We start from the raw sequence: 55,415 nt of genomic DNA, 5'->3' as shown, positions 1-55,415 counted from the left end.
CCCTCGGCCACGCTCTTGGCCGCCGCCATCAGCAGGCGACGCATCCGGATGATCGCCTTGTCGGAGGTGCCCAGCCGCTCCTGGGTGCGGTCGTAGATCGGGCCCATCGACTCGGTGACCATGAAGTCCTGGCTGATGAACTCACGCACACCGGAGTAGGTGACGTTGCGCTGTTCCGCGCGGTCGATCCCGTAGTCGTTCTCAGCCGTGTAGCGCCGCGGGATGATCCCGTTGCGGCCCACCTCGGCCGGCCCGAACTCGAACGGGCTCAGCGCGAAGAGGTTGGTGCCGCCGACCTCCTGCAGCCCCGGGTTGACGCGGGTGGAGAAGCTGTAGCGCCACGTGTTGTGGTCGTCGATCGGCACGAACAGACCGTGCCCGGTGCTGAAGGGCACCGACGCGATCACCGTGTTGTACGGGAAGCAGAACGCGCTCATCCGGACGTGCTTGTGCCCGTTGGGGGTGTCGCGGATGCCGACGTACTTGAACCCGTACCAGGTGTCCTCGATCTCCAGCCGCGGTGCGCGGTCGTGGCGCCAGAACTTCCACGACATCGCGTTGGTCGGGTAGCCGGGCTTGTCGCTGCCGTCGTCGGGGATGTCGTCGACACCGTCCCACTGGTGCAGCCACGAGATGTGCGAGGTGTCGAGGTTGCCCTCCATCGCCTGCACCCAGTTGCACGGGGTGTTCAGCTTGGTGGCGGCGACCTGGTCGGGCTCGAGGGACTCGGTGCCGAAGTCGCGGAAGGGCGTCATCTTGTCGGCCGGGCCCATGTAGGTCCACACGATCCCGCCCGACTCGTGCGTCGGGTAGGCCTTGGCCGTCACCTTGTCCTTGAACACGCTGTTCGGCGGCTCGCTGGGCATGTCGACGCACGCGCCGTCGGCATCGAACTTCCAGCCGTGGTACGGGCAGCGCAGCCCGCACTCCTCGTTGCGTCCGAAGTAGAGCGACGCACCGCGGTGCGGGCAGTTCTCCTGGATCAGGCCGACCCGACCGTTCGTGTCGCGGAACGCGACCAGGTCCTCGCCGAGCAACCGCACGCGAACAGGATCGCTGTCCGGTGTGGGCACTTCACTGATCAGCAGAGCCGGCGTCCAGTAACGGCGCAACAGCTCGCCCATAGGAGTTCCGGGCCCCACACGGGTCAGGAGCTCGTTGTCCTGCGCTGACAGCATCGTCGGCCTCTCTCCAGAGTGGTGGTTGGTGTCGCAGGTGGATCGATCAAATCAGGGGGATCAGATGGATCAGGTGGTGCTGACTCCGGCGGCCGCCGCCTGGCGTTGCTGCTCCAGCAGCGCCACCTGGCGGGCCGAGAGGGCGAGCAGTGGATGGGCTCCCACCTCGGTGAGCTTGTCGAACCCGTCGGCGAGCAGCGCGTCGCGCTGTTCGTCGGTGAGCTCTGCGCGCGCCGCCACACTCGCAGGATCGCGCACGAACTCGCTGCGCACCTCCTCGTCGGTGATGACGCGGTGCAGCAGCCGGTTGAGCGGGAAGCTCGCCGGCTCGGGGAACCGGTAGTAGATGAAGTCGGTGGAGGTGAACTCGTAGCCGCCGAACTTGGGCACGGGGTTCGCGAGCGGTTCGTCCACAGTGGGCTCGGTGCCTGCGGGCACCGGGGGCACGAACTGCACGACGCCGTGGCCGTGGTGGCTCAGGTGCTGGTAGGAGAGCAGCGAACCGGGGACGGTGCCGCCTGCGCCCGCGAGCACACCGAGCATCACGAACCACGTGAGCAGCTCGCTCTCGCCCACCTCGTCGAGCTGCACCGGCGTGAGGTCCAGCAGTTCCTCGTAGCGGCCTGCGGCCACCTCCTGCAGCACCCACTCGTCGAACGAGAACTGCGGCGCGGTGTAGCGGGCGGTGCCGGGGAAGTGCGACATCCCACCGCTCGCGAGCACCGCGACGCGCTCAGGACGGTCGGCGAGCGCCTCCGCGATCGCCTTGCCCAGCGCGAAGCAGCGGCGCGGGCTGGGCAGCGGGGGCAGATAGGCGTTGACCAGCAGCGGGATCACGGGGATGTCCCGGTCGCCCAGCACGTACTCGAACGGCGTGAGGAACGCGTGTCCGAGCTTGGCCTCCTGCGAGTAGGTGAGGTCGATGTCGCGCCCGACCACGCCGTGCAGCAGGTGCGTGGCGAGCTCGGTGTGCACCGGGATCCGGCGCTCCTTCTGCATGTAGTGCGCCTCGGCCTCCGGGGAGAGGATGAGGGTGAAGGTCGGCACCGCCTCCAGCCAGAACGTCTCGAGGTGGTCGATGCCGATCACCAGCAGCGCGTCCGGCCGCGTCTCGTCGAGGACCTGCCCGAAGCGGCGCAGCGCGTCGGTGCTGCCGTCGAGCTTGGCGGGGTCCTCGTGGGGCGGACGGCTCAGCAGCTGCGGGGCGTGCACAGCCGCGGCGGCGGCCACGATCTCAGCCATGGAGCGCTCCCTCCGGGACGACGCCGTCCCTGTCGTCATCGGTGTGCTCTTCACGATCCACGTACCGGACGCCCAGCCGATCGAGCTCGGCGCGCAGCCCGTACATGTCCAGGCCCAGCTCTCCAGCGGCGAGCCGGGCCCGCTTGTCCGCCTCGTTGCGCAGCCGCGCCTCGCCCGCGGCGGCCACGGCAGGCGCCTGGGCGCGGGGAACGACGACCACGCCGTCGTCGTCGGCGACCACGACATCGCCCGGCTCCACGAGGGTGCCGCCCACGATCACCGGGACGTTCACCGAACCGGGGCTCGCCTTGACCGTGCCCTGCGCGCTGACCGCTCTCGTCCAGACCGGGAAACCCATCCGGCGCAGGTCCGAGACGTCGCGCACACCGGCACCGGTGACCAGGCCGATCACCCCGCGACTGCGCATGGAGACCGCGAGCAGCTCGCCGAACATGCCGTCGGTGGACTCCGAGGTGGTGGACACGACCACCACGTCACCGGGCCGGCACTGTTCGACGGCGGCGTGGAGCATCAGGTTGTCGCCAGGGTGGGAGAGCACGGTGACGGCCCGTCCTGCGATCACCGCGCCCTCCTGCACCGGGCGGATCTGCGGGCCGAGGAGCCCGCGCCTGCCCTGCGCCTCGTGGACAGTGGCGACGCCCTGGCGGCCTAGTTGCGCCACCGCGTCGGCGTCGGGTGCGAGATCACTGCGCACGACGAGGTGCGCGTCCGGCCGATTCACCACAGCGTGCTCCCGACAGTGGGGAAGACCATCTGGAACGCCTCGGCGTGGGTGACCGTGCGCGGTGCGCCGTTGCGCACCGCCTGCACCCCGCGCCGTACGGCCAGGTCCTCGTAGTAGTCGATCAGATGTCCCTGCGCGGCGTCCATGCACTTCATGGCCGCTCGCTTGCTCTCGATCACCGGTGAGATGTCCAGGAAGCGGTTGGGCACGAACCCACACTGCTCGGGCTGGTGCGGCTCGAACGCCATCACCTGGGACGCACCCAGCGGCGGCGTGTTCCGGTCGGGGAGGCCGGCAGCCTGCGCGATCATCCGGCACCGCAGCACGATCTCGTGGGTGAGCGCGTGGTCCAGGTTGTACGGGTCGCGCTCGGCATGGGTGAGCAGAACGGTGGGCTGCAGCCTGCGTAGCTGCGCGACGATCCCGTCGACCAGGTCGTCGGTGGCACGCAGGGGGTAGTCGCCGGCGTCGAAGAACATGATGTCGGCCCCCAGTGCCTGGGCCGCCGCGGTGGCCTCCTCGGCCCGGATGGCCTTCACCGACTCCAGCGTGGCGTCCGGGGACCGCCACAGCGCCGCGGACTCGCCGCGCTCACCGTAGGTCAGGCAGAGCACCGTGACAGGGGCGCCGTCCTCGGCGCACCGGGCGATCGCCCCACCCGCCCGCCAGACGAAGTCAGCGGCATGTGCGCTGACCACGACGACGGACGGCCCGTCGTCTCTGCCTGATGGACCCATGTGCTGCTCCTCCAGGCGTCGGGGTCGAGTGGTGTGGACCATAACTCCGCCACTCGGAAGTGGCAACCAGATTGTTAACAATCCCGTTGCCAGTTACGCTCAGCCCCGGAATCGCCGGCCACCGGGACGGCGCGGGGCGAGAGGACGTGCATGACCGCAGGCGGTGGAACTGCGACGACCGACGCGGTCGCCGTAGTGGTGAGCGCCGTTCGCGACGGCATCATGCAGGGCCGGTTCGCTCCGGGGCAACGACTCCCCGAGGCCGACCTCGTCGCCCTGTACGACGCGTCGCGGGGAGCCGTGCGCGCCGCTCTGGCGCAGCTGGAGAACGAGGGCATCGTCGAGCGAGAGCGCAACCGTGGCGCGCGCGTGCGCCCGATCTCGCTGCAGGAGGCAGTCGAGATCACCGAGGCCCGCGCGGTCGTCGAAGGGCTGTGCGCGGCCAAGGCCGCTGTGAAGGCCACCCCCGACGACCACCGGAAGCTGCGCGAGCTGGGCGTGGAGCTGGCCGCCACCGTCGAGAACTCCGACGTCGTGGCCTACAGTCAGGTCAACCAGCAGATCCATCGCGCCATCCGCGATCTGTCCGGGCACGAGACGGCCGGCCGCATGCTCGACCGGCTGCGCACGCAGAGTGTCCGCTACCACTACACCGTCGCGCTGCTCCCGGGCCGTCCATCGGTCGGCCTGCAGGAGCACCTCGAGGTGATCGAGACCGTCTGCGCAGGCGACCCCGTGGTCGCCGAGCAGCGGATGCGTGCCCATCTGCTCAGCGTGGTCGACGCACTCCACCAGCTCGACGCCAACCTGCACCAGTGGTGAGCGCCGACCGCTCGACCGTGCACTGCCCGAGTACTCGACGAGGAGGCCGGAACATGTCCGATCGAATCCGCACCACGCACGTCGGTAGTCTGCCGCGACCTGCGGACCTGCTGGCACTGATCAACGCCAGCGACCGTGGCGAACCGGTGGACGAGGCCGCGCTCGCGGCCACCGTCGAGTCGGCGGTTCACGACCAGGTGCGTCTCCAGGCCGAGACCGGGATCGACATCGTCAGCGACGGCGAGATGAGCAAGATCGGCTACGCCACCTACATCCGCCACCGGATGAGCGGGTTCGAGATCGGTGACGCCCCCCGCGCCACCCCGGCCGACCTCGACGCCTACCCCGACTACAAGGAGCAGCTGCACCGCTCCGGGGCCACCGTCGCCTACCTGCGCCCGATCTGCCGGGGCCCCATCGAGTACGAGAACTTCGAGCCGCTCGAGACCGACCTCGCCACGCTGCGGTCCGCAATGGACGCCGCGGGCGTCGAGACCGCGTTCATGAACGCTCCGTCGCCCGGCATCACCGCGCTGTTCCAGCCCAACGAGTACTACCCCGACGAGGACACCTACCTCAACGCGATCGCCGACGCGCTGAAGGTGGAGTACGACCGCATCATCGCGGCGGGCTTCGATCTGCAGGTCGACTCCCCCGACCTCGGGATGGGCCGGCACAACAAGTACAAGGCGCTCTCCGACGAGGAGTTCCTCGTCCGCGCCGAGGTGCTCGTCGAGGTCCTCAACCACGCGCTGCGCGACGTGCCGGCCGACCGCGCTCGCATCCACCTGTGCTGGGGCAACTACGAGGGCCCGCACACCTTCGACATCGCGGTGGAGAAGGTGGCCGACCTGGTGCTGCGCGCCAAGCCGGCGACGATCCTGTGCGAGGCGGCCAACCCCCGCCACGGCCACGACTGGGCAGGCTGGGCCGCGGCGAAGATCCCCGACGACAAGGTCTTCGCGCCCGGCGTGATCGACACCACCACCAACTTCGTGGAGCACCCGGGCCTCGTCGCCGAGCGCATCCTCCGCTACACCGACATCGTCGGTCGCGAGCGCGTGATCGCCAGCACCGACTGCGGCTTCGGCACCTTCGCCGGCTGGGGCGGCGTGGTGCCCGAGCTGGCCTGGGAGAAGCTCCGCTCGCTCCGCGACGGCGCCGCCATCGCAACCGAAAAGCTCTGGTGACCACCGTCCCGACCCCCTTGTGATCACCCGAACGTAGGAGGCACGACATGGAGTTCCTGGTACGCGCGGAGAACCGCTTGCCCCCGGAGACCCCGGAGGAGGAGCGCAGCCGCCTCAAGAAGGGCGAACGCGCGCGAGCGGACGAACTACGCGCTGCCGGGAACCTCAAGCGGCTGTGGCGGGTACCGGGCCGCAACGCGACGATCGGCCTGTACGAGTGCACCGACGCCACGGAGCTGCACGACGTCCTCTCCTCGCTGCCGATGTTCCCCTGGATGGACATCACGGTCGAGGTCGTCGCGACCCACCCACAGGAGCAGTGACCGTGGCAACGTTCGTCCTCCTGCACGGCGCGTGGCACGGCGGCTGGGCCTGGCGGAAGGTGGAGCCCTACCTTCGCTCCGCCGGGCACGAGGTGCTGACCCCCACCCTCACGGGCGTCAGCGACCGGGCCCATCTGCTCAGCCCGGCCGTCGGCCTCGACACCCACGTCACCGACGTCGTCGCACTGCTCGACGCCGAGGGCGCGACCGACGTCGTCCTCGTCGGTCACAGCTACGCGGGCCAGGTGGTCACAGGTGTCGCCGACCGCCGGCCCGAGGCACTACGGCGGCGGGTGTACCTCGACGCGTTCGTCGGCAACGACGGCGAGGCGGCGATCGACCTGCTCCCGGCGCACGTCGCCGAGCACTACCGCGAGTCGGTGGCCGGGCCCGGCTTCGGCTGGCTCATCCCGGTGCGGTCGCTGCAGGCGCTCGGCGTCACCGACGAGGCCGACACCGAGTGGCTGACCGCACGACTCACGCCGCACCCGTGGCGCACCTACACGGAGCCGCTCGCGCTGAGCGGCCGTCAGGACGAGGTCCCGGCGGTCTTCGTCGAGTGCACCGACTGGATGCGGGTCTTCCGCACCCAGAGCGAACGGGCCGAGAGCGCGGGCTGGCCCGTGCTCAGCGTCCCCACCGGCCACGAAGCGATGGTGACCGCGCCGGAAGCACTGGCCAAGATCCTGATCGACGCGGCGGCCTGAAACACACACCGAGCACTGCACCGGGAAGGCGACGATGGAGTTGCAAACACCAACACAAGGCGCTGAGACAGTGGCCGAGGCCTTCCTGGTGCAGCTGCGCCGGCGCGGGGTCGAGCGGCTTTTCGTCAACAGCGGCACCGACTTCGCGTCACTCGTCGAGGCCTACGCCCGGCGTAAGGACTCCGGCCTCGACCTGCCCGACGTGGTCGTCTGCGCCCACGAGAACCTCGCGGTGTCGATGGCCCACGGTTCCTACCTCGGCGACGGGCGGGTGCAGGCGGTCATGCTGCACACGAGCGTCGGCACCGCCAACGCGGTGTGCGCGGTGTTCAACGCTGCCCGCAGCCGGGTGCCCGTGCTGCTGACCGCGGGCCGCACACCGCTGTTCGAGCACTCGATGCTCGGCTCCCGCGACGCCCCGATCCACTGGGCGCAGGAGATGTTCGACCAGGCCGGGATGCTGCGCGAGCTCGTGAAGTGGGACTACGAGCTGCGCGACGGCGCCCACGTACAGGACGTCGTCGACCGGGCGCTCGACATCGCCACCACGGAACCGCGCGGCCCCGTCTACCTGTCGCTCCCGCGGGAGGTGCTGGCCGGTCCGGTCTTCGGCCCCCAGGACTCCGCCGCCCCCGCCCTGCCGACCACCGCGCACCCGGACCCCGCCGCCGTCGCCCAGCTGGCCGACCACCTGGCCTCGGCCACGTTCCCCGTGATCGTCACCGGCGACGCCGGCGCCGACCGGCGGGCCGTGCCGCTGCTCGCCGAGCTCTCCGAGCGGTTCGGCATCGCCGTCGTCGAGAGCGGCGTGCGCCACGTCAACATCCCGGCCGACCATCCGCTCCACGCCGGTTACGCCGTCGGCGAGGTGCTGGCCGAGGCCGACGTGGTCTGTGTTCTCGACCTCGACGTACCGTGGTTGCCCGGCTCCTCCACCCCCCGCGCCGACGCCGTGGTGGTGCAGTGCGGGCCCGACCCCAGCTTCTCGCGGTACCCGATGCGCACCCACCGCACGGACCTGACGATCACCGCGAACATCACGGCCCTTCTGCCTGCGCTCACCGCCGCGCTGGCCGAGCGCGCGGTCGACCCCGGCCGGGCCGATCGCCTCGCCGCCCGCGTGGGCGGCTGGCGCGAGCGGCGGGCGCGGCTGCTCGAGACGGAGTCCGCCGCCGGAGGTCCCATCACCAAGGCGTTCCTCAACACCGCGCTCGCGCAGGTGCGCCCGTCCGACGCGGTCGTCGTCAACGAGTACTGGGCCTCCCCCGAGATCCTCGGCTCGACCGTTCCCGGCACCTACTTCGGCACGCCGCCCGCGGGCGGGCTCGGCTGGGGGCTTCCCGCGGCCATGGGTGTGCAGCTCGCACGCCCGACGGCCACCGTGATCGCCACGCTCGGCGACGGCGCCTACATGTTCGCCAACCCGGCCGCGTGCCACCAGGCGATGGCCATGCACCACCTCCCGGTCCTCACGGTGGTGTGCACCAACGCGCACTGGGGCGCGGTGCAGTCGTCGGCCCTGCGGATGTACCCGGACGGTCACGCGGCGGGTGCCCCCGAACTGTCCCCGCTCGCCCGGCTGGACCCGGCACCCCGGTTCGCCGCATACGCGGAGGCATCCGGTGGCCTCGGCCTGCACGTCACCGAGCGCGCGGAGCTGGTGCCCGCCCTGCAGCGCGCCCTGCGCACCGTGCAGGACGAACGCCGGCACGTCCTGGTCGATGTGGAGTGCGCCTGACCTGATCGCTCGATCCTCGGCGCGCCGGGTAACGCGGACCGCGAGATCCGCGAGAATGACGCCGCAGTCCGTAGAGGATCAAGGAGCCCGACGATGGCCGTCGTGCGCGGGGCGGGCTCTGCCGCCATCTCGGTCGACACGCGCGCCCGCCGGGTCCTCGACGCGTCGGCTCCTGCGATCGTCTACCTGCTGGTGCGGCTCGCCGGGGTCGGCGTGCTCGCCGCGATGGCCGCGCGCAACGGGGCATCCCTGCTCGGCGAGCTGACGAGCTGGGACGGCCGCTGGCTGCTCGCCATCGCCGAGCACGGCTATGGCGGCGTCCCGGCCGACATGGTCGACGCCACCGGCCACCGCACCCCCGAGACACCACTCGGGTTCTTCCCGGGGTATCCGGGCCTCGTCGCCGCGGCCCGCCTGCTGACCGGCGGCAACGTCGTGGCCGCCGGTCTGCTCGTCAGCACGGCCGCGGGCGTCGCGGCGGCGTTCGGCCTCACCCGTCTCGGCGAGTTGGTGCCCGGCGGCTCGCGGCGGGCCGGGCTCCTGCTCACCTGCCTGTTCGCCGCCTCGCCGATGGCGGTCGCCCTCTCGATGACCTATACCGAGGCCCTGTTCTGTGCGCTCGCCGTGTGGGCGCTCGTGGGCGTGCTGCGCGAGCAGTGGATGCTCGCGGGGCTGTGCGCAGCGGGCGCCGGGCTGGTGCGGCCCACCGGCAGTTCGGTCGTGGCCGCGGTCGGGCTGGCGGCGCTGGCCGCCGTGATCCAGCGGCGCGACGGGTGGCGGCCGTGGGTCGCGGGAGTGCTGGCCGCCGCGGGAGCCCTCGGCTACGTCGGCTACGTCGCCACCCGCACGGGCGTCCTCGGCGGGTGGTTCGTGATCCAGCGGGAGGGATGGGGCTGGCACCTCGACGGCGGAATAGCGACCGTCCGCTGGCTCGCCGAGGTCCTGACGTCGAGCGGGAACGTGTTCGACCTGCTCACCGTGCTCAGCCTGGCGGGCAGCATCGGGCTGTTCGTGGTGGCTGTGCTCACGCGGATGCCGTGGCCGCTGCTCGTGTACGGCGGGCTCGTGCTCGTCACCACATGGGGCACGGACGGCCTGATGAACGCCAAGCTCCGGGTGCTGCTCCCCGCGTTCGTGCTGCTGCTGCCGGCCGCGATCGGCCTCGCCGCGCGCCGGAGGGCCACAGCCGTTGCGGTCGTCGTGGCGGCAGCGTTCGCGTCGGCCTGGTTCGGCGCGTACGCCCTGACGATCTGGCCCTACGCCATCTGACCGCGCGCGCGTTCTCGTTCCGCCGTATCGATCGCCCCACCGTCCGCCGGCCAGGCCTCCGCGTCTTTCCATGCGGCGATCGTGTCGGCCGACTCGAACGCCGGGTGCGTCCGCAGGTACTCGTCGAGTCCGGTGGGCCGGCGTCCGATCAGGCGGTCCACGTCGGGGCTGACGGATTCGGCGAGCCCTTGCCGGAACAGGCCGAAGAGCTCCCGGAAATGGTCGGCCTCCCAGAACGCCATGCCTCGCTTCTGGAATTGGCGGCGCACCTCCCACGGGGTGAGCTTCACGGTCTCCACCGTTCGCCCGATCCTGGCGCCGACCTCTTCCGCGATCTCGTCGAAGGTCACGGCGCGAGGGCCGGTGAGCGCCAGGGTGTGACCGACCCACCGGGGATCCGTGAGCGCCTCCGCACCGCACTCGCCGATGTCCCGGGCGTCGATGTAATTGATGCCGGCAGTCTCGAGAGGATCGATGATCTTCCCGGTGTCGCGCAGGATCGGCAACACGATCCGGTCGATCAGGAACTGCATGAACGTGCAGGGCTGCAGGACCACAAAAGGCTGGCCGGAGTGCGTCAGCACCTGCTCGACCTCCCAGTGCCTGCGCGTCGCCTCGGGGCCGTCCGGCGTCACCGCCGCGGTGGTGCCGGATACCTTGACGATCCGGACGCCGGTTCGGCGCAGCACCCGAATCATCTCCAGCTGGATGTCGGTCGATCGGGGATCATCGGGCGTGAGAAGAAAGGCCGCGTCGAGTCCGTCGGCCGCGTCGAGCAGCGAGGACTGCAGATGCGGCGTACAGCAGCGGATATCGGTTCCTTCAGGCAAAAGCCGCAATGCGCGCTGCGGGTCTCGGGTGAAGACCCGGGTGTACACGCCGCGAGCGAGCAGTGCCCGGACCACATGAGGACCGACGATCCCGGTCGAACCGATCACCAAGACTGACATCGAGTGAGCTCCTGCGCCTCAGCTGGACTGGGATGAGGTCACGCCGTCGAGATACGGGGATCCGATCGGCGCCGCGACTGGTTGGCCGATACCCCTCCACCGGTGCCCGCCGGAATCGATGACGGCGATGACGAGAATGGGTTCTCGGCCTCGTCGCGCTCGAATCGCGGGAGCTCCGGCAACACGTTCCGACAGTTCTTCATCGCCTCTCGATCGGGTTCAGAGCCATGGCGGTTCTCCTCGTCGCATGCGGTGCGGATGCTGAACGACGTGGTCTCGCAAGCTGGGCGGCTCTGCCTCGCGCGCCTCGGCGCGCGGCGTCACATCGACGGCGATGCGGCGGATCGATCACACATCTTGATAGTCATAGATTATTACCGAATGCCACGGTAGCTCAACGCCCCCGCGAGGGCAAGTTTCCGCGGCCGACCGCCCGATCGGAAACGGCGGTCATCACATCAACGACCGTTTCCGCACCAGTTGGCCAATAGGATTGAAAAAGGATATGCCGGAGAATAGCGACCACGGCCCGAGGGCGCCCGGCCTGGCCCTCTGCCGCGCTAACGAGCCTGATGCCGGCGCTGATGCTCGGTGACGTCGATCAGCGCTTCCTTGAACCGGGTGAACGTGTCGTGTCCGAGACGGCGCGCGTGCCGCTCCTGGATCGACGTCATGATCTTCTCGGCGGTCTGCATCTGCTCCAGCCCACGCTCCGTGGGGCAGACCAGTTTGGCTCTGCGGTCGCCAGGGTCGGGCTTGCGCTCGACGTAGCCGAGCGCCTCCAGCTCGTCGATCACCGTGCCGACCACCTGCTTGTGCTGGCCGGAGAGCCGTGCCAGCTCCGTCGCCCGGACACCGGCTGCCTCGATGTAGGCCAGCACCGCGCCGTGCCGGGGATGCAGGTCGTCGAAGCCGTTGGCCGCCAGCGTCGAGAAGAGTTCGTTCTGCACGGCGAACAGCAGCCGCCCGGCGAGGACCCCGAGGTCGGGGTCGGTGTGGGTGTGGGTGTGGGTGTTGTCCCGCTCGGCCCGGGCGACCATCCGATGCCTCCTCAGGCTCCACTCAGGGGCCGAACACAGCCACCCATCGCGGGAAGTTTAGTGGATAAGTCGTGAATGGACGGTGCGCCGGTGTGACGACACTACGGCCGTCCGCGCATGGTGCACCCTTCCGGCCGATCTCGGCATGAATGGGCAAGGACTTATGTCGGCGCACCCCTGGCGCGGTTACGGAAGGCGGTCGGGGTCTCGCCGGCGCGCTGTCGGAAGAACTTGGTGAACACGACGGCGTCGGGAAAACCGAGTCGCTCGCCGATCGCGCCGGCGGCCGCATCGGTGTGCACGAGCTGACGCTTGGCCTCGAGAAGGACCCGGTCGTCGATGAAGCTCTTGGCCCCCCGCCCCGTGGCCGTCCGCGTCGCACGGGTGAGGGTGCGGACGCTGTAGCCCAAGCCCCTCGCGTAGTCCGCCACGCGATGAGTTCGCGAGAAGTCTCGCTCCACCGCCTGCTGGAAGCGGCGGAATGCCTCGTTGCCGCTCGCGTCGTCCCCGGCCTGGACGCCCTGAACATGAGCCAGGCGCAGCACGAGGACGGCGAGCAGGTGGCGGACGACCTCGATGTGGGACTCCAGGGACAGGTCCGCAAGGTCGCGGAACTCGCTCTCCAGCAGATCCAGCACGAGCCGGACCTTGTCGTGGTCGGCGCCCGCGGGGATCAGTGGCAGCTGCCGGGCCGGCTGGTCGACGCGGGCGATGTCCACGGTGGCGCGGCTCAGGAACCCGGGCTCGAAGAGCACGACCGCTCCCTCGGCCGCATGAAGGGGCGAGCAGAGCTGATAGATCTGGCCGGGACGTACCCACATCCAGGCACCCTCGGTCAGCTCGTGCTCGGTGAAGTCCACGGAGCAGCGCAGGGTGCCCGACCGCACCGTGATGAGCTCGTGGAAGGCCAGCCGCTTGGGCGCGTACGGGTCGACGTCATGACCACGGGAGCGCTCGGCCAGGCCGGTGAAGTCGAGAACCTCCACACCTGGCGGGGCGCCCGCGGAAGTCCGATAAGGGACTTTCGTGACGTCAGCATGTCCGTTTCTGTCCATGATCTGTCGCCAGCCTACGGCGTCTGACGCCCGGCCGACATCTAGCGTCAAGAGCAACGGAAGCGGCTACGACGCGCACTGATCGCCGTGACCATGGTCCGCCGCGACAGCGAGATGACCGAAACTGTCCGCGTCATCTGCCTGGACGCCTCATCCGAAACGAACCGAGGGGGTCATGAATCATGCGACTGATCGTGGGCATGACAGGCGCGACGGGCGCCGTGTTCGGCGTCCGGCTGCTGGAGAACCTGGCCGAGATACCGGAGGTGGAGACGCACCTGGTGGTCAGCCGCTGGGCCCGGGCCACGATCGAGCTGGAGACCGGCCACAGCCTCGCCGAGGTCAGCGCGCTCGCCGACGCCACCTACCAACCCGAGGACCAGGGCGCAGCCATCTCGTCGGGCTCCTTCACGACGGACGGCATGGTGATCGTGCCCTGTTCGATGAAGACGCTGGCCGGGATTCGCACCGGCTACGCCGACGGGCTGGTGGTGCGCGCCGCTGACGTGATCCTCAAGGAGCGGCGCAAGCTCGTGCTCGTCCCGCGCGAGACCCCGCTGAGTGAGATCCACCTGGAGAACATGCTCGCGCTCAGCCGCCGGGGCGTCCAGCTGCTGCCACCGATGCCGGCCTTCTACAACCACCCCCGGTCGGTGGACGACATCGTCGACCACATCGCCGCCCGGATCCTCGATCAGTTCGATCTGCCCGCGCCCGCCGCCAAGCGGTGGGAGGGCATGCGACCCGCTCGCAAGCTCCGTCCCACCGCCTGACCGCTGCGCGTGCCGGCGCGAGCCGGATGACCTGTGAAAGGACCCCTCATGGCCTACGACGACCTGCGAAGCTTCCTCGGCACCCTCGACAAGGAGGGCCAGCTCCTGCGGATCACCGAGCAGGTGCTGCCGGAGCCGGACATCGCCGCCGCCGCGAACGCCGCCCCGCGCCTGGGCGAGGCGGCTCCTGCCCTCCTCTTCGACAACATCACCGGCTTCACCGACGCGAAGATCGCGATGAACGTCCACGGCTCGTGGGCCAACCACGCGCTGGCGCTGGGCCTGCCCAAGGAGACCGGCACCAGGGAGCAGATCGAGGAGTTCATCCGGCGCTGGGCGGACTTCCCGGTGGAACCCGAGTGGCGCGAGAACCCGCCGTGGGCCGAGAACACCATGGAGGGCGGCGACGTCGACATCTTCGCGGTGCTCCCGCTGGTCCGCCTCAACGACGGCGACGGCGGTTTCTACATCGACAAGGCGGCAATCGTCTCGAAGGACCCTGACGACCCGCACGACAGCGCAAAGCAGAACGTCGGCATCTACCGCGTCCAGGTCATGGGCAAGGCGAGGCTGTCCCTGCAGCCCGTGCCGATGCACGACATCGCCCAGCACCTGCGCAAGGCCGAGGAGAGGGGCGAGGACCTTCCCGTCGCCATCACCCTCGGCAACGACCCGGTGATCTCCATCGTCGCCTCCACGCCCTTGAGGTACGACGAGAACGAGTACGGCCTGGCCGGCGCCTTGCGCGGCGCGCCGGCCCCGGTCACAGCGGCTCCGCTCACCGGGTTGCCGGTGCCGTGGGGATCCGAGGTCGTCATCGAGGGCGTCATCGAGGGCCGCAGGCGCGAGATCGAGGGCCCGTTCGGCGAGTTCACGGGCCACTACTCCGGCGGCCGGAGGATGCCCGTCATCCGCATCGACAAGATCTCCTATCGCACGCATCCCATCTTCGAGCACCTCTACCTCGGTATGCCGTGGACCGAGATCGACTACCTGATGGCCGCCAACACCTGCGTGCCCCTGTACGAGCAGCTCAAGGCCGACTTCCCCGAAGTCCAGGCCGTGAACGCGATGTACACCCACGGCCTGGTGGTCATCGTCTCCACGAAGAAGCGCTACGGCGGCTTCGCCAAGGCCGTCGGCATGCGGGTGCTGACCACCCCGCACGGCCTCGGGTACGCCGCCACCGTGATCGTGGTGGACGAGGACGTCAACCCTTTCGACCTGCCCCAGGTGATGTGGGCGCTTTCCGTCCGGATGAATCCGGCCGACGACCTGATCCAGGTTCCCAACCTGTCCGTGGTGGCGCTGGATCCGGCCGCCCGGACGCCCGGCGTCATCGACAAGCTCATCATCGACGCCACCGCGCCGGTCGCCCCTGACAACCGCGGCCACTACAGCGCCCAGGTCAGTGACCTGCCGGAGATGGGCACGTGGGTCACCAAGCTCCAGCAGCTGGCCGCTCGCCACTGATCTCACCGACCCGCCTTCACGGAAGGAAATGCCGCCATGGCGGACATCACGATCTGCCCGCGTTGCGCACACGAGACCGTCGAGACGGTGTTCTCCTCCCCCGTCGCCGGCGCCTGGGATGTCCTGCAGTGCCGGCAGTGCCTCTACATGTGGCGCACCAGCGAACCCGCCCGCCGCACCCGGCGCGACGCGTACCCCGAGGCCTTCAGGATGACGGCCGAGGACATCGAGAACGCGCCCGCGATGCCCGCCGTCGCGCCGTTGCGAAGCACCGTCGACCAGGGCTCGTCCTGTACGGGTTAGCGCGACTGTTGGCCGAAGACCCGCCGTCTCACCACTGCACCGGGCCGTTGTCGTCGAAGAATCCGCCGGTCTTTCCATCGGCGCCGACAGTGGCCCAGTACACCGAGGCGCCGGCACCCTCGTCCGTGCTGCGCACGCCACGGAAGCCGTTCAGATCGGTGGCGACGTAACCCGGTGTCACCGCGTTGATCTTCACATGGGCCAGCTCCGGATCGTCGAGGAACGCGTTGGCGTACTTGACGGTCAGCATGTTCACCGCGGCTTTCGTCGCGGAGTAGGCGAACGACTCGTGGGAACGGGCGAACATCGAGCCCTTCTCTGTGGCCTTGGTGAACATGGCGGAATCGCTGGAAACGTTGACGACCCGCGCCGCCGGGGACTTGCGCAGCAGCGGCAGCATCGCGTGGACGACCCGGACCATCCCGAAGACGTTCGTCTCGAACTCCAGACGCATGTCATCGGCCGACACCGCGGTCGCCTGCTTGCGGACGAGAGCCCCGGCGTTGTTCACCAGGACGTCCAGGCGGCCGTACTCACGGCCGACGAACCCGGCCGCGCCGTCGACCGACGCGTCATCGCTGACATCGATCTCCACGGGCCGCACCACTACCCCGGCTCCGGCCAGCTCCGCAGCCGCACGGGCGCCGCGCCCGGCGTCCCGGCTCCCGAGCAGCACGGTGAGGCCGCGCTCGGCCAGCTGACGGGCCGTGGCCAGGCCGACGCCCTTGTTGGCGCCCGTGACCAGAGCGATCGTTTCGGTGGACATGCTCCCCGTTTCCCTGCGTCATGACACGTAAGCTCCGAACTGAGAGTGTCCCTCGACTTTAACCGTAGGGGTCCTACGTTTGTCAATCCTGGAAGGTGAGATGGAGCCCGCCCTACCGTCGCGGCGTCCGAGACGTGCGGACGCCCGCCGCAACTTCGACGCGCTGATCACGGCGGCCCGGGACACGTTCGCCGAGCACGGCACGAACGCCTCGCTCGAGGACATCGCCCGGCGCTCCGGGGTGAGCATCGCCACCCTGTATCGCAACTTCCCCACCCGCGAGGACCTCGTGGAGGAGGTCCACCGCGACGAGGTCGAGGCGCTGTGCCGCACGGCCGGCCGGCTCGACGACCTCGAACCGTGGGAAGCGCTCGTCACGTGGCTGCGCCGCTTCGTCGACTACATCGGCACCAAGCTCGCCTTCGCCGACGCACTCAACCGCACCACCGACAGCTTTCAGGCATGCCGCAAGGCGATGCGCGCCGCCGGTGGCCCCCTGCTCGAACGCGCGCAACGAGCAGGCGTCGCGTCTCCGGTGCCGTCGATCGACGACGTCCTGCGCATGATCACCGGCATCAGCACCGTCGAATACGTCGACGACGCCCAACGCGAGCGGGTCCTCGAACTCGCTCTCGCCGGACTACGCGCCGCTCCTCCACCAGGCGGTTGATCCCGGGTCGATCGCTCGCCGTCAGGAGGCGGGCGTCACCTCGACGATGCCGCGCCCGGCGTCGATCCGGACGTGGTCGCCGGTGCGGATCACCGTGACCGGGTCCCGGTCCAGGTCCGTCACCGCCGGCACGCGCGTGACCACCGCGCCCAGCGCGGCCTTGGTGGTGGTCACCGTGAAGATCATCCCGATCGGCGCCGTGCCGAGCAGGCGGGTGGTCTGGAAGAAGCCGGACCAACCCGAGGAGCCCTTGGCTCCGGGGAAAACCACGATCTTGCCGGTGAAGCAGACGCCGTGGAGCTCGTGGCGGCGCTCGACGATGGTGCCGGTGGCGGGGTCGATCCCGCCCCAGCCGGAGATCGTCTCGTGCGAGACCAGCGCCTCCCCCTCCACCACGCCCGGCACGACCGTGCGCCCACGCAGCACGAACGGAGCGCGCGTCTCCAGATCCGACGTCTCCTGCGTCATCGCAGCTCTCCCCTCCAGCGCCCGGTGACGGCGGCGTCCACGCAGTCGTCGAGCGTTCCGAACCAGGCCTCGATGCCGAGGATCGCGGGCAGGTAGTGCGCCTGCTTCGCCGAGTCGGTGGCGAACACCTTCGTGCCGGCGGGCGCGGTGCGGGACATGGCCGGACAGGAATCGGCGAGGATCTTCCCACCGGCCGCCTCGATCACGGCCGTGTAGCCGCTGCGGTCGGCCAGGTCCTTGAGCGCGCGGGGAGCCATGATCCACAGCTGCGTCCCGGAGTGCAGCCGCTTCCCGTCGAGCGCCCGGGCCGCCGCTCTGATCTGGTCGATCGAGGCGTGCGGGCAGCCGAGCAGGATGAAGTCGACGTCCGTGGACGAGCCCTGGTCGTTGAGCGTCTCGTACATCGCGCGGCGCTCCGCCGGCCCGTAGTGCACGGCCTCGGGCACCGGTCCCGCGCCGAACGCGGCTTCGACGGTCGGGGCCTCCGGAGTGATGCCCGGCAGGTGGTAGAGCTCCACGCCGCCCGACGACGCGGCCGCGGCACCGAAGTGCTTGAGGTCGACGAGGCTCGGGTGGGCGTACTCGCCGACGACCACGGGCCGCTGGTCCTGCACGAGGCCGCCGGCGAAGTAGCCGAGCATCCCCCAGTCCATGAAGTCGCGCACCGGCCCGTCGACGTGCACGAGGTGCGTGCCGTACCGGTTCTCGGTGAGGTGGTTGCCCCAGCACGGGATCTTGCCGGTGAGGCTCGCGGCGCCGGTGGAGGCGCCACCTTCGCAGTTGGTGCGCGCGCCGATCACGGAGTTGGCGTAGACGACCGCGGAGGACTCCATCCAGGCGATGTGCTCGCCGCGTACCGGCAGGTTCCCCATCTGGTAGGGCGTGCAGGTGGCGAGGATGTTGACCCCGCGCCGCCCGTAGAACGCCTCGGCGTCGGTCTGCAGCTCCACGAACTCCTTGGGGTAGGGCACCGTGCCCACCGAGTCCGGCCCGAAGCCGTGCTGCAGCTGGCAGGTCGGCACCTTCATGTCCGGGATCTCGAGCGGCTCGTCGCAGTCGAGGTTGATCACCGCGAACGCCTTGTTCCAGCCGCCCTCGGCCACCAGTCGTGCCTTGGCGGGCGAGGGCTGGGTGGTCGTGCCTGCCACGTTGCGGGTGTCGCAGAGCCGCTCGGCGTCCAGCGCCTCTCCGTAGCGGATCAGCAGGTCCATCGCCGCCGCGACGGCCCGGCCCTCCGCGCCGTCGCGCATGGCCTTCTCGTCGTCGGTGAGGATCATCCGGTGGCCTCCTTCGCGGCGGACGACGCCGCGACCGGGGACGCCACGGGGTTCGTCTCCGGACCGCTGCGCACCGCGGCGAACATCAGCAACCCGCCCCCGACGATCAGCACGATCGGCCCGTACTCGTACGGCATGATCGCGCTGAGCCCGAGCAGCCAGAAGCTGTAGAGCCCCGGCAGCACCAGGCCGAACATGTAGCCGATGCCGTAGCCGCTGGCTCGCACGGACGCCGGGAACCGCTCGTTGAGGTAGACCAGGATCACCCCGAGCGGCGCCGAGGGGATCACCTTGGCGATCACGTAGAGCAGCCCCACCACCCAGTCCGGCGCACCCGCGCGCCCGGTGACGGCGAGCAGCAGGAACGCCCCGGCGACGACCACGGTCATCACGAGCGCCCAGCGCATCAGCAGTGCGCGACGCCCGATCCGCTGCCCCACCGCGGCGAGCAGCATGATCATCCCGATCGTCACGACGGAGGAGACGATCTCCAGCGTGGAGCTCAGCTCCGCGCTGCGGCCCAGCACCTGCACGAGCAGCGTGGGGAGGAAGGACACCGACATCTGCGTCGCGAACCAGTAGCCGCAGGTGAACAGGAAGACGCTGGTGATCAGGCCGCGATGTTCGATGAACAGCTCTGCCACGGGCTGGCGCCGCGCCGTGCTCCGGCGCTCCTCGTACACCGACTCGTCCTCGACGACCTTGCGGTAGTGCCACAGGTACACCAGGCCGAGCACGAACCCGAGGAAGAACGGGATCCGCCAGCCCCACGTCAGGAAGCCCTCCTCCGGCACACCGTCGAGCACCCCGAGCAGCAGGGCGTTCATGACGAGCAGTGCCGCCGGTGCCCCGATGGCGATGAGGCCTCCGACGCGGCCCCGCCGCGACACCTGGGCCTGCTCCAGCGCCAGCGGGATGGGCGCCGCGTAGCCGCCTGCCAAGAAGATGCCGCCCACCAGCCGCAGCACGGCGAACACGACGATCGCGCCGTAGCCCCACTGCGCGTAGCCGGGCATCAGTCCCATGAGCAGGGTGAGGATCGTGAAGGCCCAGCCGCTGATCATCGTGACGCGCTTGCGCCCGATCCGGTCGGACAGGTTGCCCAGCAGCACGCTGCCGATCGGACGGCCCAGGAGCCCGACCGTGAAGAGCAGCGTGGTGATCGTCGCGCGGATCTCCGCCGGTAGGCCGGCCGGCATGAAGTAGGCCATCGCCGCCGGCAGCACCAGCGCCGGCAGATAGACGTCGAAGCTGTCGACGAACATCGAGAACGCGCCACCGCGGGCGGATCTCCGTTCGTCGGCCTCCGTGATGGTGGTGCGATGGGCTTCGGACAGCGTCATCGCCGGCCTCCTGGAATGTGGTGGGAGCGAACCCGTCGGGGACGGGAAGTGCCTCGGGTCAGCCGTCGAGGTTGTGGGACAGCCGGCCGGCGAGCTCGGCGTGGTCGACCTCGTGGACGCTGCCGTGCGCGCCGGCGAGCGCCAGTGCGTGGGCCGCTCCGGCGCCCATCGCCGCGCAGGGGCCCATCACGCGGATGCTCGAGAGCGCGGCGGCGTCCCCGTCGACGCAACGGCCTGCGACGACCAGGTTGTGCACGCCGGGCGGCGTCATCGAGCGCAGCGGGACGTAGTGGACGTGGTCGGGGCCGAAGGTCTCCCACACGTAGCCCTGTGGGCTGTCGTGCAGCTCGATCGGCCACGCCGTGCGTGCGACCGCGTCGGGGAAGCGCGTGCCCGCCCGCACCTCGTCGAGCGTCAACTGGTGGACGGCCTGCACCCAGCGGGTCTGTCGCCTGCCGGGGAAGCCGTAGGCGCGCACCCGGGCCTTGCCGAACACCTCCGGGTACTCGGCGCGCAGGAGCTCCACGGCCCGGTCGGCCTGCACCTTGCCCGCGAGCTGGGCCCGCGACGCGCCCATCGGGTCCAGCGGCGCCTCGATGTGGGTCATGTTGAGCACCGCGATGCCGCGGCCGGGGAAGAAGAAGGCGAGCCCGTCGCGGCGCAGCAGCCCGTACTGCTCGGCCTTCTCCGAGACACGGGCGGCCAGGTCCTGCGGGTCGGGCCGCTGGCCCTCGTCCAGGTTCTCGACGACGAGCTGCTGCGAGCCGTAGATCTCCCGCTCGGGCAGCCGGCACGGCAGTCCGGCTTCCCAGGCCAGCGAGGCGTCACCGCTGGCGTCGACGAACCCGGTGGCCGTGACCTCGACCGTGCCGTACCGGGTACCGAGCCGGACGGCCCGGACGCGCTCGTCGTCCCGGGTGACGCCGGCCAGCACCGCGCCGGTGATGACGGTGATGCCCAGCTCCGCCACCGTGTTCTCCACCCAGCGGCCGAGTGCCACCTCGTCGTACCCCACGACGGTGGTGTGGTGGCGGCGGTAGTAGAGGTCGCCGGTGGCCTCCAGGTCCCGGAAGATGTCGTCGAAGATCCCATGAGTGAGCCTGCGGTGCTCCGGTGCGTTGCCGAACACGCCGCAGAACAGCCCGATCAGCGAGTTGACCATCTGGCCGCCGAGCACGGGCAGCGCGTCGACGAGCACCACACGCCGCCCCAGCCGGGCCGACTCGACGGCAGCGGAGAGCCCCGCGATGCCCGCACCGATGACGCAGACGTCCGCGTCGACGTCGTGCCCGACGGACCCTGCAGGCTTGGTGACGGTCCGGACCTTCAGGTCGGTCAGCGCGTGCGGCATGGATCACACGCTAGGCAGCAGGCGACAGGTGCCGGAAATAGAGATTCAGCCTGCGGACCATCAATCGGACCTATAGGCCTAGGTCAGGGCTTCGCCGCCAGCGTGACGAGCGCCTCGCGGAACCAGCGGTGGGCCGGGTCACCATCGAGGTCGGCATGCCACCAGAACTTCTCCACGATCGGCTCGGGATCCCCCGGGCAGGGCAGCACCCGCAGGCCGAGGCGCTCGGCCACCTGCCCGGCGAGCCGCTCCTGCAGCAGCGCCACGTGGTCCGTGCCGGCCACGAAGTACGGCACCGCCTGGTAGCTCTCCACCCGCACGCGGATCCGCGGCTGGATGCCGAAGCGGGTCAGCTGCCGGCTCATGGGCGCGGCACCCGGGAAACCGCGGTCGGGCTGGAAGGGGGCCACCCAGCACATCGCGGCGAGCTGGTCGAGGCTCAGGGTGTGACCCACGAGCGGGTTGGCCGCGTCGACCACGCACACCCAGCGGTCGGTGAACAGCTCGACCGACCGCACGCCCGGCAGGTCGAAGCCACGCACCGGCGGCGCGATCATGCCGTCGACGAGCCGGACGATCGTGGCGGCGTCCGTCGAGAAGTGCTCGCGCACCAGCCGCACGTGCAGATCGACACCGGGAGCGCGGGTGGCCAGCTCGGCCGCCAGCCGCCTGCCCAGCACTGCGACGGTGTAGTCGGCCATCAGAAGCGTGAACTCGCGCCGGGTGGATCCCGGGTCGAAGGACGTGCCGGTGGCGAAGAGCCGCTCGGCGGCGGCGCACACCGCCTCGACCTGGTCGGCGAGCTGCATCGCCAGCGGGGTGAGCACGTACCCGCCCCGGCCGCGGGCGAGCAGCTCGTCGTCGAAGTGGCGGCGTAGCCGGGAGAGTGCCGCGCTCGCCGCGGGCTGGGAGACGCCGATCCGGGCAGCGGCGCGGGTGACGTTTCGCTCGCGGATCAGCTCACGGAGCGCGACCAGCAGGTTCAGGTCCAGGTTCGCCAGTCGGGCAGAGGGGGGCCTCGCCACGCTTCGGACGATAACCCGCATCAGGTCTGCGGACGCGCCACGGTGGCCCCTGGCGCGTGGTCAGCTCGCGGTCGTCAGCGCTCGTCGTCGAAGACGCGATCCCCGTCTCTGACGATGTGCACGGCCGCTTCCTCCGCCGACGCGGCGCCGCCGTCGATCCCCGCGTCCTCCGCGAAGAGCTCCTCGTCGAAGTCGGACAGGCCGCCGTCGTCGGAGGCGACGAGCCGCCCCGAGCGAACGTCGCCGACCTCGTCGTCGAGCAGCTCGCCGTCGGTGTCGGAGCTGTCGCCCAGCCCGTCCCACGGGGGGTCCTCGCGCTCGGGTACCTCACGGGCGAGCAGGTGGTCGAGGGTCTCGCCGTCGTGCTCCTCACGCGGCGTGGTGCCCCACTCGTCGAGTCCGAGCGGCCGCTCGGGAGGCGAGTAGCCCTCGTCGAGGACGTCCTCCACCCCGCGGTAGTCGAGGCTGTCCTCCGGCTCGAGGAGCCCGGAGTCGTTGTCGTAGCCGTCAGTGCGGTCGTCGTCGCTGCTCACGTCACCCCTCCTGGTCGCTCGTCGACGACCCCAGCCTGCCAGGTCGTGGCGCTCGCCGGGCGGAGGGTCCCTCGTGTGTCAATTCTTCCGCAGCAGGGCCACGTCCGAGACCGCCGCGATGTGCTCGCCCATCGCGGCCGCCGCGGCTCCGGCGTCGCCCGAACGGATCGCCTCAGCCACCTTGCGGTGCCCGGCCAGCGACTGCTCGGGGCGTCCGGGCTGGGAGAGCGACTCGATGCGGCTCTCGCGGACCAGCTCCGAGATCTTCGTCATGAGGTCCGCGAGGAGGCCGGAGTGTGCCGCGGCGGTGACGGCGGCGTGGAAGCGCCCGTCGCCGGTGACCCCGCGACCACCACGCGAGATCTCGAGGGCCATCCCGTCGAGGGCGTCGTCGATCGCGGCGAGGTCCTCCTCCGTGCGCCGCTTCGCCGCCAGCGCGGCCAGCTGCACCTCGAGCGCCTCCCGGGCCTCGATCACCTCGCGGAGCTGGTTGCGCCGGGCGTCCAGGGCGGCGAGCACCTGCTGCTGCGGCGGCACGTCGAGGATGACTGCACCGTCGCCGTGGCGGACGTCGATGATGCCCTGCACCTCGAGCGCGATGAGGGCCTGGCTCACCGAAGCCCGGCTCACCCCGAGCTGCGACGCGAGCTCCCGCTCCGGGGGCAGCCGGTCGCCCGCCGTCAGGCCTTCGACCTGCATGTGGTCGAGCAGGCGCTCCACCAACTGCTCGTAGAGACGGGGCCGGTTGAACGGCCGCAGGGGCCGGGGACCGCGCTTCGGCGCAGCGGACACAGGAATCACACCTCCACTTGCAGGTCGCGGGGACTATAGTCCTCTCATTGGCTAGGCCACTGAGCCAATTCGGGTTCGGGCGCCGCGCTATCGGGCGTAGTCGCCGGAAGTTCCGCATCGACGGGAGGTGCACCACATGTCCGCCCCGCTCGACGGCCTCCTCGTCGTCGACCTCAGCCGGGCCCTCGCGGGCCCGCACGCGACGATGATGCTGGGCGACCTGGGCGCCCGCGTCGTCAAGATCGAGACGCCGTACGGCGGCGACGACACCCGGGGCTGGGGGCCGCCCTTCGTCGGTGATGCCGAGCACGGCGTCGAGTCCACCTACTTCCTCTCGGCCAACCGCAACAAGGAGTCGGTCGCGCTCGACCTCAAGTCCGGCGAGGGGCACGCCGCGCTCGCCTCCCTCGTCCGCCGGGCCGACGTGCTGGTGGAGAACTTCCGCACCGGCGTGCTGGACCGCCTCGGCTTCGGAGTCCCCGAGCTGCACCGGCTCAACCCGCGGCTGGTCGTCCTGTCGATCTCCGGCTTCGGCCACGACGGGCCCGAGGGCGGCCGCGCAGGCTACGACCAGATCGCGCAGGGCGAGGCCGGGCTGATGTCCGTCACCGGGTCGGGTCCCGACGACCCGCAGCGCGTCGGGGTGCCGATCGCCGACATCCTCGCGGGCATGTACGGGGCGTACGGGGTGCTCGCCGCGTTGCGCGAGCGCGACCGCACCGGTGTGGGCACCGTGGTGCGCACCTCGCTGCTCGCGGCCGTCGTCGGAGTCCACGGGTTCCAGGGCACCGCCTGGACCGTCGCCGGTGAGGTGGGCGGTGCCCGCGGCAACCACCACTCGTCGATCTCCCCCTACGGCCTCTTCCGCTGCAAGGGGGGCGCGGTCCAGATCTCGTGCGGCAGCGAGGGCCTCTGGCGCCGGCTGTGCACGGAGTTCGGGCTCGACCCGGCTGCCGACGGGCTGCGGACCAACGAGGAGCGCGTACGCCACCCCGACCTGGTCCGCACGGTCGTCGAGGACGCCTTCGCCTGCGACGAGCCCGACACCCTGCTCGCGCGCCTTTCCCGGGCAGGCGTGCCGGCGGGCCGGCTCCGCACGATCGACGAGGTCTACACGTGGGAGCAGACCGCCAGCCAGGGCCTGCTCGTCGACGTCGAGCACGCCACGCTCGGCAGGCTCACCCTGCCCGGTCCGCCGCTGCGGTTCTTCGACGGCGACGACCGGGAACGGCCGCGCAGGAGCCACAGCGCCCCGCCGACCCTCGACCAGCACGGCCCCGCACTGCGTGCCGAGCTCGGGCTCGACCGGCCCGCTTCGGCCGAGGGGGCGGCACAGTGACTGCCATGACCTCGACCGGGGCGGACGCCGTGATCGCCACCGTGTTCGACGCCGGATCGTTCCGCAGCTGGGACTCGGCGCCGATCGCCGTGCCTGCCGACCCGCACTACCGCGCCGCACTGGCCGCCGCGGCAGCCCGTAGCGGCACGGACGAGTCCGTGATCACCGGGGAGGGCCGCATCGACGGGCGCCGGGTCGCCGTGGTGTGCAGCGAGTTCGCCTTCCTCGGTGGCTCCATCGGGGTGGCCGCCTCGGACCGGATCGTCCGGGCCGTCGAGCGGGCCACCGCCGAACGGCTCCCGCTGCTCGCCGTCACCGCGTCCGGTGGCACCCGCATGCAGGAAGGCACCCTCGCGTTCCTGCGCATGGCCGCCATCACCGCCGCCGTGACCGCTCACAAGGCGGCAGGCCTGCCCTACCTGGTCTACCTCCGCCACCCCACGACCGGCGGCGTGTTCGCGTCGTGGGGCTCGCTCGGCCAGATCACGCTCGCCGAACCGGGCGCGCTGATCGGCTTCCTCGGTCCCAAGGTCTACGCCGCGCTGCACGGGGAACCGTTCCCGTCCGGCGTGCAGACCGCGGAGAACCTGCACGCCCACGGGCTCGTCGACGCGGTGCTGCCGACCGGCGCTCTCGCCGGAGTCACCGCGCACGTCCTTTCACTACTGGACCCTCCCCAGCCCGGACCGCCACCGGCCCCCGTCCCCTCGCAGGGGCCGGTGGCGTCCGACCCCCCGGCCTGGCAGGCGATCACCGCCACCCGCGGGCCCGACCGCCCCGGCGTGCACGACGTGCTGCGGCTCGCCGCGGTCGACCACGTCGCGCTGGCCGGCACCGGCGAAGGCGAGGCGAGCGACGGGCTGCTGCTCGCCCTCGCCCGGTTCGGCAGGCAGTCCTGCGTGCTGATCGGACAGGACCGCCGCGCCCAGGCCCGCACCCCGCTGGGGCCTGCCGACCTGCGTATCGCCCGCCGCGGGATGCGGCTCGCCACCGAGCTGCGGCTGCCGCTCGTCACGATGATCGACACCCCCGGGGCCGCTCTGCATCCGGACGCAGAGGAGGGCGGTCTCGCCGGCGAGATCGCCCGCTGCCTCGCCGATCTCATCGCCCTGCCGGTGCCCACGGTGTCGCTGCTCTTGGGGCAGGGCACCGGCGGCGCGGCGCTGGCCCTGCTGCCTGCCGACCGGGTGCTCGCCGCAGGCAACGCGTGGCTCTCCCCGTTGCCCCCGGAGGGCGCCGCCGCGATCCTGCACGGCGACCCCGACCGCGCTCCCGAGGTGGCGGAGCTGCAGGGCGTCCGGGCCGGTGACCTCCATCGTGCGGGCGCGGTCGACGCGGTCGTCCCCGAACATCCCGACGCCGCGGTCGAGCCCGGCGCGTTCAGCCGGCGGATCGCCGCCGCGGTCGAGAACGAGCTGCACCGACTACGCCGGACCGATGACGCCCGCCTCACGGCCCGGGCGGACCGGCTGCGGCGGCTCGGGCTGCCGGGCTGACACCGCGCCGGCTCGGAGCCGACTCAGGAGGGCGCGGGTTCTTCAAGCCGGGTCATGTCGAACTCCTCGAACGCCCAATGCGGGTGGTAGAGGTGAACGACGGTCGGCGCGCGGCGTTCGTCGGCACGGCGCAGCTCGGCACGGGAACCGGGCAGTCTCCGCATTCATGCCCGATCCGGGCCCGGCCACGCACCCCACGAGCACAGCGACGGCGGTGACGACGACCAGCGCCACGAGCGGTCGGACCCGGCAACGGCGCGCCGGAGCGGACACGGCTGTCCCCTCGCCGGTGACAACGCCGCGATGCTCTCCCGGGACCACTCGGGCCCGCCACTCGGAGCATGCTCACTGTCCCGTGCAGCCCTCACTACCGACAGCCGACCTCTCGGCATTGAACCGAAATGGCTTGGCGTTCGTCATGTCATAAACGTGGGGGATGAATCGACCTTTTGTAGGTGCAATTCTGTGGGGAATTCGTGGGTCAATCTTGCCGAAGAGCTCGGCGCGGCGGTGCATGTGGAGCTGGCCAGGCCGGGGAGCCGGCGCGCGGCACTCATCCGGGCTCTCCGGGAGGCCGTTCGCTCGGGCCGGCTGGCTCCGGGAACGCGCCTTCCGCCGTATCGCGCCGTCGCGGCCGAACTCGGCCTGGCCCGCAACACCGTCGCCGATGCCTACGCCGAACTCGTGGCCGAGGGCTGGCTCACCGCCCGACAGGGGGCGGGCACCCAGGTTGCGCACCGCGCCCAGGCAGTCGGACCACCTCCGGTCCACCCGCCCACCCGGACGGTACGAGCACTTCCGTTGCACAACCTCGAACAGGGGCAACCGGACGCGTCCTCGTTCCCGCGCCGGGCCTGGCTGGCCTCGGCGCGACGGGCGCTGATGGACGCACCGAACGATGCTTTCGGTCCCGGTGACCCACGCGGTCGCATGGAACTTCGAGAGGCCCTGGCCGAGTACCTCGCCCGCGCGCGGGGCGTACGCACCACGCCGGAACGGCTCGTGGTGTGCTCGGGCTTCTCCCACGCGCTGCGTCTGCTGTTCGACGGGGTGCTGAGCGGCCCGCTGGCCGTGGAGTCCTACGGGCTCGCGCACCACCGCGCGGTGCTGGCCGCAGCCTCGGTGCGCACCGTGCCGCTGACCCTCGACGAGAACGGCGCGCGGATCGATGAGCTCGCCCGCCACGACCAGGTGCGGGCCGTCCTGCTCACGCCGGCGCACCAGTTCCCCACCGGCGGCCCGCTGGCACCGGCCCGGCGGCCCGCCGTGCTCGACTGGGCCCGGTCCCGCGGCAGCATGCTCGTGGAGGACGACTACGACGGCGAGTTCCGCTACGACCGCCAGCCGATCGGGGCCCTGCAGGGCCTCGACCCGGACCACGTCGTCTACGTCGGGTCGGTGAGCACGAGCCTGTCCCCCGCCCTGCGCCTGGGCTGGATGGCACTGCCCGACCAGCTCGTGGATCCCGTCCTCGCCGCCAAGGGTGAGCGCGAGGGATGGGCGAACGTCCTGGCCCAGCTGACGCTCGCACACTTCATCTCCTCGGGGGCCTACGACCGCCACATCCGCCGGATGCGGCAGCGCTACCGCCGTCGCCGCGACCAGCTGGTCACGGCCGTCGCGGAGCGGCACCTGCAGCCCACCGGCATCGCCGCGGGCCTGCACGTCACATTGCGGCTACCTCCGGGCACGGAACAGACGCTCGTCGAGAGCGCCACCGCGGCAGGCATCGCCCTCGACGGCTTGGCGGCGTTCCGTCACCCCGACGCCACCGTGGCCCCGACGGACGGTCTCGTCGTCGGTTACGCCGCCCCGTCCGACCATGCGTACGGCCCGGCGCTCGACGCGTTGTGCCGGGTGCTGGCCGACCACACCTGACACGTCACGTGCGCCCCGGCTCAGTCGGCTTCGGCCGCACCCTGCTGCAGCAGGTGGCCGAGCTCCTCGAGCCGGGAGCGCACGTTGCCCTCGGGCTGGTCCTCGGCCACGGCGAGGGTGCGCTCACCGAGGCGGCGCATCAGATCGGCGAGGACAGCGGGGTCCGGCGCGTCGCTCTCCAGCTCGCCGCGCAGCTCGGCCAGCGCCGCCCCGATCTCCTCCAGCGCGGCGGCACCGGTGCCGTCGATCCGGTCCTGCCAGCGCTGGATCTCCACGAGCCCGCCTGCGATGCCGAGCGCCAGCGGGCCGGACTGCAACGCGCTGGTCGTGAGCTCGAGGTCGTGCTCAACGGGGTCGCTCATGGCGCCGCGTACCCCCTGCGCGACCCCGGGAACCGACCGACGCCCGATCAGGGGTCTCCGAGGCCGTCCGGATAGGTGATGTCGATCTCGGAGATGGCCGCCGGGAAGTCCCGGCGGTTGTCGGTGATGAACCGCTCGGCGCCAGCCATCACCGCGGTGGCCAGATGCACGGCATCGGCCGCACGAAGACGATGCGACGCTGCGAGCGACGTGGCCACCTCGGCTGTCGCCGGATCGACCGGACGCAGCTCCAACCGACTGAGCAGCCCGATAAGCGCGCCGAGCTCGTCTGTCGCGCCGTCGCGCATCGGCTTCGCGAGGACTTCGGGGAGGAGCAGAACCGAGCCGATGCCTGCAGTGGTTCCAGCCTTCGTGTCGAACAGCGCGCGCACCCGCCGCCCCAACGGGTGCCCCTCGACTCCGGCATAGATCAGGACGTCCGCGTCGAAGGCATCCATCAGGACCGGTCGCGATCAGCGCGCACGGCGTCGATCAATTCTTGCGCGCGGGCCGCGGAGACCGCGGCCGGCTCCAGCGGCCGCTCCCGCGCGCTCGCCAACAGTGCCCCGATCTCGCGCCCGCGTTCGATCGTTCGTTCCGCTCGGCGTGCCCTTACCGCTTCGGGACGCAGGAGCACGGCCACTGACCTGCCATGGCGGGTGATCGTGATCTCCTCACCGGCCTCCACGCGATCGAGCACCTCTGGCAGCCTCGCCCGGGCCTCGCTGACACTCAACTCCGTCACGTACACGAGTGTACGTGTATGTACAAAACGCTTGGCGTGCTATCAGCGGTGGGCGAAGGCGCTGATCACCGCGGCCGCCACCGCCGCCCGCTCGACCATGCCGGCGATGCTGATGTGCTCGTGGCGCGCGTGGGCACCGTCGCCGACGGCGCCGAGGCCGTCGAGCACGGGACGGCCCATGGCCGCCACGTAGTTGCCGTCGCTCGCCCCGCCCACCGAGGTCTCCCGCAGGTCGACGCCCAGCTGCTCGCCTGCCCGGTGGGCCAGCGCGTACATGGCAGCCACCCCCGGGCTGCGTTCCATCACCGGCCGGTTCCACCCGCCCTGCACGGTCACCTCGGCCCGCGGGTCGTGCGGCCGGAGCGACCCCAGCAGCTCGTCGATCCTGTCCTGCGCCGCCAGCCTGGCGACCCGCACGTCGACGCCTGCCGTCGCGGCTGCGGCCATGACGTTGCGGCGAGTGCCACCGTGGAGCACCCCGACGTTCACGGTGGTGCCCTCCGCGAGGTCGGTGGCCGCGTGCAGGGTGCGCACGATGCGGGCGATCTCGTCGATCGCGCTCGCCCCCGCTGTCGGGTCGAGTCCGGCGTGCGCCTCGACGCCCCGCACGTGCACGTCGAACAGGCCCACGCCCTTGCGCGATGTCTTCAGCGCTCCGTCCGCGCTCGCCTCGAACACCAGCACGGCCGCGGCGTCCACGGCGGCCTTCTCGATCAGCGGCCGCGAGAACGGGCTGCCGATCTCCTCGTCGCCGTTGAGCAGGAGGCGCAGCGGCGGGCACGGCAGGCCGGCCTCGCGCAGCGCCCGGACCGCCCAGACGGCCTGGACCAGCCCGGCCTTCATGTCGAACACGCCCGGCCCGCTGAGCCGGTCGCCGTCGATCCGCACGGGCCAGTCGGCGAGGGTGCCCGCGCTCCAGACCGTGTCGTAGTGCGCGAGGAAGGTGAGGAGCTGGTCGCCCGTGCCGTCGTACTCGAGCTCGAGGACGTCGCCGTACTCGTCGGACCGGTGCAGGGCTCGGGAGCGCGGTGCACCGATCCGCTCGCCCACCCAGGACTCGAGGTGCGCCAGCCCGGCCGCGAGCAGCGCGACGTCGTCGCTCGGGGTCTCGTGCTCGGCGTAGGCCACGAGGTCGGCGACGAGATCCTCGCGATGGGCGGCCAGGCGGCCGTGGAGCGCCGCGACGTCGACCCCGTCGAGAGCGGCGGGCGTGGGCACGGTCATCGCAGGGCTCCCGCAAGGTCGTCGATCCGCTGTTCGGTCATCGGCGCTCCGCCCTCCAGTTCCTCGATCTGCGCCACCAGCCGGGCGAGGCCGGGGACGGCGATCCCGAGCTGTGCGGCCCGGTGGAGCACCGGTCCGTAGTGCGTGGGTACCTCGGTGGGCCTGCGGCGTACCGCGATGTCACGCCAGATGCCGCTGCGGTCCTTCGTCTGGGTGCGCAGCCACGCCACCAGCGCGTCGGTCGCGGCGTCCGCCGCCGCCCCGTCGCCGATCGCGTAGGGCGCGGGGTCGAACGCGTCGAACGGCTCCAGCGTGATCGCTTCCGCTGCCGCCACCGCGTACACCTCCGCCGCGAGCGCGTGCATCACCGCGCGATGCCGGTGGATGAGCTCGGCCATGGACGCGTCGGCGAGCGCGGTGGCCACGAGCATCGCGCCGAAGCCCAGCTTCGACCACAGGTACCCGTTGACGTTCGCGGTGGCACGCGCCGGACCCCACGCCTGCAGGTCGGCGACGACCTCCTGCACCCGCGCCGACTCCCGCCCGTCCACCTCGCCGACGACGAGGGCGCCGAGCCCGCCGTCGCGGATCTCACCGGGCGCCACGACGTCGGCGAACAGGTTGACGAACGCGCCCACGGTGCGGGCCGCGCCGACGCGTGCGGCGATCTCCGGCTCGTTCAGCCCGTTCTGCACGGAGACGACGAACCCGTCGGCCGAAAGCCGTGGCGCGATCCAGTCCAGCGCCGGCCCCGTGGCCTGTGCCTTGACCGCCAGCAGGACACGGGAGACCTCCTGCGGCCCGCCCTCGTCCGGCGTGAACGCCGCCGCCACGGGCACGGCCGTGTGCTCGTCACCCCGGCGCACCACGATTCCCCGCTCGCGGATGCTGCGCACGTGCTCTGCATCGGCGTCGACGACGGTGACCTCGTGCCCGGCACGCGCGAGGTGATGGCCGAGGGTGCCACCGATGGCACCGGCGCCCACGATCACATAGGCCACTGCTGACAGCTCCTCTCCACCCCGCCGACCGGTCGTCGACGGCCGTGCCTCACGTGAGCTCCCGGCCCTTCGTCTCGGGCATCGTCGCGTAGACGACCACGCCGATCAGCGCGGCGACGGCCACGTACAGCCAGACCCAGCCGCGCAGCCCGCTCGCGCTCATCCACGTGGTGATGTAGGGGGCGGTGCCGCCGAAGACGGCCACGGCGAGCGCGTACGGCAGCCCGATGCCCGTGCTGCGCACCTCGGCAGGGAACTGCTCGGCCATCACCACCGCGCAGTTGGCCGAGTAGCCGGCCAGGAACGTGACGCCGACCAGTTCGACCACCAGCAGCGGCCAGAAGCCGCCGACCTCCAGCAGCCGGAACGCCGGGTAGGCGAGCACGACGAAGCCGATCGCGAAGGCCAGCAGCGTGGGCTTGCGCCCGTAACGGTCAGACAGCAGCGCGACGAACGGCAGCAGGCACAGGAAGTACGCGATCGCGATCGTGTTGGCGAGCAGTGCCTCCGACAGCGGGATGCCGACGGCCGCGTTGGCGTAGCCGGGCATGTAGCTGATCCACACGTAGTACGTGAGCGTGCCGGCGATCGTGATGCCGATGACGCGCAGCGCGGCGGCCGGGTGGTCGGTGAGCATCCCGACGATCGGGTTGCGCCGCCGCGTCCGGCCCTCGTCGCTGGCACGCCGGAAGCTCTCGGTCTCGTCGACGGTGACCCGCAGCCAGAGCCCCACCAGCCCGAGCACGCCCCCGATCCCGAAGGCGATCCGCCAGCCCCAGGCCTGCATCGCGGCGTCGCTGAGCGCCGAGGTGAGCACGAACCCCATGAGTGAGGCGATCAGCGCGCCCGCGCCCACCGACACCTGCTGCCACGAGCCCGCGAACGCCCGCCTGCGCGGCGCGGCCGATTCCACGAGGAACGACGAGGACGATCCGAACTCCCCACCCGCCGAGAAGCCCTGCACGAGCCGGGCCAGCAGCAGCACCACCGGCGCGGCGATCCCGATCGCCTCGTAGGTGGGGCAGATCGCGATCACGAAACCCGCGCCCGCCATCAGCCCGATCGTCAGCGTGAGGCCCTTCTTGCGACCGTGCCGGTCGGCGTACGCGCCGAGCAGGGCACCGCCGATCGGCCGCATGACGAACCCGACGGCGAACACCGCGAGCGTCGAGAGGAGGGCGGCGGTGGGGTTACCGCTCGGGAAGAACTGGGACGCGAAGATCGGCGCGAGCGTGCCGTAGACCGCCCAGTCGACCCACTCGACGGTGTTGCCGATCGAACCGGCGACGATCGCCTTGCGCTGACCGCGGGTGAGCCGGGTGCCGGACGCGGCCTCCGCCGGCGCCACCACCTCGCTCATCGCAATCCCACGCTGCGCTCGGTCAGCGCTGCGCGAGAGCGCCGTACCGATGACTCGCTCGCAAGCTCGCTCATCGCAATCCCACGCTGCGCTCGGTCAGCGCTGCGCGAAAGCGCTGTACCGATGACTCGCTCGCAAGCTCGCTCATGACCGCTCCCGCCCCGGCCTGAGCAGCGTGCGAGCCACCTCGGCCAGCTGGGCGTGCGTGGCGAACCAGACTCCGGAGTGTCCCGCGATGTGCGCGAGCAGCTCGCGCAGGACCAGCAGCCGGGAGCGGTGGCCGATGACGTGCGGGTGCAGGGTGAGCTGGAAGAGCCCGCCCTCGGCGTACGCGGCGTCGAACTCGTCGCGCCAGATCTCCAGCAGAGCACGCGGCGGGGTGTAGGGCCGGAGCGAGGAGTAGCGCTCCATCATCAGGTAGGGCGCGTCGTCGCGGATCCACTCCACCGGGATCTCCACGATCCCGGTGGGCCGGCCGGCGGCCACGAGCTCGTAGGGCTCGTCGTCGGCCATCAGCGACGAGTCGTAGCGCAGCCCGAGCTGCTCGATGATCGCGAGGGTGTGGTCGGAGAAGTCCCAGCTCGGGGTTCGGATGCCGACCGGGCGCACACCGCTGAGCTTCTCCAGCACCTCGACCGCGCGGCCCGTGAGGTCGAGCTCGTCGGCGCCCTCCAGCAGCATGTTGCGCTCGTGGATCCAGCCGTGCACAGCCACCTCGTGGCCACCGGCGACATAGGCCGTGACCTCGTCGGGATGCAGCAGCGCGGACACCGCGGGCATGAAGAAGCTGGCCGGGACGCCGAACTCGGCGAGCAGCGCGAGCACCTTCGGAACCGCGACCCGGGCGCCGTACTCGCCCTGTGACAGCTTCCCCGGACGCGTCTCGGCGTCGCGCAGCGGGATCGTCTCGTGGTCGGGGTCGAAGGAGATCGCCACCGCGACCGTGGCACCCCCCGGCCAGCTGTCCGGCACCAACCGGTCTCCGGCGCGCACACGCTCGACGTGTCCGCGCCAGGTCGGCTCGTCCCATTGCCACGGCTGAAGCTCGATGGGGCCACCCATCCTGATCACCCTACTGGCGATCCACGCGTCGGACAGGCTTCTCGCGCGGTCCGCGAGCGCTGCGCCGGCCACGACCGGCACGCCGATCGCGCCTGCCCGGGCACCGCGCACACCTCACCTGTCCGAGGTGAATGACACGACGACCTGGCCGCCCGTAACCCACCCACCCGGGACGCGCCGGAAGCCCGGCCGTCACACGCCGCGGTCATGCCGCTGGGCACAACGTGGCCGCGCCGCCCGGGTTCACCCGATCGGCCCGCCCGAACGGCGTGCGACGCTGCGGGCGGTCACCGGCCCGGCCAGGGGATTTCCCACCATCATGTACTGGACCGGCGGCATCCTCCGGAGTTGGGTCGGGGTGGTGACCGTCCATGGCACGACACTCTCGATCCGACGCCCCGATCCGGTGGAACGCGGCGGTGTCGTCGTGGTCTGCGACAGCGAAGGTGCACCCGACTGGGTGGTGGACTGGTGCCGGCGGTCCGGACGGTGGCTGCGCCGCCACGAGTTGCCCGCCGTCTCCCCCGACGACCTCACGGCTGCGGCACAGCGGGTCGGCACCATCGCCGAGATCGCGTCGGCCGCCGCCCGCCAGGACAGTTCCGTCCTCGTCGTGTCCGGGGCGGTGTCACCACCCCGCTCCGGGCGGCCGCAGGTGGTCGCCGCGGTGCAGGCCCTCCCCGACGACGGGCCGGTGCTGGCCGCCGCCGCGACGGCCGCCCTGCACAGGCACGCCGACCTGGTCGTCGCCCACGGCGTGCCCACGTCGTTCGCGGAGCGCAGCGTCGGGCTCGACGCCGCGCTCGACCATGCGCACCGGCTGCTCAGCACCTCCGTGGCGGCCGCGCACGCGACGGCCCCGGACCTCACCGTGGTGCCACTCCTGCTCCGGGTCCGCCCGTACGAGATGGTCGGTGAAGGGCTCGACGCCGACCTCCTCGTCATCGGCGGCCCACGCACGTTCCCGCCCGGCCCGCTCGGGCTCGTCGCCCACAGCGCTCTCCACCACGCCCCGTGCTCGGTGCTGCTCACCCCACGGGCACCCCGGCCGGAGTTCCTGCCGGACGTCTACTCCTGATTTCCGCCGCACGGTGGCCCTGGCGGGCCTTGTCGGCAACCGGGCACGGCTACAGACTTGACACGCGAGGAGCGGAGGAGGACGAGCCATGCGCTGCTGCACCGGTGACCAGATCGTCATCGAAACCGCCACTCTGGACACGCCGCGCCGACGGGGCGAGGTGATCGAGGTGATCGGCCAGGGCGAGCGGGAACACTACCGGGTCCGCTGGCAGGACGGCCACGAGTCGGTCTTCTTCCCCGGCCCGGACGCGCGGGTGCTCCCGCGCGGCTGACCGTCGGAGCCGATCCCTGGGGGCGTGATCTCAGCCCAGGCCCTCGTTCGCGGTGAGCCGCTGCCCTGCCCGGCGGGCGGCGCCCGGCAGCACCAGCACCGCGACGACGCCGACCAGGATCCAGGCTGCCGACACGAGCGGGTACACGCCCGCGGCGCCCTCCGGGTACGGCGCCACGTTGCGGAAGAGCGTGTACCCGATCAGCACCAGGGCGAGCGCCGGTACGACCACCTCCCACACGGCTACCTCGCGCCGTCCGGAGAAGAACAGCAGGCGGGCCGCACCGATCGTCGCCAGCGCGTACACGACCAGCAGGATCAGCGTGCCGATCGTCCCGGAGGCCACGAACAGAGCGAACGGTTCCCCACCCAGCACGAACCACGTGATGCCGATGATCACGTACATCACGGCGACGACCGCGGCCGTCGCCCGGGTGGGGGTGGCGCGCGCCGGGGAGATCTCCGCGAACGCAGCGGGACCGATGCCGTCGCGGGAGAGGGCGAAGAGCATGCGGGCGGCGCCCACGGCGCAGGCCAGCGCGCATCCGAACGCGCTGACCGCTGCACCCACCGTGATGAGGTCTCCCACCCAGACGGCCACGTACTGGGACCCGAGGTCGCCCAGCAGTGACGACGACGCGATGAAGGCAGCGACACCCGCGTCGTCGGTGCCGAAGCCCATCACCTCCACGGCCGTGACGAACACGAAGTAGATCCCGCCGAAGATCGCCGTGCCGAGGATCGCGCGCGGGATGCTCCGGCGCGGGTCCTTGGCCTCCTCGCCCAGGGTGGCGGCCGCTTCGAAACCGGCGAAGGACAGGAATCCGAAGACGACGCCGAGGAACACCGCCGAGACCTCGGTGCCGGGTGCCACCGTGAACACCGAGAAGTCGACGCCCCGCCCGCCCGGCGCCGTGCCCGTGGCCAGCCGGGCGAGGATGATCACGGAGACCACGAGGATCAGCGCCACGGTGGCCACCTCGATCGTCAGCAGCACCCGCGTGCCCCCGCGCACGGGCGCCACGGCGAGGGCCAGCACCCCGAGCAGGGCGACGGCACCGACGGCGAAGCCGGCCCACGAGGGCTGGTCCGGCCAGATTCCCAACGTGTTCAGGGCGGCGGCGCCGAAGATCCCGGCCGCCGTGGACGTCACGACGCCGTAGAAGATGTAGGTGCCGAGCAGCGACCAGCCGGCCACCACGCCGGCGCGCGGACCCAGCGTCGCCCCGACGAAGCCGTAGACGCTGCCGGCGTGGTTGAAACGCTGGCTGAGCCGCACGAACGTGTACGCGATGAGCAGCACCCCGACCGTGGCCAGCGCGAAGGCGAGCGGCACGGCACGGCCCACCGTGCCCGCGGTGCCCTGGGGGTTGATGTTGGCGGCCATGGACGGCGCCATCAGCGCCAGCGAGAGGCCGATCGCCTCCCATACGCTCAGTTCGCGACGGAGCCGGGTACCGGAGATCGACCTCTGCGCCATGGCGCCTCCTCGGTTGATCAGAAGATGGTCGGTCACGACCGGTCCGATGTCACCGAACATGCGCATACGTCGCCCGTCCGGACGCAGCAGAGTTCCCCAGGCGCGGCGGTGGCGGCCTCAACCGGGCACGGCCACCCAGATCGTCCCGTCCTCGATCCTGACCGGGTAGGAGACGAGTGCGCAGTCGCGCGGCACCACCCCCTGGCCGCTCAGCACGTCGAACTCCCACATGTGACCCGAGCAGGTCAGCGTGCCGTCCTCGATCCAGCCGCGGTCCAGCGGCGTCCGCTGGTGCGGGCAGCGGTTGTCATAGGCGCGCACCTCTCCGTCGAGCTTAATCAGCAGGACCTCGGTTCCACCGAGGACCACACCGAACATGCCTCCCTCCCACAGCTCGCCCTCGCGGGCCGCCTCGGTCCACGTTCCCGCGTCGGGCGGCGGCACGTCATCGGGGGAAGCCACAGAGCGCCTCCAGACTCATCGGCCCGGCTGCCGGTGCGCCGGTTCGTTCGCGCTGCCGGGTTACCCGGCTGGGCGGCCGACGAGTCCGGGCCGCTGGTGCCGAGGAAACGAGGTTCTCCGCGGCACTAGAACGTGGTGAAGGTGGCGTCCCGCACCGCGTCGTCGCCCATGCGGACGCACCGGTCGTACTCCGCGCGCCGGGTGGCGAGGATGCACCGCCCGAGCAGGTCGCCGAGCCCCTTCATCAGGACCGGGTCGGCCTCCAGCCGCGCGAGCGCCTCCCGCTGGTCCGCCGGCAGCGGGCGGACGCCGCATCGGCGGGCGTCTTCGGGGCCGAGCGTCGCCGGGTCAACCGCGGCCGGCTCGGGCAGGTCGAGCCCACGCTCCACGCCGTCGAGCCCGGCGAGGATGAGCCCACCGAGCGCCAGGTAGGGGTTGCTGCTGGCATCGCACGCCTTCAGCTCCGCGTTGGCGCTCTCCCGCTCCCGGCCCCGGAACGGCGATGCGACGCGCAGTGCTGCCTCCCGGTTGTCGTAGCCCCAGGACACCGTCGACCCCGCCCAGGCACTCGGCCGCAGCCGGTCGTACGACAGGTAGGACGGGCAGGTCAGTGCGACGAGCGCGGGAAGGTGGTCGAGCACGCCGGCCAGGAACGCGCCGCCCCGCTCCGACACTGCGAACGGGTCGGCCGGATCGGGCATCAGGTTCGTGGCGCCGTCGGCGTCCCACAGCGAGAAGTGGATGTGCGTGCCGCTGCCGATCCCGTCCGGCCACGGCCGAGGCGCGAACGAGGCCAGCAGGCCGTGCGAGCACTCGGCGATACCTCGCACAGTGTCGCGCAGCCGCAACTGGTTGTCGGCGGCGCTGAGCGCGTCGGCGTAGCGGACGGAGATCTCCTGCTGTCCCGGCCCGTACTCGTTGATCGCCTGCTCGACGACGAGGCCCTGCTCGGTCAGCGCGTCGACGATGTCGTTGAGCACCGGGGCGGCCCGGTCCAGCCCTGCCGAGGAGTACACCGGGCCGTCGCCCCACGGCCGCGGCCCCTCGGGCGTGCGTTCGGCCAGGTAGAACTCGTTCTCGAAGGACGCGCGCACCCGCAGCCCCGCGTCGGCCGCCGCCGCCACAGCGCGCTGCAGGAACGCCCGGGGGCAGCAGCCCCAGTCGCGCCCGTCGTGGCCGACCTGGTCGCACAGCACGCTGCCCACCCCGTCGAGCCAGGGCAGCCGGACGTACGTCGCGAGGTCCGGGACGATGCGGATCTCGCCGACCGGTTCCATGTCCGCCACCGGCACCAGGTCGTCCAGCACGTTGACGGCGTTCTGCGCCCTGGTGAGCCCGAGCCCCGAGTGCAGTGCGCCGCCGAGACGCCCGACGTGCGCCTGTTTGCCGCGGATGACACCGCTCGGATCGCAGTACAGGAACCGCAGCAGCCGCACGCCGTCGGACTCGAGGCGCTCGAGTAGCTCGGTCACCTCGTCGCTCACTGCTCCTCCAGCCGGTAGACGCGACGTGCGTTGCCCGCCCCGATGAGCTCGGCGACGCGCAGGGCGTCGGCCTGCGACCAGTCCCCGGATTCCACCCACCCGCCGAGCAACGCGGTCATGGCGCGGCGCCACAGCAGGGCCCCGAGGTGGTGCAGCTCAGGAGGTCCCCACGCGTCCGAGGAGAAGAGCACCTTGGCGAACGGGGCCACCTCCAGCGACTCGGCGATCACAGCGGCGCTGCGTGCCCCGCTGTAGTTCACCGCCAGCCCGACGTCGAAGTACACGTGCGGGAACACGGCGGCGAGGTAGCCCGCGGTGCGGTGGTAGGGGTAGCAGTGCAGCAGCATGATCGGCACACCGCGGTCCTGCACCCGCCGCAGGAACCCCGTCATCTTCGAGGGGTCGCAGCGGTGCATCGTGAGGTCGGTGTCGCCGAACCCCACGTGGAACTGCAAGGGGAGCCCGTGTTCCACGCCCGCCCAGAGCAGGTGGCGCAGCAGCACCGGATCGGTCAGCCGACCCCCGTCGCGCAGCCACTGCCCGGCCGCGCGGCGCACCTCACCGGCATCCGGTGGCTCCGGGTCGAAGTCGAGGCCGTACCGGTAGGCGATCACGGACTTGAGACCCACAGCCCCCTGCACCCGCTTGCCCAGTGCGGCGGCGAACGCCTCGGCGAAGGCGCTCGCGCCGGGCGCCGTGGCCGCCACGTCCTCGGCCACCGACTCGAGCCGGACCACCTCCTCCGCCGACGCGGGGTGGGCGGGCGTGGTCGCCGACCGGGCCATCTCCGCGGGCGAGAGGATCTCGTCGGCGCGGTAGCCGGTCTCCACGAGGAAGCACCCGATGCCGCTCGCGGCCAGGAACCGGCGTGCCACCTCGTCCGCGCCCAGCTCGCGGCGCCGCTGCAGGTACGTGGGCACGTCGGCGTGCGGGGGCAGGTCGAGCACCGGGGCGCACCAGCGGCGCACCGCGAAACCGACCTGAGAGTCCAGCTGGGAGGTGCCCGGCGGCGCGGGGAATGGCGACTCCGAGAGGCCGGCGGCGAACTCCTCGGCGTCGAGGTCACCCCGCGCGGCGCCGTGGACGTGATGGTCCACGAGCCGCAACGACTCCACGGCCGTCGCTACCGGCTCGGTCATGGGATTCAGCAGACAGGCAGGCGCCGATCACGTCAAGGACGCGCCGGGCCGACTCACCCCCTGCGGCGGCCGGTCAGCGCCCTCGAGATCGCACGGGCGGGACCGTCACCATCCCCGGTTCTCCGCGCGCTGGCGGCCACGGACCGCGACGCCGTCGAGGCATTGGCGGGGGCTACCGGAGCGGCGCGGCCTGGCCTGCCTCGGCAACGTGTCGTGGGGGTCGATGATGTCGAGGCACCGGAGCACCTGCGGGCTGCAGCCCGCCACCCGGAACTCGACGTCGCGGCTCGTCGCGCTGTTCGCGAACGCGAGCAGCGCGGAAAGGCCGCGGGCGCCGACGAACGTCACCGACGTCAGGTCGACGACCAGGCTCCCGATCTCGCACGGGGGCCGCAGCTGCTCGGTGAGGCAACGGGTCAACGCAGGCTCGGTGAGGAGGTCGATTTCGCCGATGACGTGCACGGTGACCTCCGCCGGAGACCCACCCAGGCGGGTGAGCCTGAAGCGCGCCAGTTCCGGTGACGGCGCATCCTGGGCGCCGGGGGATACATCCATGCAATACCCGCACTTCCCGCCCCGCCATGGAGGCCGTCGTCCTACGCGAGAAGGCCAGAAACTGTGTCGCCAGCATCAGCGGTGGCGAGCCGGGACTGCGTGTCACCGGCGAGCTCTGAGCCGGCGAGCGCCCCGGACGTGCTGATCCGGGTGCCTTGCCGTGTGGACGCGGAGCAGGGACCGGGCCTGCGTCGTGTCGAACTCTAACGGCGACGGGGCGGCCTGAACAGGGCGCAGAGGGCGGCGCGGGACGGTGTCGGACATGGGGCGACCAGTAATATGACGGCCGGTGTGCCGGGAAGTCTGGTCGGCGATGTGGTCCCCGACCGTTGCGGAGGAACTGTGACCGTGCCACCCGGCGGCTCCGTACCTCGCCTGTTCGGCCGGGGTAGCTGGCCGGAGGTCAGCCGGATAGCCGACATCCTGCGCACCGAGACCGTGGGTGGCGCGCTGCTGGTCGGTGCGGCAGTGATCGCGCTGATCTGGGCGAACTCCCCCTGGTCCGGCATCTACGAGGGACTCACCGAGCTGCAGGTCGGTCCGTCCGCGCTGCATCTCGACCTGACACTGGCGCAGTGGGCGGGCGACGGCCTGCTGGCGATCTTCTTCTTCGTGGCCGGGCTGGAGCTCAAACGCGAGTTCGTCGCCGGTGACCTGCGCGATCCCCGGCTCGCCGCCCTGCCGGTGGCGGCCGCCGTCGGCGGCATGGTGGCGCCCGCTCTGATCTATGTCGCCATCAACGCCCGCGCAACCGACGGCGCGCTGGCCGGCTGGGCCGTCCCTACCGCCACCGACATCGCCTTCGCCCTCGCCGTGCTCGCCGTCATCGCCACCCATCTACCGGCGGCGCTGCGCACGTTCCTTCTCACGCTGGCCGTGGTCGACGACCTCCTCGCCATCACGATCATCGCCGTCTTCTACACGCGGTCGCTGCAGCTCGTCCCCCTTGCGCTGGCGCTGATCCCACTCGGGCTGTTCACGCTGCTGGTGCAGCGCCGTGTGCGGTCCTGGTGGCTGCTCCTGCCCCTTGCCGCAGCCACCTGGGCGCTCGTTCACGCCTCCGGCGTGCACGCCACCGTCGCAGGAGTGCTGCTCGGGTTCGCCGTGCCGGTGAAGCGCCGCGCCGAAGGTCCGGGCCCCGGGCTCGCCGAGCACTTCGAGCACCGGTTCCGTCCGATCTCGGCGGGTTTCGCCGTGCCGGTGTTCGCCTTCTTCGCAGCAGGCGTGTCCGTCACCGGGTCGAGCGGCTTCGGGCCCGGCCTGACCGACAGCGTCACCATCGGCGTCATCGCCGCCCTGCTGGTGGGCAAGCCGTGCGGGGTGCTCGGCGCGACCTGGGCCGTGCAGCGGTTCACCCGTGCCGACCTCGCGGAGGACCTGTCCTGGTGGGACGTGCTCGGACTCGCGCTGCTCGCCGGTATCGGGTTCACCGTCTCCCTGCTCATCGGCGAGCTCGCCTTCGGCGCGGGCTCCGAGCGCGACGACCACGTCAAGGTCGCGGTGCTGCTCGGCTCGCTGCTCGCGGCGCTCCTCGCCACCGTGGTGCTGCGTATCCGCAACTCCCACTACCGCCGGATGTGCGCGGAGGAGGAGCGTGACGTCGACGCCGACGGCGTGCCTGACGTGTACCAGACCGACCCGCCGCCCACCTGAACGGCAGGTTCCGGCCAGGTCAGGAACCTGTGCCGGCCCCGGCGGGCCTGCGCCGCTCGGGCACAGGGGGCGCCGGGGTGGCGCACTCTGCCCACATCAATGCGTGCTCCAGCCCGCACGCGTAGTCCCGGCACGCAGACGGCTCCCCGTAGATGATCGCCTCGGCTGCGGCCAGCTCACGGACGATCGCCTGAGACCGCACCGGCAGGCCCGCGAGCACCCCACTCAACGGCCCCGGCCCTCCGACGCACAGCCAGTGCAAGGCGTCGACGGCGCCGTGGCGGAACTCGGGGGTTGCAACATCTTTCCGGACCTGCAGCTCCGCAATCTGTGCGGCCAGCACGGAACGCTCACGCAGGTGGATAGGACTATCCATGATCCGCTCCCGGCGCGTGAATGGTTGCGATCATCCACGGCTCGGCGAGATCGTCAGCCATGACAACTCCAGCAAAGACAAAGAAAACTGCAGAGAAACTATAGCCATACCCGGCTCGGAACAGAAGACCTCCGGACCTGCGGAAACGTTTCGGGCGTGAGCGGGTTCACCCTCGGCTCACGATCAGGCACTGTCCGCAGAAAACCCAGCCCAGGCGGCCGCGCGGCGCGCGTCGATCTCCGGCGAACACCCGTGACGCCCCGGTGAGACCCACCCATGCACGCCCGGCGCATGGGCCATTCACAACATTCATTGGTCGCCCTGGCACGTCCCACCTACAGTTGAAAATATGGCGATGAAACAATTGATCAATACGGCGACGACCGGACGAACCGGACACTGACAATCGAATCGCGACTCTCAACAGGATATTCCGGAGTCCCCACAATTGGTTTGATGAACCTCATTCCGGCGTGCGCTCAGCCGCATCCGGAGCGCCGGTTCACCTGGCCGTAGCTCAGATGTAGCGAGCCCGGGCTGCCCGAGGGGTAGGCAGCCCGGGCTCATCGCGGGCGGCGAGCTCAGCCGCCATGTCCGGGACGATCCGGCAGCGGGCGCACCCGCTGGTCAGCGAAGGATGGTGCCGAAGACAACGCTGAGGAAATCTTCTAGTGGTTCAACGTTTCTCACGACCTTGCTGTGCATGATCGCGCCCTGGAATGCGTCGAGGAGGAACGGGCCGAGGCGCTCCACGTCGGAACCGGCGCCGATCTCACCCGCCGCCCGGGCAGCCTGAAGTGTCGCCACGATGTCCTCCGACCACTGGCAGAGACTGGTGCCGACCTGTGTCCGGATCACATCGCTGCGGTCCGCCACCTCCGTGCCCATGTTGCCCAGCAAGCACCCACGGGTGAACTGGCTCTCGGACAGCATGTCGACGACCGCCCGGAACCGGGCGCGCAGCTGCGCGAGCGGGGAGAAGCCGGGATCCACCTCTTGCCACCATGCCGAGCCGGCGGCGTAGCGGGCGACCACCTCCGCACCGAGGTGCTCCTTGCTCGCGAAATGGTTGTAGAACGAACCCTTCGGTACACCGGCCGCCTTGGTGATGGTGTCCACGGAGCAGGCGGCGTAGCCGTGGCGATGGAACTCGGTGACGGCCGCCTCCACGAGCACCTCCCGGACTCCGACGCGTGGCATGCCATTGAACATGACCAGTCGTCTCGGCGGCGGTCAAGGCAAGCACGACTTGCACACATTCAGTTCGGTGCGCGTGCCCTCGATCGGGCGCGAGTGTCCGAATCCCAACGGGCCGAAGACGCGTCGAGGCCGGGTGCGTCCGGCGACATTCAGCAACGCTCGAATGACGGAGAGTTCGTTCGACATCGCGCCTCGCGTCTCACCCGCAGAGGGTGAGAGAGCATTCGTGGCCCCGCAGAGCCACCCGGAACCGGGAGATCGACGGAACGAGGATTCATTTTCCCGATCGGGGAAGTCAGTTGCAGAACCCGGCGCACCGCTCACGCCCGCTCCGCAGAATCCGGCTCAAGACATCGGATCACACGCCACGGGTGATCCGGCTTCCCCGCCGCGGGGCGATGGTGTCGTCACACCCCCGGCGGAGCACGCCGGGGCGGACGCACGGAGCGGCGGCGGGCGCCGGGGAGGTCGACGATGAGCGACACCGGAACGGGCAAGGCGGTGCGGTCGAGCCGCCGGCGGCCCTCGACGCGGGTGATCGTCGCCGTGGTGTTGGTGGTCCTCGCGTTCATCTTCATCATCGAGAACCGCGAGCCTGCAGCGATCCGGGTGATCATCCCGATCGTGATCATGCCGCTGTGGGCCGCGCTGACCGGCATGTTCGTCGTCGGTCTCGCCGTCGGCGCGCTGTGGCGGAAGCGGCGCTGATCGTTCCGGTCGTCGGAATCGCGGGCAATCGCGGACCGACGCCCCCACGGAACTCGGGGCCGATCACGCGTCCCCTGCCCGGGGACTTTCACGGGTGCGACGCGCTGGTGCCGGGGTGACGGTGGGTTCGAGGCACCCCGCTGCGCACCCGCTGGACACCGGAACGGAATCGAGTGACGAGATGGATACGCGTCGCGCAGATGCGATCGCAGAACTCTTCGCGACCCTCGAAGGTCTGCTGATCACCTACCAGGCGCTGCCCGAGAGCGAGCGCCCGCAGCGCTGGGCCGCTGACGCGCATCGCATCACCGGCGTGGTCGCCCAGCAGCTGAGCAGCACGAGGAGCCGCATCTCGTCGAGCCCGATCGATCTCGGCGCAGAGAGCGCCTGAACCTCCGCCGCCCGTCCCGCGCTCCGAGGGGCGTGGTGAGCGTTCCTGTCCTGGTGAGGCCACGCGTCGGCGCGGCCGTCCTGCCACTCACTTGTAGGGAGTTCTGTGACCGATATCGACATCGAGCTCTTGACCCGAGCCGACGTGCCCAGCGACTGGACCGATCTCGACCGGAAGGCGGTCGACACGATCAGAGTGCTCGCCGCCGACGCCGTGCAGAAGGTCGGCAACGGCCACCCCGGCACCGCGATGAGCCTGGCCCCACTGGCCTACACCCTGTTCCAACGCATCATGCGCCACGACCCCACCGACCCCGACTGGATCGGACGCGACCGCTTCGTCCTCTCCGCCGGACACTCCAGCCTCACCCTCTACATCCAGCTCTACCTGTCCGGCTACGGCCTCGAACTCTCCGACCTCCAAGCCCTGCGCACCTGGGGCTCGAAGACCCCGGGCCACCCCGAACACGGCCACACCCGCGGCGTCGAGATGACCACCGGCCCGCTGGGCCAGGGCCTGGCCTCCGCCGTGGGCATGGCCATGGCCGCCCGCCGCGAACGCGGCCTGTTCGACCCCGAACCACCCCCCGGCGACAGCCCGTTCGACCACCACATCTACGTCATCGCCTCCGACGGCGACATCGAAGAAGGCGTCACCTCCGAAGCCTCCTCCCTCGCCGGCACCCAACAACTGGGCAACCTCACCGTCATCTACGACAAGAACCGCATCTCCATCGAAGACGACACCGACATCGCCCTGTCCGAAGACACCGCCAAACGCTACGAGGCCTACGGCTGGCACGTCCAAATCGTCGACAGCGGCGAAAACGTCACCGGCATCCTCCAGGCCCTCGACAACGCCCGGGCCGAAACCGACCGCCCCTCCTTCATCGAACTGCGCACCATCATCGGCTACCCCGCCCCCACCAAGATGAACACCGGCAAAGCCCACGGCGCCGCCCTCGGCAACGACGAGGTCGCCGAGGTCAAGAAGATCCTCGGCTTCGACCCCGACAAGAACTTCCAGATCGACGACGACGTCCTCGCCCACACCCGCAAGGTGACCGACCGCGGCCGTGCGGCCCACCAGGCCTGGACGACGACCTACAACGACTGGGTCAGCCGAGAGCTGGACCGGAAGGAACTGCTCGACCGCATGCTCGACCGGTCGCTTCCTCCCGGGTGGGAGAAGACCCTGCCGAGCTGGGATGTCGGCCATGAGGGGGTCGCGACCCGCAAGGCCTCGGGCGAGGTGCTCACCTCGCTCGCCGACGTGCTGCCGGAACTGTGGGGCGGCTCGGCGGACCTCGCGGGGAGCAACAACACCACGATGGAAGGCGCCGACTCGTTCGGGCCACCCTCCACCGCCACCACGATGTGGAACGCCCACTGGTACGGCCGCACCCTGCACTTCGGCATCCGCGAACACGCAATGGGCGCCATCCTCAACGGCATCGCCCTGCACGGCCCCACCCGCCCCTACGGCGGCACCTTCCTCACCTTCTCCGACTACATGCGCCCCTCCGTCCGCCTCGCCGCACTCATGCAAGCCTCGGTCATCTACGTCTGGACCCACGACTCCATCGGCCTCGGCGAAGACGGCCCCACCCACCAACCCATCGAGCACTACGCCGCCCTGCGCGCCATCCCCGGCCTCTCGTTCCTCCGCCCCGGCGACGCCAACGAAACGGCCCACGCCTGGCGCGCCACCCTCGAACGAGCCGGAGGCCCCACGGGCCTCGCCCTCACGCGTCAGAACCTGCCCGTACTGGAGGGCACCTCCTACGACGGCGTCGCCCGCGGCGGATACGTGCTGGCCGAGGCATCCACCGGCGAACCGCAGGTGATCATCATGGCCACCGGGTCCGAGGTACAGATCGCGGTCGACGCCCGAAAGATGCTCGAAGCCGACGGCGTGCCCACCCGGGTCGTCTCGATGCCCTGCGTCGAATGGTTCGACGAGCAGGACGAGGCCTACCGCCGGTCCGTGCTACCGGCCGCCGTCCGCGCCAGGGTCTCGGTCGAGGCAGGAATCGCGCAGCCCTGGCACCGGTTCACCGGCGACGTCGGCGAGTGCATCTCCATCGAGCACTACGGGGCGAGCGCCGACGGAAGGACGCTCTTCCGCGAGTTCGGGATCACCGCCGAGGCGGTCGTGGACGCCGCACGCCGCTCCCTGGGCCGGGCCTGATTCCCGTTACTCGGCCTGGCACCGGGAGAGACCCGGCGGATGACGATGCAGAAGATCGAGAAATGGAGCAGAACCGAGCATGAAGATAGCGATGGTCGGCTTGGGGCGAATGGGCGCCAACATGGTGCGCCGGTTGCTCCGCGACGGGCACGAGTGCGTCGTTCACGACATCTCGACCGACGCCGTCGACGCACTGGCCGGCGAAGGTGCGCAGGCGGCGTCGTCACTCGAGGACCTCGTGTCCCGGCTCGAGGCACCCCGCACCGTCTGGCTGATGCTTCCGGCAGCGATCACGGGGGGCACGGTCCGGAGGCTGCTCGACATGCTGGAGCCCGGCGACGCGATCGTCGACGGCGGCAACTCCTCTTACCGTGACGACATCGACCGGGCGCAAGCCGCGGCCGTCCACGACGTGGACTACGTCGACTGCGGCACGAGCGGCGGGGTGTGGGGGCTCGATCGCGGCTACTGCCTCATGATCGGCGGGCCGGAGCGCGCGGTCGCACGGCTCGATCCCGTGTTCGCCTCGTTGGCGCCGGGGGTGGAAGCGGCGGCCCGCACGCCCGGCAGGTACGGCCCGGTGTCGCAATCCGAACAGGGCTACCTGCACTGCGGCCCCCCGGGAGCAGGCCACTTCGTGAAGATGGTGCACAACGGCGTGGAGTACGTCCTGATGGCGGCCTACGCGGAGGGTCTGAACGTCATCCGCAGCGCCGGCGTGGGCCGCCACGCCACCGAGGCCGACGCGGAGACCGCGCCGTTGCGCGAGCCGCAGTACTACCCGTTCGACGCGATCGACCTCGGCGAGGTCGCCGAGGTGTGGCGCCGCGGCAGCGTGATCGGCTCGTGGCTGCTCGACCTCACCGCGCAGGCGCTGCTCGCCGACCCCGACCTGGAGCAGTTCACCGGGCGCATCTCCGACTCCGGCGAGGGCCGATGGACGTCCATCGCGGCGATCGAGGAGGGCGTACCCGCCCCGTTGCTCACCGCCGCGCTCTACAGCCGGTTCGCCTCCCGCGGGAGCGAGGTCTTCGCCGACAAGGTGCAGTCGGCGCAGCGCAGGGAGTTCGGCGGACACATCGAGCGGAGCGCCGGATGACGGCCGCCGACGCCGCAGCGACCGATCTCGCTGCGGGGCACCCCGGCCCCCGGGCGGACGTCCTGGTGCTCTTCGGAGTCACCGGTGATCTCGCCCGCAAGATGATCCTGCCCGCGCTGTACCGGCTCGTCGAGCGCGGTGAGCTCACCGTGCCCGTGATCGGCGTGGCCCGCACCGACTGGAACACCGAGAAGCTGCGCGAACACGTCGGCCACAGCGTCGAGGCAGCACTCGACGACGTCGAGCCGGCAGCGCTGCGACGGCTGCAGGGTCTGGTGCACCTCGTGTCGGGCGACTACGGGGACCCGCTGACGTTCGGGCGGCTCGCGTACGCCGTGCACAGGCACGCGGGGCAAGGCACGTTCGCCGTGCACTACCTGGCCGTGCCGCCGGGCCTGTTCGGCGTCGTCGCGGACGGATTGGCCGCAGTGGGGCTGCACGAGTTCTCCCGGCTCGTGGTGGAGAAGCCGTTCGGCCGCGACCTCGACTCGGCCCGGACGCTCGACGCGCTGTTGCGCCGCCACTTCGCGGACGAGCGGATCTTCCGCGTGGACCACTACCTGGGCAAGGAACCGGTCGAGGACCTGCTGGTGCTCCGGTTCGCCAACACCCTGCTCGAACCGATGTGGAACCGCACGTGGGTGGAGCGCATCGAGATCACGATGGCCGAGGACTTCGACGTCGCCGAGCGGGGCTCGTTCTACGACTCGGTGGGCGCGGTCCGCGACGTCGTGCAGAACCACCTGCTCCAGGTGCTCGCCTACCTGACGATGGACGCCCCGCACACCGACGCAGCCCACGACCAGCACGACGCCAAGAACCACCTCCTGCGTGCCGTACGTCCCGTGGACCCCGCCGAGGTCGTGCGCGGGCAGTACATCGGTTACCGGGACGCGGCCGGTGTCGCCGCGGGCTCGACGACCGAGACCTACGTGGCACTGACCCTGCACATCGACAACTGGCGCTGGAGCGGCGTGCCCGTGCACATCCGGGCGGGCAAGGCGCTGCCACGCACCGTGGTGGACGTCGTGGTGGTCCTTCGAGAGCCGCCACGGATGTTGTTCACCGGGACGGACGGGGCGCCGCCGCCCAACCGGATCCGGCTGTGCCTGCAGCCCGACGCCGGTGTCACCTTCCACATCCTCGCAAAGCGGCCCGGCGGCGACGACGTGGCGACCGAGCTGCCCGTGTCGGTGGACTTCCGCCGGATGCTCGGCCCGGTCCACGCGCCCTACGAACGCGTCTTCGAGGATGCGCTGGCCGGCAACCCCGCGCACTTCGCCCGGCTGGACAACCTGGAGCAGGCCTGGCGGATCGTCGGACCGATCCTGGACGTGGGCACGGAGCCCCTGCCGTACGTCCCCGGCACGTGGGGCCCCACCCATGATCGTTCGTGACCGGCTGCCGGCGGCAGCGACTGGGCGTCAAGGACCCCTGAAGCGCCCTGGCTCGCCGAATGACCGGCAGCTGAGGGCGCCTGCCGGGAAGTGATCGACCACCTCAGCCGCACCCGCATTCCCGGGGCACTCGCGCGTGCCCATCCGAGCCCGCGCACCTCCGCAAAGCTCAGCATCACGTCGCGCATGCGCTCCTGAACCGTCCGGTGCTTCCCGGACGTCATCTCATTCATGGCGATTCGCTCCGGGGTGAGTGCCCGGCGCATCGGCACCGATTCGTGCCGATCGCGCCTCCCCTGCGCCTCTTGCGTGGGTTGCCCCGGGATGTGACCGGGGACCGACACGGGCGCGACCAAGGGCTCACCCCACGAAAGTGCACACGTGCCCTTCTCGTCACATGAAGGAGAACGCGATGATCTGCGGACGATGTGGATGGTTCATTCCCACTGACTGCACATGCCGCCGAGTCGACGACCCGGCCACGATGGCCCGACTGCGGGGCATCGTCGACCAGCGTCATCGTGATTCAGCAGCCCGAGCGAACAGATCGGGGTGGGCTGTCGAGCCACGGCTCGAGATGAGACCGGCCCCGCTCGTTCCGGCTACCACACCCGGTATCGCGCCGCTGTCGCGTAGGCCTGCGTCGGATCCACCGTCACGTCGAGCGTGAGGGTCCAGATCCCCGGAAGCGGCACGACGGTGTTGGTGCTGTGCCACCGCGACGTATCGCCCGGGTCGTTCACCAGCCTGACGCCCAAAGCGGCGACGCTCGCGGTGGACAGGTTCGCGGTGATCGCCTGTACCGGGACCGGCCTGCCGGCGGCGTCGGTGACGTCGAGCTCGAGGTCCTGCCTGCCCCGCCGCGTGTCGTCGACGTGAACGTGCACGACGTCCGCGCGCAGCGGTGCGTCGACGTCGACCGGCGGCCCGTAGGTGGTGGAGGCCGGGGGCTCCGACACGAGCACCGCGGTGACGGCCAGCACGACGACGGCGAGTGCCGCCTCGATGCGCACGCTGCGCCGGATGACGGTGAACACGTCGCCACCGGCGAAGCGCTCGTCGCCCGTGCCGTTCACGGCGGTGGCCAGAACGCGGCGCTGTGCCAGCACGGCGGCGACGAGCATCGCGGCGATGACGCCGAGCTTGATCAGCAGCACGGCACCGTAACCGGTGGACCACAGCGCCTGTACGGGGTCGACCTGGCGCGAGGCCTGGAACTCTCCGGTCACCACCAGGCACGCGACGCAGCTGTAGGCGATGTACGACCAGCGCTTCATCACGGCGGAGTGGAGCTGACGCCCGCCCCGCCGGGCGAACGGCACAACGACAGTGACGAGGACCGCGAGGCCACCCAGCCAGACCGCCATCGCAGCCAGATGCAGGATCGCGGAGATCAACGCGAGCGGGACGTCGGGACCGACGGACTCGTGCCCGGTCAACGCGACGGAGACCAGGAGCGCCAGCGCCGCCACCGCACCGGTCACGGCATGTCCCAGGCGTCGCAGTCGCACCAGCGAGGCGCTGGTCAGCAGGGGGATCACCAGGACGAGCAGCACCAGCCGGGCGATCAGCTCCTGCCCGAAGGCACTGCCCAGCGTCTCGCCTGCGCCTGCGAGCCGGAGCACAGCGGGCCAGCTGCCGTCCTCCGCCCGTGCCCCCTGGAGCAGGAACGCGACCAGGGTGCCCACCACCATCAGCAGCCACCCGCACCACAAGGTCAGGCGCGTGCGGCGCGCGGTGATCACCCATGGCCACAACCACGCCGCCGCGGCGCCGACCCCGATCAACAGGACGATCCCCAGGTAGAGCACGCCCTGCGCCACATCGGCGGTGACGTCCAGAGCGCGCGTCCGGTCCGGGGGCGGTGCGGGCGCGGCCGAGGGGTCCACGCCGATGCCGAAGGTGATCGAGCCGCCGACGATGTGCGTGTCCGCCGACACCACGCGCCAGGTCGCGGAGTACGTCCCGGCGGACAGGCCCGGCCGGAGCGGCAGCATGATCGTCGTGCCGTCGGCGGACTGTCGCAGCTGCCCGGTGTCGACCCGCTCCCCGGTGCCGGAGATGACCTCGTCGGACGCCGGGATGGGCTGGACGGCCTCGTCGAACGTCAGCGACACCTCGGTCGGCTCGCTGTCGACCCTGGCGCCGTCCCGGGGTGAGCTGCCGTCCAGCACCGCGTGCGCGCTCGCCGGACCCGCCAGTCCGACGAGGGCGACGACGGACAACAGCGTGGCGAGGACCAGGGTGAGGAGCCTCGAACCCACGTGGGACGCCCGGATCACGACCCCGCCGTGGTCCTACGCCTGGTCAGGGCGAGCGCCAGGGCAGCGGCGCTGATCACCAGGGCGACGATGCCGAGGACCAGTCCCGCGATGCCCGTCCACGAGCTTCCCGACGAGCTCTCCTGCCCGGTCGTCCCGGTGGTCATCCCGGCCATGCTCACGCCCGCGGCGGACGTGCCGGACCCGGCGGGCGAGAGGTTCAGCACCGGTGCCGGATGGGCCGGTTCGGTGGTTCCGTCGGCCGACTGTTCGTCCCAGTTCACCGTGGTGCCGTCGCTGTAGGTCTGCAGCGCCCCGAACGACACCGTGGACGCCTTGGGGAACGGGCCCACCGACAGGTTGAACATGTCGAACTGTCCCGGCGGGATGGCCGACGCGGGGCTCGTCGCCTTGAAGTCGACCTGCGAGACGTACTGGGTGATCGTCGACCCGTCCTCGCCCGGCACCGGGTGGGCGAGGGGCTTCTTCTCGACCGTCGCGGTCCAGCCGGCCTTCGGCTGGGTGTCCACCGAGGTGAACGGCGTGTTCGCGGGGAAGGTGATCTGCAACCCGGTGGTCGACGCGGTGGCCGACTCGGTGGGCACCCGGAAGGTCACCACCCCGGAGCCGGCCTGGACCGCGTCGGTGCCGGACACCTTCACGTGCGCCGATGCCGGCACGGCGAAGACCAGGGTGGCCACCACTGCTCCGAGCCCGGCGAGACCCGCCCGAAGCGCCCACCGGCGCCTCCGGACCTCGACGCCGGCCACCGAGTCACTCATTTCCCCACCTCTCGTTCCGGTCCACCGCAGACGGCTAGGCCATCTCGGCAAACGTGACCGCCATCGCGGCCGCCATCAGGCCACCGATCACCACCGCCGTCATCGACGTGCCGGTTCCCGCTCGGCGGAAAAAGACGGGACGCAGTCCGTGCGCCACCAGTCGAATCGCCGCGGCACAGAACACGATCGCGAGAAGGACACACGGCGGCTTGGTCCATATCGGCAGCCCGGACATCGCATCCATTCCACCCGAGCCCGGCACCGGCATGGTCATTCCCGACATGCTCATTCCAGCCATTGAGGTCATTTCGTCGGACGACATCTGGCCGGAGTCGGAAATCGCGGACGCCGGGGGCGGCATGGTGGACATCACCACGCCCATCCAGACCATGGATCCCATCATCATCGCGTGGTACCAGGCGTCGTGGCCGCTCGCGACCGGCACACCGGCCGCCGGGCCGGCGAACAGTGCCTCCGCGACGAACCACAACATCGCGCCGGTGAAGACCGTCACGTACAGCATGATCGGAACCGCCGCACTCCAGAGCATCGCGATCATCGCGATTCCCATGAGCGCGTGCAGGCCCGCGCCGAGGGTGGACCCCAACCGGGGCCGAGTCCTCCACTGCCCGGCAACACGAGCGATGTAGTACCCGGCGGCGACGGCGAATGCCGCCGACAGAATCCACCGGGCAACCTGGTCGGTCATCACTCTCGCTGATCCCCTCCCCCGAACATGCCGCTCTACTGGTCCGCGGTTGTGCCCGCGCGGTTCCGCGCAATGGGCCACGTCACACACCCCGAGCTCGACGACATGGACACGTGTCGCTGTTCCGCGGGCCGCCGAACAGCCTTATGCGTCCAGGACACGACAGGGGGTCGTTATGTGACGTGCGACAGATGTGACGAGCACCGGCTCCGGGAACCAAGCGGGTCGCGGCGACGACTATGGATGTCGACGCACGCACCAGCGCGCAACGACCCGAGGGCGGAGGTGGGGCACGACCGTGATCGACGATGCGCCGAGCTGGGGGGCGGCACTGGCGCTCTGGCGGTTCTCCCCCGTGGTCGACCTGCTCCTCGCGCTCGCGACGGTGGGCTACCTGCTGCTCGTGCGCCGCTGCGGTTCCGGGGACGGCCCCGGCTGGCCGTGGTCGCGCACAGCCGCGTTCCTCGTCGCCGTCGCTGCGCTCGTGGTGGCGCTGGACGGCCCGGTGGCGGCCTTCTCCGACGTGCTGTTCTGGGTGCACATGGTGCAGCACCTGATGCTGATCATGGTCGCGCCGGTGCTGCTCGTCTGGGCCCAGCCGTGGCGCCTCGTGCACACGGCAGGAGGCCCCCGGGCACGCGACGCCGTGGACCGCGTGGTCCGCAGCCGGGTCGCGCGCTGGCTGACCGCGCCGCTCCTCGGCCTCGGGCTCTATGCGGCCGTGGTCATCCTGACCCACCTCACCGGCTTCCAGCAGATCTCGGCCACCCAGCCCCCGGTCCGGGCGGTCGAGCTCGTTCTCTACCTGGTCAGCGGCTACCTGCTGTTCCTGCCGCTCGCGGGGTCGGAGATGAGCCCGTGGTCGCCGCCGCACCTTCTGCGGTTCGTGCTGCTGGCGTTGAGCATGGGCGTCGACACGCTCACCGGCGTGGTCCTGATGCTGACCCCGCGGCCCCTCGCGAGCGCCTACGCAGCCGCCCACCCGGGGTGGGGACCGAGCGCCCTGGCCGACCAGGAGGTCGCAGGCGCGATCATGTGGTTCGGCGGGGACGTCCTGATGCTCGTACTGATGATCGCGATCGCGGTGCGCTGGGGCCGGGCACGCGACCAGGACCAGGGCTTCGGCACCTGGATCGAGGGCGTGCGGCACCGCACGCTGCTCGGCACCGCGGCGACCGACGTCGACCACGTGGACGACGACGAGAGCGCGCTGCGGGCCTACAACGAGGCGCTGGCGGCCCTGCATGCCCGCACCTCCGGAGACAAGGGAGATCGGCCGTGACGGCGGACGCAGCAGCCGAGGTCAGCGCCGGCCCGGTCGGCGAACTACGGCAGTACGAGATTCTCGTCGGCGGGATGACGTGCGCGGCCTGCGCCGCCCGCGTCGAGCGCCGGCTGAACAAGCTCGACGCCGTGCAGGCCACCGTCAACTACGCCACCGAGCGGGCGCGCGTGCTGTGCCGGGACGGCGTCGACCCGCGCACGCTGGTGGAGCAGGTGGAGCGGGCCGGGTACACGGCACGTCGGATCGACGACCTCGCCGCCGCGGGCGACGACGACAGCGACCACGAGCGCCGGGTCGCCGACCTGCGACGTCGGCTCGCGGTGGCCGCTGTGCTGGCCGTGCCGATCTGCGACCTGTCGCTGGCCCTGTCGCTGTTCGGTGAGCTGCGCTTCCCGGGCTGGCAGTGGGTGCTGCTCGTGCTGGCCGCCCCCGTGGTCGCGTGGTGCGCATTGCCCTTCCACCGGGCAGCGCTAGCCGGGGCACGCCACGGTGCGGCCTCCATGGACACCCTCGTCTCGGTCGGGATCCTCGCCGCCTCCGTGTGGTCGCTGTGGGTCATGGTCGCCGACCGCGACGTCACGCCCGGCCTGGGCCAGGGCCTGTCCGTGCTGTCGGGCAGCGACCACGCCCTCTACCTCGACGTCGCCGCGGGCGTC

56 protein-coding genes (2 of these 56 cut by a window edge) are annotated in these 55,415 nt (G+C 71.0%); 23 read left to right on the top strand and 33 right to left on the bottom strand.

Annotated elements, in window-relative coordinates; all coding sequences use genetic code 11:
* The 4 genes from ACQPZQ_RS11195 to ACQPZQ_RS11180 all read right to left on the bottom strand — a co-directional run.
* Positions 1-1,178, bottom strand: partial view of a Rieske 2Fe-2S domain-containing protein gene (locus ACQPZQ_RS11195; protein WP_433294761.1) — the 5' portion only. It extends 166 nt beyond the left edge of the window; only the first 1,178 of its 1,344 coding nucleotides appear in the window; its start codon is at positions 1,176-1,178; its stop codon lies beyond the left edge, outside the window.
* A 69-nt stretch (positions 1,179-1,247) separates the two neighbouring features.
* Positions 1,248-2,420 (bottom strand): hypothetical protein, encoded by a 1,173-nt coding sequence (locus ACQPZQ_RS11190; protein WP_433294759.1) that lies wholly within the window; start codon positions 2,418-2,420, stop codon positions 1,248-1,250.
* Positions 2,413-3,165, bottom strand: coding sequence for a 4-carboxy-4-hydroxy-2-oxoadipate aldolase/oxaloacetate decarboxylase (locus ACQPZQ_RS11185; protein ID WP_433294757.1), 753 nt, complete (start codon positions 3,163-3,165; stop codon positions 2,413-2,415). Before ACQPZQ_RS11185 ends, ACQPZQ_RS11190 begins: the two co-directional genes overlap by 8 nt.
* The gene (locus ACQPZQ_RS11180; RefSeq protein ID WP_433294755.1) at positions 3,159-3,902 is read right to left on the bottom strand and encodes a PIG-L deacetylase family protein; all 744 of its coding nucleotides are present in this window, start codon (positions 3,900-3,902) and stop codon (positions 3,159-3,161) included. Before ACQPZQ_RS11180 ends, ACQPZQ_RS11185 begins: the two co-directional genes overlap by 7 nt.
* A gap of 150 nt (positions 3,903-4,052) precedes the next feature.
* On the opposite strand from ACQPZQ_RS11180, the gene ACQPZQ_RS11175 reads away from it, so the two are divergent.
* The 6 genes from ACQPZQ_RS11175 to ACQPZQ_RS11150 all read left to right on the top strand — a co-directional run bounded on the left by ACQPZQ_RS11175 (position 4,053) and on the right by ACQPZQ_RS11150 (position 9,951).
* Complete coding sequence (locus ACQPZQ_RS11175; protein WP_433294753.1) at positions 4,053-4,724, top strand: GntR family transcriptional regulator; 672 nt, start codon at positions 4,053-4,055, stop codon at positions 4,722-4,724.
* 53 nt (positions 4,725-4,777) lie between these two features.
* Entirely contained in the window at positions 4,778-5,914 is a 1,137-nt protein-coding gene (locus ACQPZQ_RS11170; protein WP_433294751.1) for a cobalamin-independent methionine synthase II family protein, read from the top strand.
* A gap of 47 nt (positions 5,915-5,961) precedes the next feature.
* On the top strand, positions 5,962-6,237 hold the full coding sequence (locus ACQPZQ_RS11165; RefSeq protein ID WP_241039554.1) for a muconolactone Delta-isomerase family protein: 276 nt from the start codon (positions 5,962-5,964) through the stop codon (positions 6,235-6,237).
* A gap of 2 nt (positions 6,238-6,239) precedes the next feature.
* Entirely contained in the window at positions 6,240-6,944 is a 705-nt protein-coding gene (locus ACQPZQ_RS11160; protein ID WP_433294749.1) for an alpha/beta fold hydrolase, read from the top strand.
* 70 nt (positions 6,945-7,014) lie between these two features.
* Positions 7,015-8,682, top strand: a complete 1,668-nt coding sequence (locus tag ACQPZQ_RS11155; RefSeq protein WP_433294747.1) for a thiamine pyrophosphate-requiring protein — start codon at positions 7,015-7,017, stop codon at positions 8,680-8,682.
* Positions 8,683-8,775: 93 nt separating this feature from the next.
* Entirely contained in the window at positions 8,776-9,951 is a 1,176-nt protein-coding gene (locus ACQPZQ_RS11150) for a hypothetical protein (RefSeq protein ID WP_433294746.1), read from the top strand.
* Here the strand turns inward: ACQPZQ_RS11150 and ACQPZQ_RS11145 are convergent.
* The 3 genes from ACQPZQ_RS11145 to ACQPZQ_RS11135 all read right to left on the bottom strand — a co-directional run bounded on the left by ACQPZQ_RS11145 (position 9,939) and on the right by ACQPZQ_RS11135 (position 12,927).
* The gene (locus ACQPZQ_RS11145) at positions 9,939-10,901 is read right to left on the bottom strand and encodes an NmrA family NAD(P)-binding protein (RefSeq protein ID WP_433294744.1); all 963 of its coding nucleotides are present in this window, start codon (positions 10,899-10,901) and stop codon (positions 9,939-9,941) included. The genes ACQPZQ_RS11150 and ACQPZQ_RS11145 overlap by 13 nt on opposite strands.
* 560 nt (positions 10,902-11,461) lie before the next feature.
* The gene (locus tag ACQPZQ_RS11140; RefSeq protein ID WP_433294742.1) at positions 11,462-11,941 is read right to left on the bottom strand and encodes a MarR family winged helix-turn-helix transcriptional regulator; all 480 of its coding nucleotides are present in this window, start codon (positions 11,939-11,941) and stop codon (positions 11,462-11,464) included.
* 161 nt (positions 11,942-12,102) lie between these two features.
* Positions 12,103-12,927: a helix-turn-helix domain-containing protein gene (locus tag ACQPZQ_RS11135; RefSeq protein WP_433294740.1), complete on the bottom strand. Its 825-nt coding sequence runs from the start codon at positions 12,925-12,927 to the stop codon at positions 12,103-12,105.
* A gap of 251 nt (positions 12,928-13,178) precedes the next feature.
* Between ACQPZQ_RS11135 and ACQPZQ_RS11130 the strand changes: the two genes are divergently transcribed.
* From ACQPZQ_RS11130 to ACQPZQ_RS11120, 3 genes are read left to right on the top strand one after another with little or no spacing between them, the layout of a single operon-like run.
* A complete protein-coding gene (locus ACQPZQ_RS11130) occupies positions 13,179-13,769 on the top strand; it encodes a non-oxidative hydroxyarylic acid decarboxylases subunit B (RefSeq protein ID WP_433294738.1) in 591 nt (196 codons plus the stop codon).
* A 48-nt stretch (positions 13,770-13,817) separates the two neighbouring features.
* Positions 13,818-15,242 carry a non-oxidative hydroxyarylic acid decarboxylases subunit C gene (locus ACQPZQ_RS11125; protein WP_433294736.1) on the top strand — a complete coding sequence of 475 codons (1,425 nt, stop codon included), beginning with the start codon at positions 13,818-13,820 and terminating at the stop codon, positions 15,240-15,242.
* Positions 15,243-15,278: 36 nt separating this feature from the next.
* Entirely contained in the window at positions 15,279-15,545 is a 267-nt protein-coding gene (locus ACQPZQ_RS11120) for a non-oxidative hydroxyarylic acid decarboxylases subunit D (RefSeq protein ID WP_433294734.1), read from the top strand.
* 28 nt (positions 15,546-15,573) lie between these two features.
* Here ACQPZQ_RS11120 and ACQPZQ_RS11115 read toward each other — a convergent pair whose 3' ends face one another.
* The gene (locus ACQPZQ_RS11115) at positions 15,574-16,311 is read right to left on the bottom strand and encodes an SDR family NAD(P)-dependent oxidoreductase (protein ID WP_433294732.1); all 738 of its coding nucleotides are present in this window, start codon (positions 16,309-16,311) and stop codon (positions 15,574-15,576) included.
* Between the two features lie 100 nt (positions 16,312-16,411).
* Here ACQPZQ_RS11115 and ACQPZQ_RS11110 point away from each other — a divergent pair, with 100 nt between their 5' ends.
* Positions 16,412-16,981 (top strand): TetR/AcrR family transcriptional regulator, encoded by a 570-nt coding sequence (locus tag ACQPZQ_RS11110; protein WP_433294730.1) that lies wholly within the window; start codon positions 16,412-16,414, stop codon positions 16,979-16,981.
* Between the two features lie 21 nt (positions 16,982-17,002).
* Here the strand turns inward: ACQPZQ_RS11110 and ACQPZQ_RS11105 are convergent, their stop codons facing one another.
* The 7 genes from ACQPZQ_RS11105 to ACQPZQ_RS11075 form a co-directional block, all read right to left on the bottom strand.
* Positions 17,003-17,449, bottom strand: a complete 447-nt coding sequence (locus ACQPZQ_RS11105; protein WP_433294728.1) for an aconitase X swivel domain-containing protein — start codon at positions 17,447-17,449, stop codon at positions 17,003-17,005.
* Positions 17,446-18,726 (bottom strand): aconitase X, encoded by a 1,281-nt coding sequence (locus ACQPZQ_RS11100; RefSeq protein WP_433294726.1) that lies wholly within the window; start codon positions 18,724-18,726, stop codon positions 17,446-17,448. Before ACQPZQ_RS11100 ends, ACQPZQ_RS11105 begins: the two co-directional genes overlap by 4 nt.
* Positions 18,723-20,069, bottom strand: coding sequence for an MFS transporter (locus ACQPZQ_RS11095; RefSeq protein WP_433294724.1), 1,347 nt, complete (start codon positions 20,067-20,069; stop codon positions 18,723-18,725). Before ACQPZQ_RS11095 ends, ACQPZQ_RS11100 begins: the two co-directional genes overlap by 4 nt.
* 58 nt (positions 20,070-20,127) lie before the next feature.
* Positions 20,128-21,420, bottom strand: a complete 1,293-nt coding sequence (locus ACQPZQ_RS11090; RefSeq protein WP_433294722.1) for an FAD-dependent oxidoreductase — start codon at positions 21,418-21,420, stop codon at positions 20,128-20,130.
* Positions 21,421-21,503: 83 nt separating this feature from the next.
* The gene (locus ACQPZQ_RS11085) at positions 21,504-22,445 is read right to left on the bottom strand and encodes a LysR family transcriptional regulator (RefSeq protein WP_433294720.1); all 942 of its coding nucleotides are present in this window, start codon (positions 22,443-22,445) and stop codon (positions 21,504-21,506) included.
* Positions 22,446-22,519: 74 nt separating this feature from the next.
* Positions 22,520-22,978, bottom strand: a complete 459-nt coding sequence (locus ACQPZQ_RS11080) for a DUF5709 domain-containing protein (protein ID WP_433294718.1) — start codon at positions 22,976-22,978, stop codon at positions 22,520-22,522.
* Between the two features lie 78 nt (positions 22,979-23,056).
* Positions 23,057-23,770: a FadR/GntR family transcriptional regulator gene (locus ACQPZQ_RS11075; protein ID WP_433294716.1), complete on the bottom strand. Its 714-nt coding sequence runs from the start codon at positions 23,768-23,770 to the stop codon at positions 23,057-23,059.
* 136 nt (positions 23,771-23,906) lie between these two features.
* Here ACQPZQ_RS11075 and ACQPZQ_RS11070 point away from each other — a divergent pair, with 136 nt between their 5' ends.
* Entirely contained in the window at positions 23,907-25,109 is a 1,203-nt protein-coding gene (locus ACQPZQ_RS11070; RefSeq protein WP_433294714.1) for a CaiB/BaiF CoA transferase family protein, read from the top strand.
* A gap of 5 nt (positions 25,110-25,114) precedes the next feature.
* Complete coding sequence (locus ACQPZQ_RS11065; RefSeq protein ID WP_433294712.1) at positions 25,115-26,605, top strand: carboxyl transferase domain-containing protein; 1,491 nt, start codon at positions 25,115-25,117, stop codon at positions 26,603-26,605.
* A 23-nt stretch (positions 26,606-26,628) separates the two neighbouring features.
* Here the strand turns inward: ACQPZQ_RS11065 and ACQPZQ_RS11060 are convergent, their stop codons facing one another.
* Positions 26,629-26,769 carry a glycine betaine ABC transporter substrate-binding protein gene (locus tag ACQPZQ_RS11060; RefSeq protein WP_433294710.1) on the bottom strand — a complete coding sequence of 47 codons (141 nt, stop codon included), beginning with the start codon at positions 26,767-26,769 and terminating at the stop codon, positions 26,629-26,631.
* 301 nt (positions 26,770-27,070) lie between these two features.
* Between ACQPZQ_RS11060 and ACQPZQ_RS11055 the strand changes: the two genes are divergently transcribed.
* The gene (locus ACQPZQ_RS11055) at positions 27,071-28,483 is read left to right on the top strand and encodes a PLP-dependent aminotransferase family protein (RefSeq protein WP_433294708.1); all 1,413 of its coding nucleotides are present in this window, start codon (positions 27,071-27,073) and stop codon (positions 28,481-28,483) included.
* A gap of 20 nt (positions 28,484-28,503) precedes the next feature.
* On the opposite strand, the gene ACQPZQ_RS11050 is transcribed toward ACQPZQ_RS11055, so the two are convergent.
* The 7 genes from ACQPZQ_RS11050 to ACQPZQ_RS11020 form a co-directional block, all read right to left on the bottom strand.
* Positions 28,504-28,845 (bottom strand): hypothetical protein, encoded by a 342-nt coding sequence (locus ACQPZQ_RS11050; RefSeq protein WP_433294706.1) that lies wholly within the window; start codon positions 28,843-28,845, stop codon positions 28,504-28,506.
* 47 nt (positions 28,846-28,892) lie between these two features.
* On the bottom strand, positions 28,893-29,303 hold the full coding sequence (locus ACQPZQ_RS11045; RefSeq protein WP_433294704.1) for a type II toxin-antitoxin system VapC family toxin: 411 nt from the start codon (positions 29,301-29,303) through the stop codon (positions 28,893-28,895).
* Positions 29,303-29,590: a type II toxin-antitoxin system Phd/YefM family antitoxin gene (locus tag ACQPZQ_RS11040; RefSeq protein ID WP_433294702.1), complete on the bottom strand. Its 288-nt coding sequence runs from the start codon at positions 29,588-29,590 to the stop codon at positions 29,303-29,305. Before ACQPZQ_RS11040 ends, ACQPZQ_RS11045 begins: the two co-directional genes overlap by 1 nt.
* Before the next feature lie 42 nt (positions 29,591-29,632).
* Positions 29,633-30,814 carry a M20/M25/M40 family metallo-hydrolase gene (locus tag ACQPZQ_RS11035; RefSeq protein ID WP_433294700.1) on the bottom strand — a complete coding sequence of 394 codons (1,182 nt, stop codon included), beginning with the start codon at positions 30,812-30,814 and terminating at the stop codon, positions 29,633-29,635.
* Positions 30,811-31,815, bottom strand: coding sequence for a ketopantoate reductase family protein (locus ACQPZQ_RS11030; RefSeq protein WP_433294698.1), 1,005 nt, complete (start codon positions 31,813-31,815; stop codon positions 30,811-30,813). The genes ACQPZQ_RS11035 and ACQPZQ_RS11030 overlap by 4 nt, the downstream gene beginning before the upstream one ends.
* A 49-nt stretch (positions 31,816-31,864) precedes the next feature.
* Positions 31,865-33,175, bottom strand: coding sequence for an MFS transporter (locus tag ACQPZQ_RS11025; protein WP_433294696.1), 1,311 nt, complete (start codon positions 33,173-33,175; stop codon positions 31,865-31,867).
* Positions 33,176-33,319: 144 nt separating this feature from the next.
* On the bottom strand, positions 33,320-34,348 hold the full coding sequence (locus tag ACQPZQ_RS11020; RefSeq protein ID WP_433294694.1) for a polysaccharide deacetylase family protein: 1,029 nt from the start codon (positions 34,346-34,348) through the stop codon (positions 33,320-33,322).
* Between the two features lie 208 nt (positions 34,349-34,556).
* Between ACQPZQ_RS11020 and ACQPZQ_RS11015 the strand changes: the two genes are divergently transcribed.
* A complete protein-coding gene (locus ACQPZQ_RS11015) occupies positions 34,557-35,315 on the top strand; it encodes a universal stress protein (protein ID WP_433294692.1) in 759 nt (252 codons plus the stop codon).
* Positions 35,316-35,403: 88 nt separating this feature from the next.
* A complete protein-coding gene (locus ACQPZQ_RS11010) occupies positions 35,404-35,589 on the top strand; it encodes a DUF1918 domain-containing protein (RefSeq protein WP_433294690.1) in 186 nt (61 codons plus the stop codon).
* Between the two features lie 30 nt (positions 35,590-35,619).
* On the opposite strand, the gene ACQPZQ_RS11005 is transcribed toward ACQPZQ_RS11010, so the two are convergent.
* The 5 genes from ACQPZQ_RS11005 to ACQPZQ_RS10985 all read right to left on the bottom strand — a co-directional run bounded on the left by ACQPZQ_RS11005 (position 35,620) and on the right by ACQPZQ_RS10985 (position 40,708).
* Positions 35,620-37,068 (bottom strand): APC family permease, encoded by a 1,449-nt coding sequence (locus ACQPZQ_RS11005; RefSeq protein ID WP_433294688.1) that lies wholly within the window; start codon positions 37,066-37,068, stop codon positions 35,620-35,622.
* Positions 37,069-37,185: 117 nt separating this feature from the next.
* Positions 37,186-37,530 carry a Rieske (2Fe-2S) protein gene (locus tag ACQPZQ_RS11000; protein WP_433294686.1) on the bottom strand — a complete coding sequence of 115 codons (345 nt, stop codon included), beginning with the start codon at positions 37,528-37,530 and terminating at the stop codon, positions 37,186-37,188.
* A 125-nt stretch (positions 37,531-37,655) separates the two neighbouring features.
* Complete coding sequence (locus ACQPZQ_RS10995) at positions 37,656-39,014, bottom strand: glutamine synthetase family protein (RefSeq protein WP_433294684.1); 1,359 nt, start codon at positions 39,012-39,014, stop codon at positions 37,656-37,658.
* Positions 39,011-40,153 (bottom strand): amidohydrolase family protein, encoded by a 1,143-nt coding sequence (locus ACQPZQ_RS10990; RefSeq protein ID WP_433294682.1) that lies wholly within the window; start codon positions 40,151-40,153, stop codon positions 39,011-39,013. The genes ACQPZQ_RS10995 and ACQPZQ_RS10990 overlap by 4 nt, the downstream gene beginning before the upstream one ends.
* A 105-nt stretch (positions 40,154-40,258) precedes the next feature.
* Complete coding sequence (locus ACQPZQ_RS10985) at positions 40,259-40,708, bottom strand: STAS domain-containing protein (RefSeq protein ID WP_433294680.1); 450 nt, start codon at positions 40,706-40,708, stop codon at positions 40,259-40,261.
* A gap of 342 nt (positions 40,709-41,050) precedes the next feature.
* Between ACQPZQ_RS10985 and nhaA the strand changes: the two genes are divergently transcribed.
* On the top strand, positions 41,051-42,361 hold the full coding sequence (gene nhaA, locus ACQPZQ_RS10980) for a Na+/H+ antiporter NhaA (RefSeq protein WP_433294678.1): 1,311 nt from the start codon (positions 41,051-41,053) through the stop codon (positions 42,359-42,361).
* Positions 42,362-42,380: 19 nt separating this feature from the next.
* On the opposite strand, the gene ACQPZQ_RS10975 is transcribed toward nhaA, so the two are convergent.
* Positions 42,381-42,737, bottom strand: coding sequence for a hypothetical protein (locus ACQPZQ_RS10975; protein WP_433294676.1), 357 nt, complete (start codon positions 42,735-42,737; stop codon positions 42,381-42,383).
* 627 nt (positions 42,738-43,364) lie between these two features.
* On the bottom strand, positions 43,365-43,937 hold the full coding sequence (locus ACQPZQ_RS10970) for a TetR family transcriptional regulator C-terminal domain-containing protein (protein WP_433294674.1): 573 nt from the start codon (positions 43,935-43,937) through the stop codon (positions 43,365-43,367).
* A 474-nt stretch (positions 43,938-44,411) separates the two neighbouring features.
* On the opposite strand from ACQPZQ_RS10970, the gene ACQPZQ_RS10965 reads away from it, so the two are divergent.
* The 5 genes from ACQPZQ_RS10965 (at position 44,412) to zwf (ending at position 49,722) form a co-directional block, all read left to right on the top strand.
* Positions 44,412-44,645, top strand: coding sequence for a DUF1049 domain-containing protein (locus ACQPZQ_RS10965; protein ID WP_433294672.1), 234 nt, complete (start codon positions 44,412-44,414; stop codon positions 44,643-44,645).
* Positions 44,646-44,826: 181 nt separating this feature from the next.
* The gene (locus ACQPZQ_RS10960) at positions 44,827-45,036 is read left to right on the top strand and encodes a hypothetical protein (RefSeq protein WP_433294670.1); all 210 of its coding nucleotides are present in this window, start codon (positions 44,827-44,829) and stop codon (positions 45,034-45,036) included.
* Positions 45,037-45,141: 105 nt separating this feature from the next.
* The gene (gene tkt / locus ACQPZQ_RS10955; protein ID WP_433294668.1) at positions 45,142-47,226 is read left to right on the top strand and encodes a transketolase; all 2,085 of its coding nucleotides are present in this window, start codon (positions 45,142-45,144) and stop codon (positions 47,224-47,226) included.
* A gap of 79 nt (positions 47,227-47,305) precedes the next feature.
* Complete coding sequence (gnd, locus tag ACQPZQ_RS10950; protein WP_433294666.1) at positions 47,306-48,325, top strand: phosphogluconate dehydrogenase (NAD(+)-dependent, decarboxylating); 1,020 nt, start codon at positions 47,306-47,308, stop codon at positions 48,323-48,325.
* Positions 48,322-49,722 (top strand): glucose-6-phosphate dehydrogenase, encoded by a 1,401-nt coding sequence (zwf, locus tag ACQPZQ_RS10945; RefSeq protein ID WP_433294664.1) that lies wholly within the window; start codon positions 48,322-48,324, stop codon positions 49,720-49,722. Before gnd ends, zwf begins: the two co-directional genes overlap by 4 nt.
* Before the next feature lie 602 nt (positions 49,723-50,324).
* On the opposite strand, the gene ACQPZQ_RS10940 is transcribed toward zwf, so the two are convergent.
* Genes ACQPZQ_RS10940 through ACQPZQ_RS10930 form a run of 3 tightly spaced genes read right to left on the bottom strand, consistent with a single transcriptional unit; the run spans position 50,325 to position 53,474 of the window.
* Positions 50,325-51,986, bottom strand: coding sequence for a copper resistance protein CopC (locus ACQPZQ_RS10940; protein WP_433294662.1), 1,662 nt, complete (start codon positions 51,984-51,986; stop codon positions 50,325-50,327).
* Between the two features lie 14 nt (positions 51,987-52,000).
* Positions 52,001-52,765, bottom strand: coding sequence for a YcnI family copper-binding membrane protein (locus ACQPZQ_RS10935; protein WP_433294660.1), 765 nt, complete (start codon positions 52,763-52,765; stop codon positions 52,001-52,003).
* Between the two features lie 34 nt (positions 52,766-52,799).
* Positions 52,800-53,474 (bottom strand): DUF5134 domain-containing protein, encoded by a 675-nt coding sequence (locus ACQPZQ_RS10930; protein WP_433294658.1) that lies wholly within the window; start codon positions 53,472-53,474, stop codon positions 52,800-52,802.
* Positions 53,475-53,772: 298 nt separating this feature from the next.
* On the opposite strand from ACQPZQ_RS10930, the gene ACQPZQ_RS10925 reads away from it, so the two are divergent.
* Together ACQPZQ_RS10925 and ACQPZQ_RS10920 are read left to right on the top strand one after the other, a co-directional pair.
* Positions 53,773-54,756: a cytochrome c oxidase assembly protein gene (locus ACQPZQ_RS10925; RefSeq protein ID WP_433294656.1), complete on the top strand. Its 984-nt coding sequence runs from the start codon at positions 53,773-53,775 to the stop codon at positions 54,754-54,756.
* A gap of 74 nt (positions 54,757-54,830) precedes the next feature.
* Positions 54,831-55,415, top strand: partial view of a heavy metal translocating P-type ATPase gene (locus ACQPZQ_RS10920; RefSeq protein ID WP_433299122.1) — the 5' portion only. Its footprint extends 1,623 nt past the window's final position; only the first 585 of its 2,208 coding nucleotides appear in the window; the start codon lies at positions 54,831-54,833; the stop codon falls past the right edge of the window.

This window comes from Pseudonocardia sp. CA-142604, assembly GCF_050948475.1.
In the GTDB taxonomy this organism is placed as follows: Bacteria; Actinomycetota; Actinomycetes; order Mycobacteriales; family Pseudonocardiaceae; genus Pseudonocardia; species Pseudonocardia alaniniphila.
Note: the sequence above shows the minus strand (reverse complement) of the source record. Positions and strands in the feature narration are given on the sequence as shown.

Excerpts from the sequence above, each read along its gene's own strand:
- ACQPZQ_RS11190 (WP_433294759.1), bottom strand. The coding sequence starts at position 2,420 with ATGGCTGAGATCGTGGCCGCCGCCGCGGCTGTGCACGCCCCGCAGCTG.
- ACQPZQ_RS11180 (WP_433294755.1), bottom strand. The coding sequence starts at position 3,902 with ATGGGTCCATCAGGCAGAGACGACGGGCCGTCCGTCGTCGTGGTCAGC.
- ACQPZQ_RS11175 (WP_433294753.1), top strand. The coding sequence starts at position 4,053 with ATGACCGCAGGCGGTGGAACTGCGACGACCGACGCGGTCGCCGTAGTG.
- ACQPZQ_RS11170 (WP_433294751.1), top strand. The coding sequence starts at position 4,778 with ATGTCCGATCGAATCCGCACCACGCACGTCGGTAGTCTGCCGCGACCT.
- ACQPZQ_RS11165 (WP_241039554.1), top strand. The coding sequence starts at position 5,962 with ATGGAGTTCCTGGTACGCGCGGAGAACCGCTTGCCCCCGGAGACCCCG.
- ACQPZQ_RS11150 (WP_433294746.1), top strand. The coding sequence starts at position 8,776 with ATGGCCGTCGTGCGCGGGGCGGGCTCTGCCGCCATCTCGGTCGACACG.
- ACQPZQ_RS11145 (WP_433294744.1), bottom strand. The coding sequence starts at position 10,901 with ATGTCAGTCTTGGTGATCGGTTCGACCGGGATCGTCGGTCCTCATGTG.
- ACQPZQ_RS11140 (WP_433294742.1), bottom strand. The coding sequence starts at position 11,941 with ATGGTCGCCCGGGCCGAGCGGGACAACACCCACACCCACACCCACACC.
- ACQPZQ_RS11130 (WP_433294738.1), top strand. The coding sequence starts at position 13,179 with ATGCGACTGATCGTGGGCATGACAGGCGCGACGGGCGCCGTGTTCGGC.
- ACQPZQ_RS11125 (WP_433294736.1), top strand. The coding sequence starts at position 13,818 with ATGGCCTACGACGACCTGCGAAGCTTCCTCGGCACCCTCGACAAGGAG.
- ACQPZQ_RS11120 (WP_433294734.1), top strand. The coding sequence starts at position 15,279 with ATGGCGGACATCACGATCTGCCCGCGTTGCGCACACGAGACCGTCGAG.
- ACQPZQ_RS11115 (WP_433294732.1), bottom strand. The coding sequence starts at position 16,311 with ATGTCCACCGAAACGATCGCTCTGGTCACGGGCGCCAACAAGGGCGTC.
- ACQPZQ_RS11110 (WP_433294730.1), top strand. The coding sequence starts at position 16,412 with ATGGAGCCCGCCCTACCGTCGCGGCGTCCGAGACGTGCGGACGCCCGC.
- ACQPZQ_RS11105 (WP_433294728.1), bottom strand. The coding sequence starts at position 17,449 with ATGACGCAGGAGACGTCGGATCTGGAGACGCGCGCTCCGTTCGTGCTG.
- ACQPZQ_RS11100 (WP_433294726.1), bottom strand. The coding sequence starts at position 18,726 with ATGATCCTCACCGACGACGAGAAGGCCATGCGCGACGGCGCGGAGGGC.
- ACQPZQ_RS11095 (WP_433294724.1), bottom strand. The coding sequence starts at position 20,069 with ATGACGCTGTCCGAAGCCCATCGCACCACCATCACGGAGGCCGACGAA.
- ACQPZQ_RS11090 (WP_433294722.1), bottom strand. The coding sequence starts at position 21,420 with ATGCCGCACGCGCTGACCGACCTGAAGGTCCGGACCGTCACCAAGCCT.
- ACQPZQ_RS11070 (WP_433294714.1), top strand. The coding sequence starts at position 23,907 with ATGTCCGCCCCGCTCGACGGCCTCCTCGTCGTCGACCTCAGCCGGGCC.
- ACQPZQ_RS11065 (WP_433294712.1), top strand. The coding sequence starts at position 25,115 with ATGACCTCGACCGGGGCGGACGCCGTGATCGCCACCGTGTTCGACGCC.
- ACQPZQ_RS11060 (WP_433294710.1), bottom strand. The coding sequence starts at position 26,769 with ATGCGGAGACTGCCCGGTTCCCGTGCCGAGCTGCGCCGTGCCGACGAA.
- ACQPZQ_RS11050 (WP_433294706.1), bottom strand. The coding sequence starts at position 28,845 with ATGAGCGACCCCGTTGAGCACGACCTCGAGCTCACGACCAGCGCGTTG.
- ACQPZQ_RS11045 (WP_433294704.1), bottom strand. The coding sequence starts at position 29,303 with ATGGATGCCTTCGACGCGGACGTCCTGATCTATGCCGGAGTCGAGGGG.
- ACQPZQ_RS11035 (WP_433294700.1), bottom strand. The coding sequence starts at position 30,814 with ATGACCGTGCCCACGCCCGCCGCTCTCGACGGGGTCGACGTCGCGGCG.
- ACQPZQ_RS11025 (WP_433294696.1), bottom strand. The coding sequence starts at position 33,175 with ATGAGCGAGGTGGTGGCGCCGGCGGAGGCCGCGTCCGGCACCCGGCTC.
- ACQPZQ_RS11015 (WP_433294692.1), top strand. The coding sequence starts at position 34,557 with ATGTACTGGACCGGCGGCATCCTCCGGAGTTGGGTCGGGGTGGTGACC.
- ACQPZQ_RS11010 (WP_433294690.1), top strand. The coding sequence starts at position 35,404 with ATGCGCTGCTGCACCGGTGACCAGATCGTCATCGAAACCGCCACTCTG.
- ACQPZQ_RS11005 (WP_433294688.1), bottom strand. The coding sequence starts at position 37,068 with ATGGCGCAGAGGTCGATCTCCGGTACCCGGCTCCGTCGCGAACTGAGC.
- ACQPZQ_RS10990 (WP_433294682.1), bottom strand. The coding sequence starts at position 40,153 with ATGACCGAGCCGGTAGCGACGGCCGTGGAGTCGTTGCGGCTCGTGGAC.
- ACQPZQ_RS10985 (WP_433294680.1), bottom strand. The coding sequence starts at position 40,708 with ATGGATGTATCCCCCGGCGCCCAGGATGCGCCGTCACCGGAACTGGCG.
- ACQPZQ_RS10975 (WP_433294676.1), bottom strand. The coding sequence starts at position 42,737 with ATGGATAGTCCTATCCACCTGCGTGAGCGTTCCGTGCTGGCCGCACAG.
- ACQPZQ_RS10970 (WP_433294674.1), bottom strand. The coding sequence starts at position 43,937 with ATGCCACGCGTCGGAGTCCGGGAGGTGCTCGTGGAGGCGGCCGTCACC.
- ACQPZQ_RS10965 (WP_433294672.1), top strand. The coding sequence starts at position 44,412 with ATGAGCGACACCGGAACGGGCAAGGCGGTGCGGTCGAGCCGCCGGCGG.
- ACQPZQ_RS10960 (WP_433294670.1), top strand. The coding sequence starts at position 44,827 with ATGGATACGCGTCGCGCAGATGCGATCGCAGAACTCTTCGCGACCCTC.
- gnd (WP_433294666.1), top strand. The coding sequence starts at position 47,306 with ATGAAGATAGCGATGGTCGGCTTGGGGCGAATGGGCGCCAACATGGTG.
- zwf (WP_433294664.1), top strand. The coding sequence starts at position 48,322 with ATGACGGCCGCCGACGCCGCAGCGACCGATCTCGCTGCGGGGCACCCC.
- ACQPZQ_RS10935 (WP_433294660.1), bottom strand. The coding sequence starts at position 52,765 with ATGAGTGACTCGGTGGCCGGCGTCGAGGTCCGGAGGCGCCGGTGGGCG.
- ACQPZQ_RS10930 (WP_433294658.1), bottom strand. The coding sequence starts at position 53,474 with ATGACCGACCAGGTTGCCCGGTGGATTCTGTCGGCGGCATTCGCCGTC.